A 51447-nucleotide genomic window follows, 5' to 3' on the forward strand; every position below is an offset into this window, starting at 1 on the left:
CCCAGCCGGCCGGAGGCCGGCGCTACGAGGCACGCGCATATGACCGCAGACAAACGCGACGATGCTCGCAAGAGCAAGCGTAGCGCCGGCGTCCCGCCGGCGGTGCCCGGAGCGTCCCGCTCCGGGGCCGTACGCCGTTGCGGGGGGGACGTTTGCCGTTGCGGGGGGGACGTATGCCCTTTTCCGGTAGATCGAGGGACCGCAAACGTCGCGCAGGCAGGGCGTGCGCGGCTGATTGGGCTCTGGATCATCCGCCCCAAACGGCGAACGTAATCAGGGGCGGAGCAGGTTGTCGTCGTGGTTGACATCTGTGGTAGCTTCAATGGGTCACGGGAGAGGTTTCGCCGATGAGGGCGGGGAATGCCGAGTTGTACGTCGGACCGGCCGGATGGTCCTACAAGGACTGGGAGGGGATCGTCTACCCGCAGCCGAAGCCGCGCGGGTTCCGGCCGCCGCAGTATCTCAGCCGGTGGTTCAACACCATCGAGCTGAACAACACGTTCTACCGGCCGCCGAGCGCCGCCCACTGCGCCCGCTGGGTGGGGGACGTCGACGGGCGGCCGGGCTTCCTCTACACCGCCAAGCTCTGGCAGCGCTTCACCCACGAGCGCGACGGCGCATGGACCGACGACGAGGTGCGCGCGTTCCACGACGGCATCGAGCCGCTGCGGGAGGCCGGACGCCTCGGGGCGCTGCTGATGCAGTTCCCGTGGTCGTTCCGCTACGGCGCGCGCAGCGAGGAGCACCTGAAACGGCTCGTGGGCGAGTTCGGCGACCTGCCGCTCGTGCTCGAGGTGCGCCACCGGGGCTGGCTGCAGGACCAGGCCCTGCGCGCCGTCGAGTCGCTGGGCGTCGGGTTCTGCAACATCGACCAGCCGGCGTTCCCGAGCAACCTACCGCTGACGTCCATCGCCTTCGGCCCGGTCGGCTACCTGAGGCTGCACGGCCGCAACGTCGAGACGTGGTTCGCCGAAGGCGCGGGCCGCGACCAGCGCTACGACTACCTCTACAAGCCCGCCGAGCTGGACCAGGTCGAGGCGGCGCTCCGGGAGCTTGCCGACCGCGTCGAACGGCTGTTCGTCATCGCCAACAACCATTACCGCGGCCAGGCCGTCGCGGCGGGGCTCCAGGTGCTCCAGCGGTTCGGCCACGAGACGGACCCGCCGCCCGGCCGGGTCGGCGAACTCTACGGCATCCCGTGACCGCCGCTGTCGGCGGGGGATGGGAGAGGGATCAGAAGTGCCGGATGCGTCGAATCAGTATTGACATGCCACCCGCCCCGTGGTAGCCTCCCGGTGGTGTTCCCCACGGCATTCCCCCGGGGGGGGCCATGGGCACGCCGGCCGTTCCGTTCAGACCCGCAGAGAGGTGTGGGGACGTGCGGGCTGGTCGGCGGAGGGTGGCTGAGTCAGCTTCATTTCAAGGAGGTGTGCGTCATGTCGGCGAAGCGTCTTCGCGGGCGAGGTGTGCTGCTTCTGGGAGTCCTTCTGGCCGCCGTCTGCTGCGCGGATGCGGCCCTGGCGGCCAAGGCTCCGCCGACCATCGACGAGATCGAGGGCGTCTACCAGGTGAAGGCCAAGGGGGCATGGTATGACTTCACCGATGGCTATGTGGAAAAGTACAAGGAGGACATCACCTGGCTGGTCGAGGCGGACGGCCCGAACGAGGTGTACGTCTACATTCCTGAGTGGGACTGGGAGTTCTACGGCTGGTACGAGAACGGCATCATGATCGAGGTGTTCGGCGATCCGTCCACCAGTCCGTCCACAGAGATGGACATCGGCTACGCCGTGTTCTCCGGCAAGCCGGGCAAGGTTAAGATGAAGGGGGAGTCCGGCTACAGCGGCCTGTGGGACGACTACTACGAATACGACTCGTTCTCCGGAAAGATGCTGCGTGGAGGCCCCGTTGTTGCCGTCCTGGCCGGCCCGGAGCCCGACCCCGAAGACGACGAGGGGGACGAGCCGGAGGGCGACCTGCTGCTGGGTGCCGACGCGCTCGCGCTGGCTGCCAAGGGCCCTCTCTCCATCGACGACATCCTCGGCACGTACTCCGGCAAGATGAACGCCACAATCTATGAACCGGGGTCCGGATGGAAGGGCAAGGCCAAGGAGAACGGGACCTGGGTGGTCACGAAGGTGAATCCCGGGACCGTGAACATTCACATCGTCGAGGAAGGTGTGAACCTCCGGGCCGCCTATGGCGCCGGCTTCCTGCTGGTTGCCGAGGTGGCCGATGATTCCGATATCGCCGCGGGCGGCTCCGTCGTGCTGGTGTCCGTCAGGGGCAAGCCCGGCAAGGTCAAGATGAAGGGCTCGGGCATCTCCGCCGACGACGTCGGCGATCCGGACGGCGAAGTGGAGGCCCTGAAGATGTCCGCCAAGCAGATCGGGCCGTAGCGGGCGCGGCCGTGGCCGATGTGAGCCCGACGGCGGGCCCCCCCCGGGGGCGCCGCCGTCGGGCGACGTACGCACAGGGGTGCGCGGCTTCCTCTCCTCCGATTGCCGGTGCCGGCCGGGCCGTCTATAATGGGTGCGTTCCCCCCAGACTCAGGAAGGCCTGCAGGCGCATGACCCCGGCGACGCCCGAGATTCCCGTGGACCTGTGCGGCATCCGTCTGCGCAATCCCGTCATCCTGGCCAGCGGCGTCCTGGGCGTGTCCCGCGACCTGATCGCCCGCGTGGCCGCGGCGGGGGCGGGGGCGGCCATCATCAAGTCGGTGAGCCTGGAGCCGCGCGAGGGGCACAGGAACCCGACCGTCATCGCCTACGAAGCCGGCATGCTGAACGCGGTGGGCTACGCCAACCAGGGCGTGGAGGACGCCGTGCGGGAGTTCGAAGGCGTGGGCGACCTGCCCATCCCCGTGTTCGCCAGCGCCGTCGGGCAGGACGCCGACGAGTTCGCGCGCGTGGCCGAGCGGCTGATGGGCTGTGGGTTCGCGGGGCTGGAGGTTCCGCTCTCGTGCCCGCACACGCCGGGATACGGCACGCTGGCCGGCCACGGCACGCCCGAGGCGACCGAACGGATCGCCCGCGCCGTGCGCAACACGACCGACCGGCCGGTCTTCGTCAAGCTCTCGCCGAACGTGCCGGCCATCGGCGACCTGGCCGTGGCCGCGCTGGAGGGCGGGGCGGACGGCATCTCGGCGGTCAACACGCTCGGGCCGGGCATGGTCATCAACGTCGAGGCGCGGCGGCCCGTGCTGGGCTTCGGCGTCGGCGGCGTCTCGGGCCCGGCGCTCAGGCCCGTCGCCGTCCGTTGCGTCTTCGACGTGGCCGTCGCCTTGCGCGAGGTCGACCTGGAGGTGCCCATCATCGGCGTGGGCGGCGTGGCCGCCGGGCGCGATGCGCTGGAGATGATCATGGCGGGCGCCTCGGCCGTGGCGGTCGGCACGGCCGTCTACCAGCGGGGCCTCGGCGTGTTCGGCACGATCGCCCGCGAACTGGCGGACCTGTGCGCGCGCCTGGGGATCGGCTCGACGGCCGAGGTCTGCGGCGCCGCCCTGCGCCATCACAAGGAGCCCGTGTGACCATGCCCGACGAACGTCCCCCCGCCGGCGTGCGCCCGGCGCTGCCCGTCATGCTCCGCGTCGTCGAGGTGTGCCGCGAGAACGACGAGATGGTGACGGTGTACCTGGCCCGGGCCGACGAGGCCGAGGCGGCGGCGATGGGCCTGGAGCTGGCGGCGTTCGTGCCGGGCCGGTTCTTCATGGTCTGGCTGCCGGGCCTGGACGAGAAGCCCTACGCCGTGAGCAGCCTGGACGCCGAACGAGTCGGCCTGACCGTGCAGCAGCGGGGCCCGTTCTCGACGGCGATGGGCGCCCTGCGCCCGGGCGAACGGGTGGGGCTGCGCGGGCCGTTCGGCCGGGGGTTCTGGGGCCTGCAGGACCATGGGGACGGCGGGCGCGTCGCCCTGATCGGCGGCGGCTGCGGCACGGGCGTGGTGGCGCCGATGCGGGAACTCCTGCCGCAGGCGGCCGTCGTCCAAGGCTCCCGCACCGCCGGCGTCGTGCTGCGCCTGCCGGCGCTCGACGGGCAGGTCGTTTTCACGGACGACGGGACGGAGGGCTGCCGGGGCTTCCCCACCGAATGGCTGGCCGCGCAGTTGCGCGCCGGTGCGCTGGACGCCGTCTACACGTGCGGGCCGGAGGCGATGATGGTCGGCGTGGCGACGCTCTGCCGCGAGGCGGGCGTGCCGTGCCAGGTCTGCATGGAGCGCTACATGAAGTGCGGCATCGGCGTCTGCGGGCAGTGCGAGTGCGACGGGCGGCGCGTCTGCGTCGAAGGCCCCGTCTTCACCACCGAGGAACTGGCCGAGATGCCGTCCTTCGGGCGCCGGCGGCGCGACAAGGCAGGCCGCATCATCGTTCTGGACAGTTGCCCGTCCGGGTCGCAGGCGGCGCCCTCGTAGCGGGGGCCGGTCAGAGCGGGGCGTCCGTCCCCAGCACGCGCCAGGCGGCCGCCGTCTCCTCGAACATCGCCCGGCGCAGCGCCGTGCAGAACGCGTGCCGGTCCGGGTAGTCGGCCACGTGCAGCGCCGGCCCGAAGCGGACGATGATGCGCGTGAACGGCTTCGGAATCACGAAGGCGTCCCAACTGCGCGCCGTCCACGCCTCCCGCACGGCCACTCCGACCGGGTAGACGGGCATGCCCGTGCGCCGCGCCAGCATCCAGATGCCCGGCTGGACGGAGAACCGCGGCCCGCGCGGGCCGTCCGGCGTCAGCACCGGGCTGTAGCCCTGCTCGACCATCGCCATCATGTCGCGCAGCAGCCGGGCCCCGCCGCGGGAGGACGAGCCGCGCACCGTGGCGATGCCGTAGTGCCGCATGACTTGGGCCACGTACTCGCCGTCGCGATGCTCGCTGACCGGCACACAGACGCGGCTGTTGCGGAAGTGCCCCAGCATGCCGGGGATCTGCCGGTGCCAGAAGGCGGCGATGGCCAGGCGGGAGCCCGAACGGAACGCCTGCTCCACCCCCGGCGGGCCGGTGGATTCCGTGCGCCACGTGGCGTCGAACGTGCGCACCGCCAGGCTGCCGAGACGGCCGACCAGACGGAACCCGACGTTCTGTTGCAGGATGGGCATGGGGTTCAGGCGGCATCCTCGCCGCCGGGGCCGGTGTCGCCGCTCTGGGCGGGAACGTTGATCGCCGGCACGTCGGGCGGGGCGGCGTTCCGCATCTCGCGCCAGCCGCCCAGGCTGAGCCGGACGCCCACAACGACCATCAGGAGGCCGAAGATGACCTTCAGTTGGGTGTTGGAGATATGCGACTTGGTCACCGTGCCCAGTTGCGCGCCGATGATGCCGGCCGGCAGCGCCATCAGCACGAGGATCCACCGGATGTCCTCACCGCGCCGCCACTGGAGCAGGGTGCCGGTCAGGGCCACGGGTACGATATAGGCCAGGGACGTCGACGCCGCCGCCTTGGCCGGCAGATGGAACAGCAGGAGCAGCATCGGCACCATGACGATGCCGCCGCCGATTCCCAGAAGGGCGCTTGCGAAACCCGTCGTCAGGCCGACCACACAGTACGCCACGTAAGTCCACATCGGGGACGTCTCCCGGAGAGAAGTGACCGCCGCATGCGGGCGGCGCAACCCCGTCCAAGATAGGGCACCCCGGGCGGTGTGTCAATCCGAACGGCCGGGCGGTGGAGTACACACGGACACACGGACGAACACAGACGGACACGGACGGACACAGACACAAGGGCTTGTCTGGACGGGGCACTGCGGCCGCCCGAGCTTGACTGAGCGGCCCACAGCCCCGAGAATGGTGGGGCATGGCGCCTGTGCGCCTCCTTCCGACCCGGAGATGCCGAATGACCGAGCCGCACGCAGATGCGCCGTTGAACACCGCCGCCGGTGCCGCGCCGGCCCCCCTGCCGGCGCCGCAGAGGCGCCGCCGCAGCTTTGGCACGGGGTGCCTTGTGATCGCCGTGGCGGGCGCCTGCATGGGCGTCCTGTGCCTCGTGGCCTTTGTGCTGCTGCTGGCGGTGGCGCTGGTGGGGGCCGGCGCTCAGGGCGTGTCCGGCGGCCTGCGGATCGAGGAGGTGCCCCTGTCCGGCCGGGCGGGTGCGCGGAAGGTGGTCATCGTGCCCGTGCACGGCGTGCTCATGCGCGGGGCCGGCTCGATGGCGCTCCGGGACCCCGTCGAGACGCTGAAGACGATGCTGGAGTCCGCCGAGGCCGATCCGAAGGTCGCCGCCGTGCTGCTGGAAGTGGACAGTCCGGGCGGGGCGATCACGGCCTGCGACGTGATGTACAAGCAGATCCGCGACTACCGGGGCCGCACGGGCGTTCCGGTCGTGGCCTGCATGCACGACGTGGCGGCCTCGGGCGGCTACTACATCAGTTGCGCGGCGGACCGCATCCTGGCGCACCGCACGACGCTCACGGGCAGCATCGGGGTCGTCATGCCCATGGTCAACGCCTCCGGCCTGCTGGAAACGGTCGGCGTCTCCGACCGTACGATCAAGAGCGGCCGGTTCAAGGACATGGGCTCGGTTCTGGCCGCGAAGACCGAAGAGGAGTGGCAGGAGGAGGCCCGCATCTTCCAGTCGGTCGTGCAGGACATGTATGAGCGGTTCGTGGAGGTCGTCGCCACCGGCCGCGGGATGACGCCGGAGCGGGTGCGCGAACTGGCCGACGGGCGCATCTACACCAGCAGCCAGGCGTTCATGCACGGCCTGATCGACGGGCTCGGCTACGAGGACGATGCGATTCGCGCCGCGGCCGAACTGGCCAACGTCGACGACTACGAGGTGGTGCGCTACGTGCGCATGCGCTCCCTGGTGGAGACGCTGCTGGCGGGCGCCGAGAGCCAGCCGGTCGGGCTGAGCGCGCTGCCGGGCGTCCTGGCCGCTCCCCGGCCGATGTACCTGTGGTGTCCGCAGGCGACGTTCGGGTCGCCGTAGGCCCCCGGACGGCCGCGCGCGCCGTCAGATTCCGGAGACACAGCATGCTGAAGGTCTACAACAGCCTGGGCCGTGAACTCCAGGAGTTCAAGCCGCTGCACGAGGGGTTCGTGGGCGTCTACGTCTGCGGGCCCACCGTGTACGGCCACAGCCACCTCGGTCACGCGAAGAGCTACATCAGCTTCGACGTGGTCGTGCGCTACCTGCGCCACCGCTTCCCCGACTGCCGTGTGCGCTACGTGCAGAACATCACGGATGTCGGCCACCTGCTGGAGGACGTAGGCGAGGACCGCGTGCTCAAGAAGGCGCGGGAGACCGGCCTCCAGCCGATGGAGGTCGTGGAGGAGTTCACGCGCAGCTACTTCGAGGACATGGACGCGCTGAACGTCCAGCGCCCGGACATCAGCCCGCGCGCCAGCGGCCACGTGCCGGAGCAGATCAAGCTCGTCCGGACTCTCCTGGACCGGGGGCACGCCTACGAGGTGGACGGCAGCGTCTACTTCGACGTGTCCAGCTTCCCCGAGTACGGCAGGCTGAGCGGACGCAGCGCGCAGGACGTCACCGAAGCCGTGCGCGTCGAGGAGCGGGAGGAGAAGCGCCGCCCGGCCGACTTCGCGATCTGGAAGCGCGCCGAGCCCGCCCACATCATGCGCTGGTCCAGCCCCTGGGGCGAGGGCTTCCCCGGCTGGCACGCGGAATGCTCCGCCATGTCCATGAAGTACCTCGGCGAGACGGTGGACATCCACGGCGGCGGGCTCGACAACATCTTCCCGCACCACGAGGATGAAGTCGCGCAGTCCGAGGCCGCCACCGGCCGGCCGTTCGCGCGCTACTGGCTGCACAACGGCATGGTCACCGTGAACGGCCAGAAGATGAGCAAGAGCCTCGGCAACTACATCACGATCAAGGACGCGTTCTCCGGCGACTCGCCGCTCGGCAAGCCGGTCCGGCCGATGGTGCTGCGCTACTTCATCCTCACCAGCCATTACCGGAGCCCGATGGACATCTCCGTCGAGGCGCTCGACGCAGCCGAGAAGGGCCTGGAACGGATCGAGACCACGGTGGCGCGCGTGCGCCGCATGACGGGCGGAGCCGGCCAGGGCGACGTGCCCGACGAGGTCGCCGCGCTCGTCGAGGACACGAGGACGAAGTTCCTCGCCGAGATGGACAACGACTTCAACACCGCCGGCGCGCTCGGCGTGCTGAGCACGTTCACGCGCGAGGCGAACCGGCTCCTGGACGAGCAGCCCGACATGCCGCAGGCCGCCCTGCAGGCGATGGACGCGCTCTACGACGAACTCGGCGGGCAGGTGCTCGGGATCGTCACCGCCGAGACGGCGCAGGGCGCCAGCGCCGGCATCGAGGCGGGGCTGATCGAGGCGATGCTCGACGTGCGCGAGGAACTCCGCAAGGCAAAGCAGTTCGAGCTGGCCGACCGGATCCGCGACCGGCTCGGCGAACTGGGCGTCGAGGTGAAGGACGGGCCCGACGGGGCCGCGTGGCAGTGGAAATAGACAACCGAGCAGGAGCCGCCGATGGACGCCGACGAGACGCGCCGCCGTACGGATCGTGTGGACGCGGACCGCATCCGCCATGACGTCTTCTACCTGGCGAAGGACCCGCTGCCGTTCCGGAAGCTGAACTACACGGTGCCCGGGCACGAGAAGTGCACGCTCTACGAGGCCGACGACTTCCTCCGGCGCGAGCTGGAGGCGGCCGGTTGGAGCGTGGACGCCGAGGGCGTGCAGGTGCAGGCGTTCCGCTGCGACGCCTCCAAGCCGAAGGCACAGCAGTACTCGCCGCCCGCGCCGGACGACCCGTGGTACACGGCCTACAACCTGTGGGCGCGCAGGCAGGGGCGGCGGCACCCGGACGAGATCATCCAGCTCTGCGCGCACAAGGACTCGCAGAGCTGGGTCGACTCGCCCGGCGCGCACGACAACGCCGGCGGCACCGCCGGGCTGCTGGAGCTGGCGCGGGTGCTCGCCGACTACGAGCCGGAGCGCTCCCTCCGGCTGCTGTTCTGCAACGAGGAGCACACGCCGTGGACGAGCGTCGCCGCCGCCCGGGGGTGCCGGGCGCGCGGCGACGACCTGATCGCGGTGCTCAACTGCGACGGGTTCGGCGCGCGGTCCGAGGCGCAGGCGCAGGCCGACGAGAAGTCGAACGGCATCCGCTACACGTGCGACGAAAGCCGGTGGCTGGCCGACCTCATCGTGGAGATGAACGAGCGCTACGGCATCGGCCTGACGCAGTACGTGGCCAGGCGCGACCGGCCGGGCGACGACGACGGCTCGTTCGTCAACGCCGGCTATGCCTCCGCCGTCTTCCACGGGGGAAACGGGGCGGGCGTCTATCCGTACTACCATCGCGAGGACGACGTGCCCGAGCACGTGGACGTGGACAGCGTGCGGCGGCTGGTCCAGGTGACGGCGGCGACGGTCCTGCACCTGGACCGCCGGGGCGCGCCGCGCGTGTGAGCGGGCCCCGCGGGGCGCGCGGCCGACGCAGCGAATTCCGTACCACACTTGCACAATGCCCCGTCACGGGTTAGAATGAGGCGAATGTGTGCTTGAACATGTGATCCGGACGATTCCGTGCGTCCCCAAGCGACCGATGGAGGGGGGGTGAACTCGCTCGATATGGCTAAGATACTGGTGCAGCCGCGGGAGTCCGTGAAGGACGCTCTGCGGCGTTTCAAGAAGTTGTGCGATCGCGAAGGCATCGTGAACCGAAGCAAGCGCGTGGCACGATTCGAGAAGCCGTCCGTTCAGCGTCGTCGGGAGAAGAACGAACGGCTCAAGAACATCCGCAAGGCCCAGCGTGCGGCGCGTTGACGCGAGCAGATGCAGCGAGCGGCCTGCCGTGTGCGATTGACGGCGGGCCGCTCGTCTTGTGTACGGCCGGGCGCGGCCGTCAGTACCCGCCCGGGCGGGAGGTCAGGAGCCGGCCGAGCACGGCGGCGGGGGGCTGGTCGGAGTCGGCCGGCACGTAGTCGACGCCCTCCTGCAGGCACCTCGCCTCCACCGACTGCCGGAACCGCCGGAACGAGTCGAGGTAGGCCGCCCGGACCTGCCGCGCCTCGGCCGGGATGCCGCCGGAGCCCTCCATGTCCTCGAAGCGCACGGGGCCGTCGAACGGGAAGTCCCGCTCCGCCGGATCGACCACGTGCACGACCACCACCGAGTGCCCGTCGTAGCGCAGACGGCGCAGGGCCGAGACCACGTCGGGCAGGGGCGCCAGCAGGTCGCTGACGAGCACCACGAGGCCCCGCCGGGCCAGCCGGTCCGCCGCGGCGTGCGCCACGTCGGCCAGTTGCGTGGGGCGGCCGGGCGCGGTCTCTTCCAGCAGCCGGCAGAACACGGACAGCGCCGCCGGGTTGGCCGACGGCGGCATCTGCGCGCGCATCTCCGTGTCGAACAGCGCCAGCCCCACGGCGTCCTGCTGCATCAGCAGCAGGCAGGCCAGCGACGAGGCGAGTACGGCCCCGCAGGCGTACTTGGTGCAGTCCCCGGACGCGTAGCCCATCGACGCGCTGGCGTCCACAAGGAAGTGGGCGCGGACGTTCGTCTCCTCTTCGTAGAGCTTGACGTAGAAGCGGTCCGTGCGTGCCCACAGCCGCCAGTCCACGTGGCGCAGCTCGTGGCCGGGCGTGTAGGGGCGGTGCTCGGCGAACTCGACGCTGCGTCCGTGCAGAGGGCTCCGGTGCAGGCCGGTCAGGTAGCCCTCCACGATGTGCCGCGCCCGAACCTTCAGGCCGGACAGGCTACCGAGCGTCGCGGGGTCGAAGTACCTGCTGTACCTGCTCATCGTGCGAGAGATCCCCGTCGTGGGCCGGCGTGTGCTCGATCAGCCGGGCGACGACGTCGTCCGGCGTGACCCCTTCGCTGGCGGCCGTGAACGTGGTTACGAGCCGATGGCGCATGATCGGCGCCGCCACCGCGTCGATATCCTCCGCGCCGGCATACGGCCGGCCGCGCAGCAGCGCGCGCGCACGCGCCGCCTGGATCATCTGCTGGCAGGCGCGCGGCCCGACGCCCCAGCGCACCCATTCGGCGATGAACGCCGGCGTCTCGTCGTGGCCGACCCGCGTGGCGCGCGCCAGGCGCATGGCGTAGTGGACCACGTAGTCGGCGACCGGCACGCGCGCGACCAGATCCTGCAGCTCCAGTATCTCGCGGGCGTCGAGCACCGGTTCCGGCCGGGGCGCCCGCGCGCCCGTCCCGCGCATCACGGCGAACTCCTCGTCCCAGGACGGGTAGGGCACCAGGATCTTGAACATGAACCGGTCCTGCTGGGCCTCCGGCAGCGGGTACGTGCCCTCCTGCTCGATGGGGTTCTGCGTGGCCAGCACGACGAACGGCGCGGGCAGCTCGAAGCGGCGACCGCCCGCCGTGACCTGCCGCTCCTGCATCGCTTCCAGCAGCGCGGCCTGCGTCTTCGGAGGCGTCCGGTTGATCTCGTCGGCCAGCACGACGTTGGCGAAGATCGGCCCCTGCAGGAAGCGCGTCTCGCGGCCGCCGGTCGATCGGTTCTCCTCGATGACCTCCGTGCCCGTGATGTCGCCCGGCATCAGGTCCGGAGTGAACTGGATGCGGCGGAAGCTCAGCGACAGGCAGTCGGCCAGCGTGCGGACCATCAGCGTCTTGGCCAGCCCCGGCACGCCCTCCAGGATGGCATGGCCGGAGGCCAGGACGCACGTGACCATCTGCTCGATCACGTCGTCCTGTCCGACAACGACGCCGGAGACGGCCGCGCGGATCCTCTCGTAGGCCGTCTGCAGCTTCCGGACGGAGTCGTGGTCATCGCCGCAGAGCGGGGCGTGCGCCGCTTGAGGCATCGTCGGGTCTCCCTTCTGGTTGCGGGAAGGCGGTCTCACCTCTGGAGAACGGGCAGGTGGTTGTAGGGGAGTTGCAGTATGAGCAGGGCCGCGGCCGTGCCGTAGGCCCGCCCGATGTACTCGCCCTGCCAGCTGCCGTCGGCGGCCTGTGCGCCGACCAGCCACGTGCGGATGCCCGCGAAGTAGTCGCGCCACTGCGGGCCGCCGCGAAAGTACATCACCTGCGACAGGTACATGTGGGAGTAGAAGAAGTGCGTGCCGCCGGCCGGCGTGCGCCCCGCCGACGGCACGTTGCGGCGGGCATACGCGAGCGCGCCGTCGATCAGAGGGTCCTCGTAGAGGCCGCCGGCGAGCAGCACCGCCAGGGCCGCGCACGTCACGCCCGCCCGGCTGTCCTCGCTCTCGTGCGCCCGGTACGCGATGCCGCCGTCCGGGCGCGCCGAGAGCCGGATGTAGCCGAGCGCCCGCGCGACCGTCTCCGCCGGCACCGGCAGGCCCGCGTTCGCACAGGCGCGGAGCCCCTGCATCTGCGTGACGGTCACCGCCCCCTCGTCCAGCGTGGAGTCCGGTGTGTAGTACCACCCTCCGACCGCGCTCTGGCTGCGTGCCGTCAGCGCGATCGCGCCGGTAAGCGTGTCGCGCACGCGCCGCTCCAGCGCCCCCTGGCCCGTCGACCCGTACACCTCGGCCAGGAAGAGCATGGCGAACCCGTGCCCGAACATCGGCCGCCCGGGGTCCTGCTCGCCGATCAGGCCCGTCTCCGCGTCGCTGTTCCTGAGCACGTATTCGACGGCCGCGCGCACGGCCGCCGCGTGCGGCCCGCCCGCGCAGGTGCTTCCGTTCGACAGCAGGGCGAGCCCGCACAACGACGTGATGGCCACCGGGTAGCGGCCCGATGCTCCGTCGCTCAGCCAGCTCCCGTCGGCCGCCTGCGTGCCGATCAGGAAGCCCACCCCCGCCCGGATGGCCCGCTCGGCATCCGGCGGCAGGTCGCGCGGGCCCGACGGGCCCGCCGCCCACGCGATCCCGGCCGCGCACAGGGCCGCCAGGACCGCACAGATCGAGCCTCCGCGTTGCACTCGCCGCTCCCGGTTCGAGTCTCCTGCGCGTATTGTAGCATGTGCGCACGCCGCACGCCGCAAACCGCTACGGGCCCGTCGCAAGGGCCTCGCCGGGCTCCAGCGCCGTCACACGGTCGCCCAGGCCCACGACGACCCTCCCGGCCTCGACCACGAACGGCAAGGCTCGCACACCCGCGCCGCCGGCCAGCTCGACGTCAAACACCACCGCTCCCGACGCCGCCTCCACCCCCAGAACGCGTGCACGCTCGGCCTCGGATGCCGTCAGCAGCCACAGCCGGCCGCATCGGAGCGGCTCCGAGACCATGGCGGGGCCCGTCACGTGCAGGTCCGTGTCCCAGACGGCCCGGCCGTCCGCCAGGTGCCGTGCGTGCAGCGAGAAGCCGGACCCGTGCACGTGCCGGCCGGGGCCATGGTACTGCACGCCGCTGTCCTGCGCGGCCCGGAGCAGGCAGACGCGGTCGCCCCGGCGGTCCGCCCAGAGGGCGCCGTCCGCCAGGTCCACCGCCGGGCCGCCCGGCAGCGGCACCGCACGCGCGGCGCCCGTCAGCGTGCGCACCACCAGCCACTCGTCGTCCGCGTGCAGAACGCGGTCGATGCCGTCCGGCACCCGCAGGCGCCGGACCACGCGCAGCGCGCCGGGGTCGAACAGGTGGGCCGCCGCCGCCTCGGCAACCACCAGTCGGCCGGACGGCGTGACCAGAACGGACGACGGGTTCGGAGTCGCCGGCAGCTCCCGGCGCGCCAGCAGCCGTCCCGAACGGGCCTCCCGGACCGTCAGAATGGGCGGCGGCTCCGTCAGGATGCACAGGCGGTCGCCGCTGACGGCCATCAGCGAGCCCGTCGCGGCCGGCAGCGCCTCGGCTCCCGGGAGTTCAAACAGGACCTGGCCGTCGGCGGCGTCGATCCCGAGCAGCCGCCGGCCCCCGGCGGCGCGGCAGACCACGCCCGAGCCCCAGGCCCCGGGCGGCTGGAGAACGGGTTCGCCCGCCGGGCGCGGCGGCCGCAGCGGCAGGCCCCGCGTCGCCCACCGGATCATCTGCAGCCGCGTCGGCTCCCGGAACGATCCGCCCGCCTGCAGGGAGTGCTCGCGGCGCCACGTCACCTGCCCGTCGTCCATACGGACGCCCAGCGTGACGGCGTCGAGCGTGACGGTGACGCCGTCCGGCGCCGCCAGGCAGGCCGGGTATCCCCATCCGTGCCGGTCGGGGTGTGCGCTCGGGACGCGCGTGCTCCAGAGAACCCGTCCCGTGGCGGCATCGAGGCACGAGAGGCCGTCCCCCTGCCGCACGAGCACCCGGCCGGACAGGCCCGGCCCGGCCGTCCGGTCCGGCAGCACGGGCATGCCCGGCGCCTCCCAGGCCGGCCGCGGCGTCGGCGCGTGCGTCAACTCCTCCTCGGGCGCCGGGCCGCCCGGCGCGTGCACGTCTGCCCGGGGTTCCTGAGCCGGTGTCCGGGCCGGGCGGACGGCCGGATCCACCCGGGAGGACCCCAGCAGGGCGATGCGCTCCGGCGTGCAGAGCGCCAGACCGCCGTCCGTCACCGTCAGGTTGCCCCGGCCGTCGAGCCCCGCGGGCCACGGCAGGGGATCCAGCGCCCGGCCGGAGTCCAGCTCGACACGCCGCAGGGCGTCGCGCTGCGGCAGGCAGGCGACGTGCGCGCCCAGCGCGCCCAGCCCCGTCGTCGGCGCCTCGAAGGGCGTGCGCCAGAGCGAGGCCCCCGTGGACGCGTCCAGGCAACTGAGGCCCTCATGCTGCACGTACAGGCGTCCGTCGCGGACCCCGAGCAGTGCCACGCCGTCGTGGAACTCGGCGCTCCAGACCGGCGCGCCCGTGCGGCGCGAGAGCGCCAGCACGCGGCGGCTGTCGCAGGGGGCCACGATGCACAGGTCGCCGGCGAACAGCGGCGCGCCCGGCCTCCACGGGCCGTTCGGCACGCTGAGCTGCAGGCCCAGGCGGTTCACGCTCACGTCCGCGCGCGGGTAGGCGGCGATCCACAGCAGGCGGCCGTCCAGCGCGTCCAGTGCGGCCACCAGCCCGCGCCCGGTGGGGTAGACGGCCAGCCCGCCCTCCACGGCCGGGGGGCCGCAGTCCTCCACGAACAGCTCCGCCGCCGAGCGCTGCCCCTCCTGTCGGCCCAGCACCGCCCCGATCGGCGTGTCCCAGAGCAGCCGGCCGGTCGCCGCGTCCAGGCAGACCGCCCGCACCTGGCCCCGCTCCAGGCTCAGGGCGTGCGCGCGTCCGCCGGCAACGGCCGGCGCCGACACGAACCACCGATCCCGCAGGGCGGCGTCCGGGCCGTGCGCCGTCGACCACAGAGGGGAGCCGTCGGCGGCGTCGAAGCAGCGCAACTCGTTCGCCAGACGGAAGTCGTCCTGGGTCGCCGTCCAGGGTTCGTCCGGGAACTCCTGCGCGAGGGGGTCCGTCTGCACCGCGTACAGGCGTCCGTCCGCACAGCTCAGCGTGGCGAGCCCGTGGTTGTCGAACGTGCGGAAGTGGGCCAGGTTCTCCACGGGCAGGTAGGAGGGCAGCACGTACTCGCCAGGCGGTCGGCGGGTGGCGATGGCCAGTGCGATCTCGCGCGGTCCGTCCAGCGGAGGAACCCCCCAGCGCAGCCGCGCCGTCTGCGTGTCGACGCACAGGATCGCGTCGTCCCGCTGGACGAACAACGAGCCGTTGCGGCACACCGGCCGGAGCGCCGGCACCGACGGCCAGTCGGGAGCCACCCGCCCCGGCCAGGCCAGGTCGATGACGGTTGCGGCGAGGGCCGGGCCCGTCAGGTCCGCTCCGCGCGGCGCCGGGTTGTCGTCGTCGGCCGTCGCCGACTGTGCCGCCGCCAGGTCGGCGAGCGAGAGGCGCGCCCCAGCGATCTCCACGCTGTCCAGGCCGGCCTCGTGCAGCCGCGCGGCCGCACGTTCGGCCTCGTTGCGCCGGCCGAGTCGGGCTAGGCAGAGCAGCGTGCGCACGGCGGCGGCCCGTCCCGGCTCGGACCGGACATCGACCTCGCCGGCGGCCTGCAGCGTCCGCAGAGCGGCGCCGAACTCGCCGGCATCCATCCGCAGGGCCGCCAGGGCGCCGACGGCGCGCAGCCCGTATTCGGTGTTCGGGTAACGGCCGGCCGCCTCGCGCAGGATCTCCGCCGAGCGTGCCGCCAGGCCGTCCTCGAACAGGCGGCGCGCCGCCGCCCTGTAGAGCACCTGGTAGGCCGCGCGTGCCTCAGGGGGCAGCGCGGCGATCCGGCGCGCCGCGAACTCGCGCACGGGCACGTAGACCTGCCCGTCCCACACGAGCCCGTCGTCCGCGTCGGCCATGGCCTGCAGCAGGGGGAGGGCGCGGGGCCAGTCGGCCGAGGCGATCAGGCGTTCGGCCGTCTCCAGGCGGCTCTCGGCATCCGGCGCGATCGGCGGCTCGATGCGGCCGGCCCGCCACAGCCGGCCGGCGCCTGCTGCGGACGGGGCGGCCGAGGCCGCCGTCAGCAGCGCCAGGAGGGCCAGCACGGCCCGGCAGAGGTGGCTTGCCATCGCAGTCCGTCGAAGGAGTTCTCTTGTGTGGCACAGGCGCCCCGCCCCGTCGGGCGGTCCTCGCCTGTGCGTTCCGGCCCACGAGCGGGCCGTTCCGCACTTCTGCCAATGGGCTGCCGGGGTGCTAACTGTCCAGCATGAGCATGCGGCCGCAGCTGTGGCAGTAGACGATCTCGTGGCCGCGCATCAGCAGGTTCTCCGTCTGCTTGGTGATGCGCGTGTGGCAGCCCTGGCAGACGCGGTTGTGGACGGCGGCCAGCGGCTGCGACCGCGCGTGGCCGCGCAGGCGGTCGTAGGCGGCCAGGGGGCCCGGGGGGATCTCCTTGCGCAGCTCGGCCACCTCCGCCTCCAGTTGCTCGATCTGCCGCACCAGCTCGCGTTCGTCCTCGGCGACGCGCAGCCGGACCTGTTCGAGTTCCGTCTGTGCGGCCTCGACTTCCTGCTCCATGCGCGTGCAGTCCTGGTGCAGGTCGTCGGCGGCCTGCAGGGCGGTCAGCCCTTCGTCTTCCCACTTCTTGATGTCTGCGCGATGGCTCAGGACGGTGTGCTGGAGCGCGTCGTACTCCTTCTGGGTGCGCATGGAGTTGAGCTGGACGTTCAGGCGGGCGATCTCCGATTCGGCCTGCTGGATGTCCAGTTGGGTGCGGTCCGCGCGCTTGGCGGCCTCGACCTGCTGACGGCGGGCCTGCTCGGCTCGGCGCTGTTTCTCGTCGCAGACGCGCTGCTGGTTGCGTACGTCGATGGCCAGCGCGTCGCGGTCGCGCCGGAGCTGCTCCAGGCGCTGGTTGAGTTCCTGCAACTGCATGATCTGTTCAAGGGTCCGCTTCATGGGCGTGTGTGTCCGGGGAAGGGTCGCTGTGGCCCGGGGGCCAAAAGAAAAAGGCCCGAACTCCGTGGAGTTCGGGCCGTGCAGTCCGGCACGGGGCACGCGCCGCGCGTGCGTGCGGCGCCGTGTAGGCAGATTCCGCAGGTGGTGTGGGCCTCCGTCATGGTTCGCCGGGCGGCTCCGCTGGTGTTCCCGAAAGCTCGTAGTCTATGAGTTGTCGGGCAGGCTGTCAATGAAACCCTCCAACTTGCGGCTGCGGACGGGGTGCTGGAGCTTTCGGACGGCCTTGGCTTCGATCTGGCGCACCCGTTCGCGGGTGACGTCGAAGATGCGTCCCACCTCTTCCAGCGTGTAGGTGTAGCCGTCGCCGAGGCCGTAGCGCAGCTTGATGATCTCCCGCTCGCGGTAGGTCAGGGTGTTGAGCACGGAGTCGATCTTGTCCTTGAGCATCTCCTGGGTGGCCAGGCTGATGGGGCTGGCCGTCGTCTGGTCCTCGATGAAGTCGCCGAAGAAGCTGTCGTCGCTGTCGTTGATGGGGCGGTCCAGGCTGATGGGCCGCTTGGAGATCTTCAGGACGCGGCGCGTCTCGCTGATGCTCAGGTTGGCGGCCTTGGCGATCTCCTCGAGCGTGGGTTCGCGGCCCTTCTCCTGCACGAGTCGCTTGACGATGTTGCGGATGTGGCTCATCGTCTCGATCATGTGCACGGGGATGCGGATGGTGCGGGCCTGGTCGGCGATGGCGCGGGTGATCGCCTGGCGGATCCACCAGGTGGCGTAGGTTGAGAACTTGTAGCCGCGGCGGTACTCGTACTTGTCCACCGCCCGCATCAGGCCGGTGTTGCCCTCCTGGATCAGGTCCAGGAAGCTCAGGCCGCGGTTGCGGTACTTCTTGGCGATGCTGACGACCAGCCGCAGGTTGCCGCCGGAGAGTTCCTGCTTGGCCTGCTCGTACTGGTCGTGGACCAGCCGCGTGGCCTTCACGCGGCTTTCGAGCAGGGCAAACGGCGCGCAGATCCTGTCTTCGAGGTGCTCGAGTTCGCCCTCCAGGCCGCGACGCTTCACCTTGTTGAGGTTGCCGGCGCTGAGTTCCTGTATCTCGTCATGGATGCGCTTCATGCGCTCGTAGAGCTGGTTGACGAGGTCGATCAACGGCTGAACGCGCTTGATGCGCAGGCAGAGTTCCTCCAGGAGGATCATGCACTTGCGGGACCGGCCGGCGATGGCACGGAGGCCGGCGAGCCTGCGCCGGGCGCTGGCGTTGCGGCGACGGTACTGCCGCCATTCGGCGTGGTTGGCCTCGAGCAGCTTCTGGATGGTGCTCACGTTCTCGGGCACGCGGTCGACCATGGCCGTCTTCTGGACGTCCGGCAGGGCGCTCACGTTCAGGGTCCGGTCGAAGGGCAGGGCGCCCGAGTGCACGTCCTGGAGGATCTCGACGCACGCCTCGATGCACTGGGTGAACTGCAGTATCTTGGCGCGGAAGCGCTTCCGGGAGATCTCGATGCGCTTGGCCAGGGCGATCTCCTCGTCGCGGTTCAGCAGGGGGATCTGGCCCATCTGCGTGAGGTAGATGCGGACGGGGTCGTCGATGCTCTCGGTGCTGGCCACGGAGGCCTCTTCCTCTTCCTCGGCGGCCTCCTCTTCCTCCTCGACGGGCTCCTCCTCGTCCTTGAGGATGACGTCCGCGTCCTCGTCGGCCAGGTCGCGTTCGTCGACCAGCTCGACGCCCTTCTCGTCCAGCGTCAGCAGGACCTCGTCGATGTACTCCGGGCTCACGATGTCGTTGGGCAGGAATTCGTTGAGTTCCTCGTAGGTGAGGAACCCCTTCTGTCTGCCCTGCTCGATGAGCTTGTCCAGATCCTCGGCGACGGCGGTTCGTCCGCCCGTCTTCTTCTCGGCCATGACCATCGGACTCCTGACCCTATCGGGGCTGTGCCGATCTTCTGTCGTCTTCCTTGAGGCGGCGCACATACTCGCGCAGTTCCTCGTCCGTCTGCAGCGGGCGGCGCCCGGTTGCGCCTCGCTGCCGGGACCGCGCGTAGCCGAGGTAGCCGTCCAGCCGCGCCTCGGCCGTGGTCTCTGCAATGCGTTCCAGCCGCGCCTGTTCCTCGGCCAGGGCGGCCGAGGCCGTCCCGGCCAGGTCCGCGTCGCTCAGGCCGCCGAGGAACCGCTCGAGGTCCGGCGCGCGGCCGTTGCCGGCCTGCTCCAGCAGGGCGGTCAGCAGGCGCGCTTCCGGGCCGTCTCCCAGCGTCGTCCTGTCCATGCCGGCGGCCCGCGGCGCCAGTTCCGGGTGCGCCAGCAGCAGCCCGAGCAGTTCACGGACGAACGTCTCCCGTGCCGTGGGCGGCCTGCGGGGGGCGTCGGGCCGGGCCTCCCCGCTCCGGTGCGGCCGCCGGCGGCGGTGGCGGTCCAGCCATGCCCAGGCGTTGCCCTCGCGCACGCCCAGTTCATGTGCCAGGCGGCGCACGATCAGGTCGCGCCGGGCCGGGTCGTTCACCTGCAGCGCCAGTTCGGCCACCTCGCCGAAGACGCGCATCCGGGCCTCCGGCGAGTCGTCCGCCTCCCGGGCGCGCGCGTGCGCCAGCCGGTACTCGAAGAAGCCGCGGCTCTCGTCCAGGCGCCTGCGGAACGCCTCGGCGCCTTCGGCGCGGACGAAGTCGCACGGGTCCTGTCCCGCCGGCAGGTCGGCGACTCGGACCTCGAGTTCCTCGTTCAGCAGCGTCTCGATGCTGCGCGCGGCGGACTTCTGGCCGGCCTCGTCGGCGTCGAAGACCAGAACCACCTGCGCGCACAGCCGCCGCAGCGTCCGCGCATGGTCCTGCGTCAGGGCTGTGCCGAGCACGGCGAGCGTGTGCGTCACGCCGGCCTGGTGAGCCATCAGGACGTCGGTGTAGCCCTCCAGGATGACCGCCGTGTCGGCCGAGCGCATGGCGTCGCGCGCCCGGGCCAGGCCGAAGAAGTTCCGGCCCTTGTGGAACAGGGGCGTCTCCGGGGTGTTCAGGTACTTCGGTTCGTCCTCGGGCTGCAGGGCGCGGGCGCCGAAGGCGATGACGCGTTCGGCCCCGTCGGCAATCGGGAAGATCAGGCGGTTGCGGAACCGATCGTAGTGGCCCGGTGCGCCCTGACGGGGCACGGCCAGGCCGGCCTCCTGGACCTCCTCGGGGGAGAAGCCGCGCGCGGTCGCGCACTTGAGGAAGTTCTCCCACCCGTCCGGGGCGTACCCGAGCCGCCAGCGCTCGATGGTCTCGTCCGTGAATCCGCGTTCTTTCAAATAGCGCCGGGCGAGGTCCGCGCCCCGGGCCTTCTCCAGGCACTTCTCGTAGTAGCCGGCGGCCAGCTCGTTGACCCGGCGCAGCCGGGCGGCCTGCCCGGGCGGCTCGGCCGGGCCGCTGCGGTAGGGGCCCAGGTCCACCCCGACCTCACGCGCCAGCCTCTCCAGGGCCTCGGCGAACCCCAGGCCTTCCAGCTTCTCCAGCAGCGTGAAGACGTTGCCGCCCTCCTTGCAGCCGAAGCAGTAGTAGAGCCCGTTGTCCGGGTCGACGGAGAACGACGGGGTCTTCTCCTGGTGGAACGGGCAGAGGCCCCAATATTTCTTGCCCTTCCGAGTCAGTTCGCAGTGCCGCTCCACGAGGCGGACGATGTCCACGCCGGCCACGATCTGCTGGATGACGTGCTCGGGAACTCGACCGGCCACCCGATTCCTCGGAGGTCAGAAGAACCTGCTAACGGAGGGTGCGCCCTGCCCGAGCCGGCGAAAGGTACAATACCACCATTCTCCCGCTCGTACAAAATCAAGTATACAACACGTCGAGCGATCTGGCAAATCCGGAGTTCACGAATTGGCCTCCAGGTAGGCGCCGGCCGTGGTGAAGGCGACGCCGGGCAGGGCCACGAGGCGGTCCAGGAACTCGTGCAGCCGGCGCACCGGTGCGTCGCCCGTCGCGACGCCCTCGGCGGAGACCGTCAGGTGCCAGGGGTGCAGCGCGATCTGCAGCAGGCCGCCGGGGCACCGGGCGCGGGCCGTCCGGACCAGGGCCAGGTAGTCGTCCGGCGGCCGGCGCCCCTCGAGCATCTGCCACAGGTAGGCGGAGATGGGGCGGCCTCGGGCGTCGAGCGAGCGGCAGAGGCTCAGCTCACGCAGCCGCGGCTCGCCGGGCACCGCATACGGCCGCAGGTCGCAGCCGGCATCGAGCGACCGCGTGAGGCTGGCGTCGTAGTGCCAGCCGGCATCGGCCAGGGCGTGCGCCAGGCCGGGGGTGAGGCGGCAATAGGGGGCGCGGAAGCCCCGGGGCTGCACCCCGAGGACGTCCCGCACGGCCTCGGCCGTGCGCCGGACGGCCTCGGCGGTCTCGGCGGCATCCGGGGGGCGTCCGCCGGCGACGCCGGCGAAGTCCTCGTGGAGGTAGCCGTGGCCGCCGTGTTCCAGTGTGATCGCGGCCGGCAGGGCGGGCAGGCCGCCGGGCCCGTCGCTCAGTTCGCGGAGGGTGCGTCCCTCCCAGAACAGCGTGGCCGGGAGCCCGCGTGCCTCCAGGGCGTCCAGGAGGACGGCCAGGCCGGTGCGGCAGGCGGCGAAGGCGGCGCGGCCCTCCGCGCCCGGGCTGACGGCGCCGAGGCGGCCGGGCGCGGCCCGGTTGGAGTCCGGGTCCACGTCGACCGTGACGGCGACGAACAGGCTGTCCCGCGCCTCCGGCGTCATGGCGGACCCCAGTCTACGGGCGGGCGGGCGGCCCGTCAATCCGCCTGGGGCGCCGGGCGCGTCAGGGCGATGCACTCGCTGACGGGCACGCGCATGTCCATCTCGGTGCCGAAATCCTGGTGGTCGAGGAACTCGGCGGCGCCGCCGGCCGCCCGTCCGAGTGCGAAGACGAGGAACGCCAGGTCGCAGGCGCGGCGCACGGTCATGCGCCGGTCGCGCAGGGCCGGCCAGCAGATGGCCAGCACCACGCAGGCGATGGCGCCGTCCAGGTTCAGCGCCCAGACGTTGCGCGAGATGCCGGCCTGCTTGACCAGCGCGGGGAGGCGGCCGTAGAAGTCCAGGAAGAAGTTGTAGAGCCCGTGCGCCTCCAGGTATTCGGCGATCACGCGTTCGCGGGGGTCGTAGTTCACGGGTTTGTCGCGGAAGATCGGATGGCCGAGGCAGGGGATGCGTTCGTATTCGACGCCGGCCTCCTTGGCGGCGGCGCGCACGCGGGCGAACCGTGCCACCTCGTCGTCGGCCAGCTTCTGCAGGTCGATGCCGTGGTGCGGATCGTAGGGGTCCTCCAGTTGCGTGTCGGCCAGCACGCGCAGGAGGTATTCGACCCCGCGCCGGCCGTTGCCGCCATGGACCTGCCCGATGCAGGCCAGCGTGGCGATCATGGCCGTGTTGGGCGTGTTGCCGGCCGAGGTGGACAGCTTGGCGCCCTGTGCGGAGATCGTGCCGGGGCCGTTGGTCACCGAGGCGATCAGGCATCGCTCCAGCAGTTCCACCTCGAAGTCGTGCTCCGGCTGCTGGCCGGTCCATGCGAGCAGCAGTGTTCGGGCCAGGGAGCCGCGGCGCATCTCCTCCTCCACCGTGCGGTCGTAGATGCGCGTCACGGCTGCGTCGCTGGCGGAGGCATGGCTGGTGTTGCGCATCGAGCGGCGTGTCGGCTGGCCGCCCAGCGACGTTGCCCCGGCCCGGGCGACCTGGGCGGCGTAGGGTTCGGGGATGGTGCCCGGGTGCCGCAGGAGTCCGGCCGGCAGCATGCGTGCGAGGGGCTTCAGGTTGACGAACCAGGGGTTGAGGCGCAGCGGGCGGCCGGGACGGAAGTCGCGCGGGATGCCCAGGCGGGTCAGGATCGTGTCGGCGGCCGCCGGCAGGTGGTGCAGTGCCTGGATGCGTATGCCGCGCGCGAGGGCGGCCGCGAGTTCGGGGGCGTTCCGGTCGGTGCGGTCGGGGTGGAAGGGCTCGATGCCGAAGTAGTCGTCGAAGAGCTTCATCTTCGCGGCGGCCGTCGTGCCGCCGCCCTCGACGACGGCGCCCGCGTGGCCCAGGCTGAGCTGCCGGGTGCCGAGCACGTCGCCGGTCACGTAGGCGACGATGGGCTTGGGGTAATCGCCGGCACGGAGCATCTCGACGGCCTCCTGCTCGTAGAGCCCTCCGGGCTCGACGTAGAGGACGATGATGCGGGTGCGTTCGTCGTCGCGGGCCAGTTCGAGCAGGGCGCGCAGCGGCGTCAGGATGAGCACGTCCTTGCCCGTGGAGATGCCGTAGGAGGTGCCGATGCCGGCGCTCTGCAGGTAGGAGGCCATCGTGTTGACCATGTTGCCGCTGTTGGACATGATGGTGGCCGAGCCCGGGCGGAAGCTCTCGGCCGGCATGTCGCCGCCGACGGCGCCGATCCGGACGGCGTCGTGTGCGTTGATCATGCCCAGGGTGTTGCATCCGACGACGTCGATGCCGGCGTCGGCGCAGAGGCGGGCGATCTTCGCGGTCACCTCCACCGAGACGTGCTCGGTGATGATGAAGATCGTCTCGATGCGTCCGGCGCCGAACTGCACCACCTCCTTGACCTCGCCGTAGACGGCGGGGGGAGGGGAGTAGGCGATGACCTTGTTGGGCAGCTTCTCGGCCGGCAGGCCGGCCATCAGTTCCTCGACGGTGCCGAAGACGGGGATCGGCTCTCCCCCGGGCACCTCGATCGCCTGGCCGTCCTTGCCCAGGGCCCAGCCGCCGACGATGTTGCCGCAGTAGCGCTGGGAGGCGACGGTGACGGCGCCGGCCTCGCGCCCGGTGATGTTCGAGACGGCCACGCGGTCGCCGGCCTTCAGCAGGCCGCTCAGTGTCCTGGCTCTCACGAGATTCCTCCGTTGTCCGCACTCACGTGCACGTCCTCAGCTTCCCGGATCTGCACGCAGGCCCGGGCGAGCCGGGCGGCGTATTCGGCGACCAGCGTCACCGGCGTGTCGGGTCCGAACATGACGTAGGGAAGGCCCAGCGACTCCAGGGCGTCCCGGAGCGTCAGGAGCCCCTGCACGAGCCGCGGGCCGCCCCGCCCGATGACGAACGGGGTCGAGACGGGGCCGTGTTCGTCCACATAGGCCTGCAGGGCGTCGCCGACGGCCCGGAAGGTCACGTCGATCAGGGTGTTGTTCGCCTTGCCGCCGAGCAGCAGGACGAGCCCGGCGCGGGCCAGGTTATGGGCGAAGCAGATGCGGGCCGTGCCGAACATGCGCTCATAGGGCGGGTTGCCGCCGAAGTCCGAGAGGAACATCGGGTCCCCGCCGTTCCGGATGAGCGTCTCGATGATGATGGTCGAGGCGCCGCCGCCGAACAGGATGGGCAGGATCAGCCGTCCGCCCAGGTCGGCGACGTGGGCCTGGCCCTGGTGGCTGGCGGCGTTCCACTCGGCCATCTCCTCCTCGAACGGCGTGGTGTTGGCCGGGTAGTCGGGCAGGTCGAAGCCGAGTTGGCGGAACTTGAAGTTCGCCTCATCGAAGACCGCCTTCATGTCGCATGCGTAGGGTTCCCCCTGCGAGGTGATCCGCCAGGGGTTGACCTCGCACATGCGCATGCCCGTGGTCGCGAACATGTCCCAGTAGTTGACGAGGACCTGCGAGAGCCGGCTGACCATCGCCTTCGGGCATCCGAGCCGGCCGAGCATCTGGCCGGCGCGGTAGGCGTCCAGGCCGCGGAAGACGTCCACCGGCATGGTGATCTTGTCGTCGTCGGACACCTCTTCGATGTCCACGCCGCCGCGCAGGGACAGCGTGATCGAGGGGCCGAGGGTCAGGGAGTTGTAGGTGATGGCGCTGTACATCTCGAGTTCGGCGGGGACGTAGCGCACCATGTAGGCGGTGCGCGGCAGGCGGCCGTCCACCTCGACGGCCTGCACGCGCTTGAGTTCCCGCTGGGCCTGCACGTAGTCGGAGACCTCGCGCACGACGCCGGCCTTGCCGCGGCGGCCGGTCAGCACGTCCGGCTTGACCACCGCGCGGCCGCCCCACTGCTGCAGGGCGTCGCGGATCCGGTGGCCGGAGGCGTCGGCCGTCAGGTACTCGGGGACCGGGATGGCGAAGCGCCCGGCGAGGTGTTCAAGGAACGTCAGTTCCGTGATCTGTGGAGACATGTCTCTCCTCGCTCCCCTGGCGCCGCTTCAGGTCGACCAGGGCGATGCGGATGTGGTTGACCGACGTGCTGTCGGGTGCGAACAGGAACTCGACCAGCGGCTTGCCGTCGGCAAGGGCCTCGACGGACCGGCGCCGCGACGGCGAGACCACCAGCGCGTCGACGCCGGCGATGAACTCCGAGAGCAGCGGGCCGTCCGGGGCCACCGACTCGGCCAGGCGGCGCGGATCGACGTCCATCTGGCGGAGCGTCTTGTGCATCTCCGCCAGGAAGCGGCGGGAGGCGGCCACCAGCCCGATGCGCGCGTGCGGCGGAATGCGGGCGATGCTCACGATGGTGGGCATCTCCGGCTGCAGGTTCACGCTGACCAGCGGCTTGTCCGAATCGGCCAGCGTGCGGCGCAGCTCGTCGGTGTGGTAGAAGGAGGTGACCACGACGTCGGCGCTGCGCAGGGCGGAGAGGGCGCTCTCGCGGCGGCCGCGCAGGTCGTCCAGCAGCACGGGCACGGTCAGCACGCCGGGCTCCAGGCGCAGGTGCTGCGTGTAGTAGGTGAGCTGCTCCTGGTTGCACTCGACGAAGACCAGGCAGATGTGGTCGAGCATCCGCCGCTTCTCCTTCAGGTAGGCGGCGGTCGCCTCCGCATACTGGTCCAGGTTGAAGCCAAGCGTCAGGGCCTCTTCGGCGGCGTGCTCGATCACCCGGGCCAGGGCCTCGTCGCGGCTGCGGCTCTCGGCCTTGCGGGCAGGGTCGACCACCAGCGTGCCGCGCCCGGCCTCGGCCACGACCAGCCCCTCCCGCTCCAGCTCCGCATAGGCCATGCTCACGGTGTTGCGGCTGACCCTCAGCCTCTGGGCCAGGTCCCGCTGGGGCGGAAGCGCGAGTTCCCGCTCGCCGGTGGAGTTCAAGATGGCCTCGCGCAGGGCCTCCTTGATCTGGACGTAGAGGGCGACGCCGCTCTTGCGTTCGAGCGAGACATGGATCGTCTCGGCTTCCACGGCTCCTCCGGGAAAGGACTAAAGGACCAAGCCTTTACACATCATATCGGCCACCCCGCCCGCCGTCAAGCCTCCCGGGAAAGGCCATCATGCCGGTTGACAAGCGGCGTCTCCGGGACCTACAATCCGACCCTTGCGGTACTGTCCGCCTTTCCTTCAGGGGCATTGCATGGCGAAGAAAGTCGTCATCGTCGAATCGGGTGCCAAGGCCAAGACCATCGCGAAGTACCTGGGCGGCGCCTTCGTGGTGAAGGCGTGCCGCGGGCACGTGCGCGACCTGCCGCGCGGCACGTTCGGCGTGGAGGTCGAGAACGGCTTCGAGCCGACCTACACCACGCTGCCGGAGAGCCGCAGCATCGTGGGGCAGTTGAAGAAGGCCGCCGCCTCCGCGCCCGAGGTCTACCTGGCCCCCGACCCCGACCGCGAAGGCGAGGCCATCGCCTGGCACCTGAGGCACGTGCTGGAGCTGCCCGCCGAGAAGGTGCGGCGCGTCACGTTCAACGAGATCACGCGCAGCGCCGTGCGCAACGCCTTCGAGCGGCCGCGCGAGATCGACATGAACCTGGTCGACGCGCAGCAGGCGCGGCGGATACTGGACCGCATCGTCGGCTACGAGCTGAGCCCGCTGGTCAGCCGGCGGATCGTGCGCGGCCTCAGCGCCGGACGCGTCCAGAGCGTCGCCCTGCGGATTGTCGTCGAGCGCGAGCGCGAGCGGCTGGCCTTCGTGCCGGAGGAGTACTGGGAGCTGACGGCCCTCCTGACGGCCGAGGACGGGGGACCGCGCTTCGAGGCCATGCTCAAGGAACTGAACGGCCAGGACGTGCGCGTCGGCAACGGGGACGAGGCCCGCGCGCTGGTCGAGCGGCTGAGCGAGGAGGCCTTCGGCGTGGCGGACGTCGAGACGCGCACGACGCGTTCGAGCGCCCCGCCGCCGTTCATCACCAGCACGCTCCAGCAGGCGGCCTACAGCCGGCTGCGGTTCTCGACCGCCCAGACGATGCGCCTGGCCCAGCAGTTGTACGAGGGCATCGAGGTCGGCGGCGAGACGGCCGGCCTGATCACCTACATGCGAACCGACAGCACCCGCGTGGCCGACGCCGCCCTGGGCGCCTGCCGCAGCTTCATCGGCGAGACGCACGGGGACGCCTACCTGCCGGCGAAGCCGAACACCTTCCGCAGCCCGCGCGGCGCCCAGGCGGCCCACGAGGCCATCCGGCCCACCGAGGTGTTCCGGCGCCCCGAGGACGTCAAGCCGTTCCTGTCCGACCGCCAGTACAGGCTCTACGACCTGATCTGGCGGCGCTTCGTGGCCAGCCAGATGACGCCGGCGCAGTACGAGGTGACCACCGCCCGCATCCAGGCCGGGCCGGCCGTGTTCGTGGCCCGCGGGCGGCGCATGGTCTTTGACGGCCACACGCGCGTCGGCGGTGCCGACAAGCGCGAGGACCAGGAGCTTCCCGCACTGTCCCGGGGCGACGGCCTCACGCTGGTCGAGCTGACGCCGTCGCAGCACTTCACCCAGCCGCCCGCCCGCTACACGGAGGCCTCGCTCGTGCGCGAGCTGGAGAAGCAGGGCATCGGCCGCCCCAGCACCTACGCGCCCACCATCTCGACGCTGCTGAAGCGCAACTACGTGCGGCGCAGCCAGCGGGCGCTCGAGCCGACCGACCTGGGCATGGCCGTGACCGACCTGCTGGTGGCCAGCTTCCCCCGCGAGATGGACGTCGGGTTCACCAGCCGGATGGAGCAGGAACTCGACGAGGTCGAGGAGGGTAAGCGCGACTGGCGGGCCACCCTGCAGGAGTTCTACGAGCAGTTCCGCAAGGACCTGGAGAAGGCCAAGGCAGGCCCGGCGGCGCACGTCGCCGGCGATTCGCCGGCACCGCCCGCGTGCCCCGAGTGCGGCGAGACGATGGGCGTGAAGTTCAGCCGCAAGGGCGACCGGTTCTACGGATGTCCGCGCTTCCCCGAGTGCAAGGGCACGGCGAGCATCCCGCGCGAGGGCGAGCCCGAGCCGGACCTGACCGAACACGCCTGCGACAAGTGCGGCGCGCCGATGATCCGGCGCGTGGGCCGGCGCGGGCGGGAGTACCTGGCCTGCTCCGCCTATCCGCAGTGCCGCAACATCATGGGACTGGACCGCGAGGGCAATCCCGTCAAGCTGCCGCCCCGGGTGCAGACGACGTTCGCCTGCCCCAAGTGCGGCGCGGAGATGCACCTGCCGGGCGAGGGCGATGCCTCCGAGCTGACCTGCTCGCGCTGCAAGAACACGGCCCCGCTCCTGAGCATCGCCGAAGCCCTGGAGAAGACCGAGATCCCGGACGGGGAGTCGCTGGGAAGCTGCCCGGAGTGCGACGGCCCGATGGACCTGAAGAAGAGCCGCAAGGGCATGTTCCTGGGCTGCCGCCGCTACCCCGAGTGCAAGGGGACGTCGCCGCTGGCCAAGGACACCCTGCCGGCGCCCCAGCCGACCCACGAGCGCTGCGACAAGTGCGGCCGGCCCCTGCTGATGCGCTGGGGGCAGTACGGGCGGTTCCTGGCGTGCAGCGGCTTCCCGCGCTGCCGCAACCTCTGGAAGGTGCCGGCCCGCGGGCGCAAGTGCCCGCGCGAGGGGTGCGACGGCCGGCTGATCCCGAAGGTCGACTCGGACGGGCACGCCTACCTGGGCTGCACCCGCTACCCGGAGTGCGCGCACACCGAACCGGCCCCCGAGCCGGCCCCGAAGAAGGGCAAGTGAGGCGGGGCGCCGCGCGCTCAGTAGTCGACGCGGAAGTCCGAGAACTCGCCGGTCGGCTCGCCCCAGTGCAGGTCCACGCGCGTGACGTGCGCCAGGGGCGGGCCCTGATGGCACCAGACGACCATCTGCTGGACGCGGGAGCGGTCGCCTTCGAACACAGCCTCGACGGTGCCGTCCGGGCGGTTGCGCACCCAGCCGGTCAAGCTCTGCCGCAGGGCCTCGTTGCGCGTCCTGCCCCGGAACCACACCCCCTGCACGCGCCCGTGCACGACCACGTGCGCCCTGACCGGCTTGTCGCTCTCGGCCATGGTCCCGTCTCCGTCGCAGTCGGCCGGTGCCCTTTACTTCGCGCGAGCGGCGGCCTATCATCGCGGGCACCAGTGTAGCGGCCCGGCCGGGCGCCTGCAACGGGCCCTGGCCGGCGGGAGGGCGTGCGTGGAACGGACGCCGCAGCAACCGGTCGTGAATGACTTCGGCGCGATCGCCGACGTCTACGACCACCTTGTGGACTGGGCGCCGTATGGACTTTGGATCGCCGACCTGGAGCCCCGGCTGCGGCGGGCGGGGCTGTCGCGCGGGGGCCGGTTGCTCGACGCCGCCTGCGGCACCGGGCTGTCCACGCTGCCGTGGCTCGAACGCGGCTACCGGGTGGTGGGCGCGGACGTCTCGGAAGGCATGCTGGCGCGCTGCCGCCGGCGCGTCGAGGCGGCCGGGCATCGGGCCGAATTGCTGCGCCGCGACCTGCTGCACCTGGACCCGGGACGGACCTTCGATGCCGTCGTCTGCATCCACAGCGGCCTGGACTACATCCTCGATGACGGCGACCTGGCCGCGGCGTTTCGGTCCATGCGCGGCTGTCTTGAACCGGGTGGCCTGCTTGCGTTCGACAAGTGCCTGGACGAGCCGGAGTTCTACCGCCGGGACTACGGCGAGCGGCGGAACCTCCCCGGCGGCCACGTGGAGTTCCGCTACCACTGGGACCGTGCCGCGCGGCTGATGGAACAGCGCCTGACGCTCGTGCGCGCCACCGAGGGGCGGCCCGCCCGGACGGAGGTGCTCTTCCGGCTGCGCAGCACCCCGCCGAACCTGCTGGTGGCGATGGTGGAGGCGGCGGGGTTCGAGATGGTGGAGCCGCTGAAGCCGTTCACGCCGTCGGACCCCGGCATCGGCATCTTCCGCGCCGTGTGAGGGGCTGAAACGACCGCCAAGCCCCTGCCGGTGCTCTTGAAGAGCTACGGGCCTAACCGACTGCCGGACGCGGCCGGAGCAGTCCCGACTCGACCAGTGCGCTGACCATCTGAATGAGGAGCCCGAGCACGGTGAAGTAGAGGCCCAGCGTGAGGAAGTAGCCGTGCATCCAGATCGTAACGATCATCGACACAGTGAACGCCAGACCCAGGGCGCTCAGCAGAAGGCGGATCATTCCCTGCCGGAGGTGCCGATCCAGAGCGGTGATGCAGGCCAGAAGGGCCGGCAACAGCCCCAGGCACAGTATCAGCCAGCCCAGGAAGCCGACGTTGTAGCCCATCTGATAGGCGCTGACGGAGGCTGCCATCGGGCCTTTGACTTCTATGGAGACATGATTCCATGGAAGCATGAAGCCGACCACGATCAGCAGCGCTCCGACAACCGAGGCCAGCGTGCCAGACCGTATGGGCAGGCGATCGCCGGGCGGCTCGTGTCCCCCCAACGCTTCCAGGAGTTGCGCCGCCTCCTGAGTGGACACCTTGCCCTCAGCGACCATGGCCAGCACCAGCTGTCGGTCGGCCTCGGCTTCTTCCGTGCGAGTGGCCGGTTGATCGAGGTGCTTGCCTGCCCGTCGCAGAGCGGCGTTGCCTGCCCGTCGCAGAGCGGCGACAAGCAACCTCATGCCGGCCGCGATCAGCAGAAGGAACAACGCAGTCACTACAGAGGCGGGCATCAGGTACAACACCCAATACCCATGCACCATGGTCATGGGACGGCCGAACAGGCTCAGGAACGGGAAAACGATCCTCAGGAACGGGAAGACGATCCTCAGGAACGGGAAAACGATCAGAGAGTCTGCTATGCCCGCGATGGCGGCCACTGCGGGACCGTACCCCATCCGCTTCCACCGGAAAAGCGCATAGCCGACCATCCCCGCTGCAGATACCTCAAGGAAGAGGACAACCGACCATATCGGGTCTTCGTTACCCCACCCGCATGCGTACAGCGCACAGGCCAGCAAGAGCGCGCCTGCGAATATCGCGTAAGGCGCCCTGTCCCGTCGAAAGGCAATGCAGACCAACATGATGACGATGATGGCGATGGAGCCCATGGTCCACTCAAGCCACCAGGCAATTTCAGTGTTCGGCATCTCATCTCTCCCCATTAGATTGTCTCTGCAGCAGGTCGACGGCTTCCGCCACGGTCAGGTCGCCCGCCTCGAGCTGGCGGAGGATGCGTGACCGGGCCTCGTTTTCGCTTCCCATTGCAGCCAGGAGCAGGTTTACGGCGTCCAGTTTCTTTGAGACGGTGGGGTAGCTGATGCCCAGCCGTCGCTCGACCTCCTTGATGTTGCCCCGGCAGCTCAAGAACACCTCGACCACGTCCTGAAGTTCGCGCGGGAGCCTGGCCAGGCGGGGGAGGGAGAAGCTGCCGCGGAGTTCAGTCCCGCACGCGTCGCACCGCATTCCAGTGACGCGCATGCTCTCCGAACAGATCGGGCAGGTCGTCACAAACTCTCGGGGCGATCCCATGTCCTCAACCTCAATAAACGTTTGAGAGAAATAATAAACAATCATCTTAACGTTGTCAATATGAATTTCTGAGGGAGTATCATTCATTGATGGGCAGGCCCAGCAGGGGAAGATCGGCGGCCGGGTTCGGCGGAACTATGGGCCGGCGGCCTCACAGAGCTGACCGACGGCGCCGGCCCCGCCGGGCGGCCCCATGCGACGGCGCATTGCGGATGGTCTTCGGCTGTGTTAGCCTCAGAGGATCGTTCCTCTCCAAGGTGATCCCGCCGTGGCCCGCAGGTCCTTCCGGAACGCGCCATTGCCCCCAGCGGGCCGGACCCGCGTGGTCTTCCCGTGGGAACTGCCCACCATCATGCGCAAGCACATCGTCACGGGGGCGATGGGCACGGTCTACGTCTTCCTGCTGGCGGGCATGTACCTGGTTGCGTTCGGCAACCACATCGGCATGGATTACTGGCGGTGGGGGGTGCTCTCCGGCGTCACGTCCTTCACGCTGGTGCTGCAGCTTGTCTCGGCCCTGCTGGTGCGGCGGCTGGCCAACCGCAAGCCGCTCTGGTTCGCCGCGGCGATGGCGGCGCGCCTGCTGCGCGGGGCCGCCATCGTGGCCGCATTCCTGTTGGTGGACGTCTCGACATCGGCCTCCAGCGGGGCGTTCATCCTCCTGCTGATCCTCTCAAGCTGCTTCGACGCCATCGCCGCCCCCCCGTGGCTTTCCTGGCTGGCCGCCCTGATCCCGAGGGACCAGCACGGGGCCTTCATGGGGCGGCGCAGCGCCTGGATCGCCGTGGCGAACGCCTCGGTCCTCGTCCCGATCGGCTGGGCGGTGGACCGATTCGGACAGCACGGGGCGGCCGTGGCACCGCTGCTGGCCGTCTTCGCCTTCGGCCTTGTCGTCGGCGTCCTGGACCTGGTCATCCACCGGACGATCCCCGAGCCGCCGATGGTGCCGACGCAGCCGCGCCCGTTCCGTGAGGCGCTGATGACGGCTCTGAAGGACGCGGAGTTCCGTCCGTGGCTCCAGTTCAACGGGATCTGGACGTTCGGGATGAACTTCGGCGGGGCGCTGGCGACCATCTACTTCGTGGAGGACCTGGGCATCCGGCACAACTTCCTGGGCGGCGCGCTGGTGCTGATCCTGGTGCCTGTGGCGGCCACGGCCCTGTCGGCGCGTCGGCTGGGACGGGCGGTGGACCGGTACGGGGTGCGTCGGATGCTCCTGTACGGGCACTGGCTCTGGGCCGTGCTGCCGCTCTTCTGGGTGTTCGCCACGCCGGCCAACGCGTTATGGATGCTGGCGTTGGGCGCGTTCGTCGGCGGGGTGGGCAGCGAGGGGGCGCTGCTGGCGGCCAACAAGCTGATCCTGCGCCTGCGCCCGGCCGAGGACGTGCCGATGTACGCCGCCGTCTCGACCTGCATCGGGAGCCTGGCCGGGGGGCTCGGGAGCCTGACCGGGGGCCTGGTCCTTCATGCTCTGAGGGACGCGACGTGGAGCGTGGCGGGCCTGACGGTCGGGGGGTTCCACGTCCTGTTCCTGGCGTCGTTTGTGCTCCGGAGCACCTCCATCGTGCTGATCCGGCGCATACCGGAGGTGGCGGACTGAGCCGCGCGGCGCCTCAGCGCGACGCGCGGCCGCCGGTCTGTCGCGCGGGGCGGCCCCGCAGCCGGATCAGGTGGCGCGCCCACTGCACCGCGAAGCAGAGCCGGAGCGCCCAGGCGATGGCGCGCTCATGGACGCGCAGGCGCATCCGCCATGCCCGGAAGGGCGACGTCGCCGCCAGCGCCAGGGGGCCGGCCATGCCCATCCGGCGCCACTCGCTTCGGCTCCACTGCCTCTGGGCGTACGCCGTTCCGATGGCGTGTCGCTCCTGTCGCCGTACCGACCGCAGGAAGGTGGCCGGATACTGCGTCGTCACCACGACGTGCTCCAGGTTGACCACGGGGATCTCCCGGGCGATCAGCTCCGTGGAGAGCTGGAAGTCCTCGGTCGTGTTGAGGGGGTCGTCGTCGACGAGGCGCAGGAGTTCGCTCGGCGCCGCCATGTTGGAGACCGTGGGGTAACGGCGGGAGCCGCCGGGCAGCGCGGCGGAGTTGCGGAGGCGGTCGATCTCCTGTTGCACGCGCACATAGGCGTTCCTCGGGCCGTCGTCCGACTCCACGTGGCCGCTGACCACCCGGTGACCGGCGGCGGCCGCCGCCATCGTCGCGACCCAGTCGACGGGTACCCGGCAGTCGGCATCGGTCAGCAGGATGAGGTCGGCCCGGGCCGTGCGGATGCCCAGGCAGCGCGCCGGGGCCGAGCCGAGCCGCTCGGGGTGTTCCAGCAGCCGCACGGCCGGATGCGCGACGACGGCGTCGAGCCCCCGGCGCTGGTCCGTGCTCAGCCCGTTGAACACCAGGACGGCCTCCGCTTCGCCTTCGAAGGCGTCGATCGAGCGAAGGAGGGCGCTCAGGCACTCGTGCGTGAAGGCGCCTCCCGTGCCCACGGGGACCACGATCGAGACGGTGGGGCCGCGTCCCTCCGTCGGCGGCTCTGGTGCGAGGGACACCGCCTCGTGGTCTGCGGCCGGCGTCCGCATGGCTACCGGCCTCCGGCGGCGAACCGCGCGAGGCGTTCCAGGCCCCGGCGGATCGTCTGTTCGGACGTGGCGTAGGAGAACCGGACGTAGCCGTCCACGCCGAAGGCGATGCCCGGCACGGCGGCCACGTGGACCTGGTCGAGCAACGCCTCGCAGAGTTCGACGCTGTTGTCGACGGGGTGGTCGCCGTAGGTCTTCCCCAGCAGGGCGCGGCAGTCGGCGAAGGCGTAGAAGGCGCCCTGCGGCATGGCGCAGCGGACGCCGGGGATGGCGTTGAGCCCGTCGACGATGAGGCGGCGCCGGCGGTCGAATGCCTCCCGCATCCGGTCCACGGACGCCTGGGGGCCCGTGAGGGCCTCCAGGGCGGCCTTCTGGGCCATGCTGTTGGGCCCGCTCGACAGGTTGCTCTGGAGCTTGACGGCGGCGGCGATGACGTCCCGGGGGCCGGCCGCATAGCCGATGCGCCAGCCGGTCATGGCGTAGGTCTTCGAGACGCCGTTGACGGTGACGACCTTCTCCATGGCCCGCCGGCCGAAGGAAGCCGGGCTGACGTGCTGCAGGCCGTCGTAGATGAGCTTCTCGTAGATCTCGTCGGAGAGGATCCAGAGGTCGTGCGCCAGGGCGATCTCGACCAGGGGACGCAGTTCGTCCTCCGTGAGCACCGCGCCGGTGGGGTTGCACGGGGAGTTCAGGACGAGCAGCCGGGCGCGGTCGGTGCAGGCGGCCTCGAGCCGGTCCGGCGTCAGCTTCATGTCCGGATCGGTGCTGCAGTCGATGGCGACGGGTTCGGCGCCGCACATGCGCGCCTGGTCGGCGTAGCTGACCCAATAGGGGGCGGGCAGGAGCACCTGGTCGCCGGGCTGTACGAGGGCCAGGAGGATCATGTAGATCGTCTGCTTGCCGCCGTTGGAGACGAGGACCTGCTCGGGGGTGCAGTCGAGGGCGTTGTCGGTTCTGAACTTCCGGGCGACGGCGGCGCGCAGTTCGGGCATGCCGGCGGGGGCGGTGTACTTCGTGAAGCCGTCGCGGATGGCGCGGCAGCCGGCCTCCTTGATGTGGTCGGGCGTGTCGAAGTCCGGCTCGCCGACGGTGAAGGCGACGACGTCGACGCCGTCGCGGACCAGTTGCCTGGCCCGGGCGTCGACCGCCATGGTGGCCGATGGTTGGACGTGCTGCGCGATTCTGGACAAGGCCATGTGGCAGTCAGCCTGCGAACGTCCTGTGGGGGTCTCCGGACGCCGTCCGGCCGGGAGCGATCATATTAGCGGAGCAGAGGGCCGTCTGCAACGCGCGGGGCGCGGGTTGAAGCGGGGGTGCTCTCCGGCTACCATGGTGGGTCAGTCAATGCCCCGGGACTTCCTCGCGGAGGCGACATGGCCAAGGGCGGTCAGGTGCAGATTGCCGAGCTGCTGCGCGACTACTGGGTCGGCGATCTGCTGGGGACCGGCGCGCGCAGTCAGATCTACGCCGTCAAGCGCAGGAGCGACGGCTACGACTTCGCCGTCAAGTTCGTCCAGGTGCGCACGGCCCAGGACCGGCGCATCGTCGACCATCTCGAGAACGAATTCCAGGTGCTCCAGGCCGTGCACAACCCCAAGCGGCAGCCCTCGGAGTTCATCATCTTCCCGGTCGAGTTCCGCAAGGTCAAGTCGATGCTCAAGCTCCAGGCCGCCTACCTGGTCATGGAGCGCGCCGGCGGCCGCTCGCTGTTCGACCGGCGCGACTACCCCCTGGAGGACGTGCTGACCATCTTCCGCCAGGCGTGCCACGCCCTGCAGCACATCCACAGCGTGGGCTACGTCCACGCGGACCTGAAGCCGCAGCAGATACTGGTCGACGATCTGAAGATGATCAAGATGATCGACTTCGGCTTCGCCGCGCCGATCGGCTCGAAGCTGGACACGTCCAAGGGCACCTTCGGCTACCTTGCGCCCGAACAGGCCGGCGGCCGGCTGACGGCCAAGACGGACGTGTTCAACCTGGGCGCGGCCCTCTACTGGGTCCTGACCGGCCGGAACCTGCCCTCGATCATGCCCGGACGGCACGACCGCAGCGGGTTCGTGCCCGGCGAGGCGGTCAGCATCCCGCCGCCGTCGGTCCTGAACCCCACGGTGCCCGAGGAGCTGTCCGAGATGGTGCTGCGCTGCTGCCATCCGGACGGGCATGCGCGCCCGACGGCCCAGGAGCTGAAGCGCTACCTCTACGGTCTGGCGCTGCGCCTGGACTACGGAGCGGTCGCCTGACATCACTGAAGTGCTTTGCCGGAAACCACTTGGGACGGGTGTTGACGGGTCGCTGCCGTGTTGTTACACTTAGTGGGCCTGCCGGACGCCGCAGGTGACGTCCGCACGCGTCCGCCCGACGCGCGTCGACCGGCCGCGACGGGCGCACGTCTCCTTCCACTGCCGGGAGGAGGTACATGGGAACCGGCCGCCAGAGTGTCGTCGTTCGACGGCTGCTGCTTGTCGAGAACGAGCGGCACCGGATCGACGAACTGCGCGATGCCTTCGCCGACGACGGCTACGAGTGCGAGGTCGCCCTGGACTTCGCAACGGCGCGCTACATCGTCGGCGAACGGCTGATGGACCTGGCCGTCGTCAACTCCACCCTCGTCGAGATGCCCGACGAGCGGCTCGTCGGCGAGCTGAAGGCGGCCAACCCCGAGATGGCCCTGGTGATCTACCACGGGAAGGCGACCAAGGCGCGGCAGCGGAAGTTGCGCCGTCTGGGGGCGGACAGCTACCTGAGCAAGGCGAGCGACACGATCTCGATCATCCGGGCCGTCCGTTCCCTGGGCGAGCGCCGGGGGACGCGTCCGTCGCCCCCGGCGGCCCCTGCAGATCGATGAAGGCCACCTCGGCCGGGCAGTGCCACCGCACCGGCAGCGTGCGGGCCGTGCCGAACCCCCGGTTGACGTACAGGTGCCCCCACGGCATGGCGTAGAGCCCGCCGGCGAATCCCGCGCTGAAGGGCGGCAGGGCCGCGCGCCAGAGCAGCGGGACGCGTATCTGCCCGCCGTGCGTGTGGCCGCTCAGGATCACGTCCGGCGGGCGCCCCGCCGGCGTCCTGTGCGCGCCCGCCACAAGGTGCGCGGCCGCCGCAAGGTGCGCGGCCAGCGGTGCGTGGGCCAGCAGCAGGGCGCAGTCGGCCGGCTCCGTGGCCGAAAGGGCCGCCGCCGAGTCCGGCCAGCCCAGCGACACGTCGTCGAGGCCGCCGACCAGGACGGTGCCGGACTCCGCGCGGACCATGCGCGACTCGTTCACGAGGAGTTCCACGCCCCAGTCGGCCATCATCGCGCGGAGGGCCGACAGACGCTCGCTGCGCCGCATCTCGCCGTTGCCCCGGCAGGCGAAGGTGCCGAGCCGCCCCCGCAGGCGGGGCAGGAGGGCGGCCGCCACGCGCGCCGACGACGCCTCACGCACCAGCACGTCGCCGGTGAGCGCCACCAGGTCCGGCGCCCGCTCGGTCACCAGGTCGGCCAGCCCGTCCTGGCGCGTGCTGCGGCGGCGCAGGTGAAGGTCGCTCAGGTGGCAGATGCGCAGGGGAGGGCGGCCGGGCGGCAGCGAAGGCACGGTCAGCCGGACGTGTTCCACCCTGGTGCCGTGCGGACGCTGACCGTTTCTCATCGTCGGGCTGCCGATTATAGCGATCCCCTGGCCGGCCCACAACGGCCGTCGGCCTCCGAGGTTTGAGTTCCGGTCCGGCAGCGTCTATAATCCCCCCGTGGCAGTCCGCCCGTGGTTCCGGAGGCGTCGATGGCTCCCCCGATCGTGGCCAGCGTCGATCTGAACGCAATCATGCACAATGCGCGGATGGTCCGCGCACTGGTCCGTCCGGCAGGGCTCTGTGCGGTGGTCAAGGCGAACGCCTACGGACACGGCGCTGCGGCGGCGGCGCACGTGCTGGCGGCGGCCGGCACCGACATGTTCGCCGTGGCGGCCATCGAGGAGGCCGTGGACCTGCGCGAGGCGGGCATCCGCGCGCCGATCCTCCTGTTCGGCGCCCTGGCTTCGAGCGACGTGGCCGAGGTGCTGCAGCATGACGTGACCGCCTGCGTGACCGACGAGCCCTCTGCGCGCGAACTGGCCGGCCGGGCCCGCGCCCGGCACGCGCAGGCGTGCGTGCACGTGAAGGTGGACACGGGCATGCATCGCCTGGGCTTCGATTGGGAGACGGCGGCCGAGGCCGTGCTGCGGCTGGCCGGGCTGGAGGGGCTGCGCGTCACCGGCATCTTTACGCACTACGCGTGTGCCGACGCGGCCGACCCGGCCGTCACCGAGGGCCAGACGCGGCGCTTCCGCTCGGTGCTCAGCCGGCTCGAGCAGGCGGGGATGGCGCTCCCGCTCGCGCACGCGGCCAACAGCGCGACCGTGCTGCGCATGCCGGACGCCCGCTTCGACGCCGTGCGCCCCGGGCTGATCCTGTACGGGATGCGGCCGGCCGCCGGGATGGCCCCGGAGGTGGACCTGCACCCCGCCCTGTGCCTGCGGACGTCGGTGGGCTACTGCCGGCGCGTGAAGCGCGGCGAGGCGCTCGGCTACGGGCACACCTTCACCGCCTGGCGCGATTCGCTCATCGGCGTGCTGCCCGCGGGCTACGCGGACGGCTACGGGCGCTGGTTCTCGAACCTCGGCGAGGTGCTCGTGCGCGGCACGCGCGTGCCGGTCGTCGGCCGCGTCTGCATGGACCAGACGCTCGTGGACCTGACCGACCTCCCCGGTGTGCAGCCGGGGGAGGAGGCCGTGCTCTACGGCCGGCAGGGCGATGCGTGCATTCGCGTGGAGGACATGGCCGCGCGCGTCGGCACCATCCCCTACGAGCTGACCTGCGCCGTGGGGCGCCGCGTGCGCCGGGAGTACGTCCTTAACGGAATGGTCGTGGCGGACGCGGGCCGTGCGGCGTCCATCTCGGCGGACGCGCTCGAACGGCTGGCCACCCTTGCCGCCGGCACAGTCCATGAACACCTTCCTGAAACGCCTGCTTGAGGCCGAACGCGTCGACCTGGCCGGCGCCCTGGCCGGCGCCGGGCCCGACGTGCCGGCCGCCCTGCTCCTGCTTGCGGGCCTGACGCCCGAGAAGTGCCCCCTGACAGAGCACGTTCAGGCGGCCATGGACGCCCTGCTGGCGGACGCGCCGCCCGAGGCCGCCCCGCCCGAGGCGGACGCCGAGTCCGCCCTGAGTCCCTGGTGGACGGCCATGCCGGCGGCCTACGTGGCCGCCGCCTTCCGGCACGTCGGCCTGGCTGAGGTGTGCACGCCCGGGGCGCCGTCCGCGCGGCTGTCGCGGCCGCACGCGCGCGAGAGCGTGCGCGCCATGCGGGAGGTGCTGCGCGGGGGCGGCGTGCCGTTCACCGTGCGCGAGCATGCGGCGTCGCTCATCCTGGGGGCCGGTCGCATCGCCCGGCCGGGCGCCCGTGCGGATGAGACGTGCCGGAAGCTGTCGTGCCGGGCGGACCTGCGGGCGCTCTACCACCTGGAGCGTGCGGAGCTGTGCGCGCTCGGCCGCGGGCCGCACGAGGCGCCCATGCAGCGCCTCGAGGCCTTCCGCGAGCGGGCGGAGCGGTGCGGCGTCTTCGGCGAGCCCTGCGCTCCGCCGCTCTCGGCTGCGGAGGTCCGTGCGGCGGGCTTTGAGGACCCGGTGCAGCGCCACCGGGTGCTCAACGCCCTGCGCTACTTCGGGCTGGTCGCCCGCGTGGACGAGCACGACTGGTTCGTCGAGCGGCTGCAGGAGGAGCCCGTCGTGCCCGGTGGCCGCCTGCACCTTCTGATCGGGCCGGCCGGCTGCGGCAAGTCCACGTGGGCGCGGCTGCACCGGCCCGAGGTCGAGGTGGTCTCGACCGACCGGATGCGCGAGGTGCTGACGGGCGATCCGTCCGACCAGAGCCAGAACTACCTGGTTTTTCAGCGGTGCATGGACCGCCTGCGTGCCCTGCTCGGCGAGGGACGCGACGTGGTGTTCGACGCCACGAACTACTGCGAGGCCGTCCGGGCGCTGCCCGTGCAGGCGGGGCGCTGGTCGGGGGCGGAGATCAGCAGTCACCTCTTCGACGTCGGCCTGGCCGAGTCGCTCCGGCGCAACCTGCTGCGCCCGCGCACCGTCCCGGAGGACGTGATCCGCAAGCAGTACCGCCTCCTGCAGGCGCCGGCCCTCTATGAGGCCGACCGCCAGTACATCGTCGACCCCGACGGGCGCCTCGCCCAGTACTGGCCGTTGCCGGAGGACGGGCAGTGACCGAGTTCATCGGAGAGGAGGTCGAGGTGACCCGGCAGGGCCCTGCCGGGCCGCCCGCGTCGTTCGTCTGGCGCGATCGGCCGTACCGGGTCGCCCGCGTCCGGCGGCGCTGGCGGCATCTGGACCTGCGCCGGCAGTGGTGGCAGCGTCGCCACCGGGATCACTTCGTGGTCGAGGCCGAGTCGGGAGAGCTGTTCGAACTCTACTTCCACCGCGGCTACGGCCGCCGCTACTGGGTGCTCTCGCGGCGCCTTGACACCTGAGGGCGCCGTTGCAGGACGGCGTCCGCTCGAGGCGCACAAGGGGGCTGCTTCAGCGGCCCGCCATGCCTCCCCGGGCGGCGCGTTCGTAGAACTCGCGCTGCATCTCGGGGGTGGCGGCATCGGCCTTGACGGCCCGGATGGCCTGAACGAGCCGTCGGACCTGGGCTTCGATGGCGAAGGCGCCCTTCTCGGCGTTGGCGGCGCGGCCGTCGCCGGCGTAGTGGTTCGGGTAGTTGGCGTACCAGCCAAACGGGCTGCCGAGCCCCTCCAGGGCGTCCTGGCGGCCCAGGCGCCGGCCGGCGTCGGGGTCCTTGATGTCCTCCAGGTGGACCAGTTCCGGGCGCAGGTAGCAGATGCAGCTGCTCTCGGTCTCGCCGCCGTGGCCGCCCTGGGTTTCGAGCATGGCGGCGAGTCGCTCCCGGTCCTCCGGGCCGATCTGGTAGGGGGAGACGGTGTAGGTGAGGTAGTCGCGGGGCTCCTGGAGGAGGGACATGGTCAAGTAGCCGAGCAGGCCGCTGTTGCCGCCGTGGCCGTTGGCGATGATGATCTTGCGGAAGCCGTTGCGGCCGATCTCGTCGAGGACGGCCCGCAGCATCTGCAGGAGCAGGTCATGCGGAAGGGAGATGGTGCCGGGCTGGTGGCGGGCCTCGGCGATCTGGCCGAAGTAGTAGGAGGGGAACACGACGGCCGGTTCCTCTTCGGCGGCGCGCCTGGCGACGGCGTCGATGACGAACTGGTCGGTGCCGAGCGGCAGGTGCGGCCCGTGCCGTTCGATGCAGCCGATGGGCAGGACGCAGACGCAGTCGGCCTGCCGGATGGCCTCCGGCATCCGCTCCGAGCTGATTTCGATCCACTGCATGGTCCTACTCCCTGCGTGCTGGTGTGGCGCAACGACGGGCCCGGCGGCTGCGTCGTGCGGCCGGCGACTCACGTCTCCAGGTACTGCATGATGAACTCCACGACGTCGCCGACCGTCTGCACCTGCAGGGCGGCGTCCTCGTCCATCTCGACGTCGAACTCGACCTCGTAGGCGGCCACCAGCTCGATGCTCTGGATCGACTCGGCGCCCAGGTCGCCCACGAATTCGCTCTCTTCCCGGATGTCGCCCAGGGGGCAGCCGAGCACGTCGGCGGTCACCTCGATGACTCTGTTCAAGACCTCTTCTCTTTCCATTGTGGTCCCTTCGCGCTGGAGTCGCGTGGCCGCGGGCCTCTCCGTCCTGGACGCACGCTGTGATCGCGTTCGATCTTCCCCCTTCGGTCCGTGCGCGTCAAGTTCCCGGCGTGCGCGGACCGGGCCGCCGTCCGGGGCGGTCTACGGCTTCATCGAGTCGAGCACGGCGCGGAGCATGGTGTTGGCCAGCCTGGGGTCCGCCTTTCCGCCGGTCAGGCGCATCACCTGGCCGACCAGCGGCCCGACGGCCTGCTTGCGGCCGGCGTGGTAGTCGCGGACGACGTCCGGGTTCTCGGCGACCACCTGGCGGACGACGGGCTCCAGTGCCGACTCGTCGTTGACCTGCTCCAGGCCGTCCTCGGCGACCAGGGCGGCGGCGTCGCGCCCGGTCTCGATCATGCGGGCCATGAGGTCGCGGGCGACGGCGGCGTTGATCGTGCCGGCGTCGAGGAGGCGGACGAGGCCGGCCAGGCGTTCGGGGCCGAGTTCGAACTCCTCGATGCCGATGCGGCGCTCGTTCAACTGTGCGAGCACGAGGTTCATGATCCAGTTGGCCAGGCTCTTGGGCGCGTTGTGCGTCTCCAGGCACTGCTCGAAGTAGTCGGCGACCTCGCGCAGGTCGGTCAGGACGTCGGCGTCGTATGCGCTCAGCCCGTGGTCGCGCTGGAAACGCTCGCGGCGTTCGACGGGGGCCTCGGCCAGGCGCGTGCGCACGCGTTCGAGCATCTCGTCGGTGATCTGGACCGGCAGCAGGTCGGGGTCAGGGAAGTAGCGGTAGTCGTGCGCCTCTTCCTTGGTGCGCATGCGGGCGGTGCGGCCGGCGGTCTCGTCCCACAGGCGCGTCTCCTGGGCGACGGGCTCCCCGGCGGCGAGGCGGCGGGACTGGCGGGCGATCTCGTATTCGAGGGCGCTGCGGACGGCCTTCATCGAGTTGAGGTTCTTGATCTCCACGCGGGCGCCGAGGGTCTGCGCGCCGGCCGGGCGCATGCTGATGCTGGCCTCGAACCGCAGGGAGCCTTCCTGCATCTTGCAGTCGGAGACGCGGTTGTGGAGCAGCGTTCGGCGCAGGGCCTGCATGTAGGCGTCGGCCTGCTGGACGGTGCGCATGTCGGGGGCGCTGACGACCTCGAGCAGCGGCATGCAGGCGCGGTTCAGGTCCACGAGGCTGTAATCGGCGCCGGGCACGCCGGCGTGCAGGTTCTTGCCGGCGTCTTCTTCCAGGTGCACGTTCGTGATGCCCACGCGGAGGGGCTGGCCGTCAACGCGGATCGTCAGGGCGCCGTCGATGCCGAGATTGCAGGTGTTCTGGGAGATCTGGTAGTTCTTCGGCAGGTCGGGGTAGTAGTAGTTCTTGCGGTCGAAGAACGTGGTGCGGTTGACCGTGCAGCCCAGGGCGAGCGCGGCCTGCAGGGCCAGCTCGAAGGCGCGCACGTTGAGCACCGGCAGCGCGCCGGGCAGCCCCAGGCAGACGGGGCAGGTCTGCGAATTGGGGGGTTGGCCGAACCGGGTGCTGCACGGGCACCAGAGTTTGCTCTCGGTGAGCAGCTCGCAATGCGTCTCCAGGCCTATGACGGATTCGTAGTCCATCGGTCCTCCGGGCAATGGGCACACGGGGGTTTCAATGGTATACCGGCCGGCGAGGCCGGTCAACGGACTTCGTGCCGCCGGGCGTCGGCGCAGACGCCGCAGCCGGAGCAGGGCCCGGTGAGGCAGTCGGGGGTGACCAGGGCGCGGTGGGCGCGTTCGCGTTCCTGGAGCAGGAACTCGGGGCGCAGGCCGAAGTCCAGATGCTGCCACGGCAGGACCTCGTCGGTCGGGCGTTCGCGCAGGGCGTAGAAGGCCATCGAGAGCCCCTCGGTGTCGAAGGCGTCTTGCCAGCGCTGGAAGGAGAAGTGCTCCATCCAGGCGTCGAACTGCCCGCCCGCCTCGTGGACGCGCCGGAGCACGCGGCCCAGGCGCCGGTCGCCCCGGGCCAGCGCGGCCTCCACCAGGCTGGTCTCGACGTCGTGGAATCTGTGCCGGATCGCCTTGTGCCGGGTGGCCTTGCGGATCAGGTCGCGCGCGCGCAGCAGGTAGTCGGGCGGGGCCATCGCCTCCCACTGGAAGGGGGTGTGGGGTTTGGGGACGAACGAGGCGATGCTGACGTTGACGCCGGCGCGGGGCAGGCCGGCGTCGCGGCCGGCGGTGCTGACGGCCTCGCTCAGGTCGGCGATGGCGCGCAGGTCCTGGTCGGTCTCGGTGGGCAGGCCGATCATGAAGTAGAGCTTGATGTGCCGCCACCCCTCGCGGAAGGCCGCGCGGGCGCCTTCGAGCAGTTCTTCGTCGGTAACCGGTTTGTTGATGACCGCACGCAGCCGCTCGGTGGCCGCCTCGGGGGCGACGGTCAGCCCGCTCTTGCGCACCTGTCCGAGCAGGCCGGGCAGCAGGCGCAACTGGTCGCCGACCCGCAGGCTGGAGAGCGAGAGGGCCACGCCGTGCGGTGTGGTGAGTTCGCCCATGCGCTCCAGGAGGCGGTGGAACTCCGGGTAGTCGCTCGAGGAGAGGGAGGCCAGCGCGATCTCGTGGTGTCCGGTCTTCGCGTAGGCTTCGCGCGCCAGGGCCGTCAGTTGCCCGGGCGGGCGCGGGCGGAGCGGCCGGCGCAGCATGCCGGCCTGGCAGAATCGGCAGCCGCGCACGCAGCCGCGCATGATCTCCAGCGTGATACGGTCGTGGACCGTCTCGACGAAGGGCACGATCAGGTCGGTGGGGTAGTGGGCCTGGCCCAGGTCGGCCACCTTGGCCGCCCGGATGCGTGCGGGCACGCCGTCCCCGGCGGGCCGCACGGCCGAGACGGTGCCGTCGGCGTTGTAGCTCACGTCGTAGTGGCCGGGCGCGTAGACGCCGGTCACGCGGCGGGCGGCCTGGAGGACGATCTCTTCGCGCGGTCGCCCCTCCGCCTTCATCCGGCGCACAAGGCGGGCGAACTCCGCGATGCTCTCCTCGCCGTCACCGAGGAAGAACAGGTCGATGAAGTCCGCCATCGGCTCGGGAGACGCCGCGCCCGGGCCGCCGGCGATGACGATCGGGTCCTCCGGGCCGCGTTCGGTGCGCCCCAGGGGGATGCCGGCCAGCTCGAGCATGGCCAGGACGTTGGTGTAGAGCAGCTCGTACTGGAGGCTGAAGCCCACCACGTCGAACTCGCGCACGGGGCGGAAGCTCTCCAGGGCGTAGAGCGGCACGCCGTGCTCGCGCATCTTCGCCTGCATGTCGGGCCAGACGGCGTAGGCGCGTTCGGCGGCGGCCCAGTCCAGGCGGTTGACGACCGAATAGAGGATCTGGCCCCCGAGGTGGGACATGCCGATGCCGTAGAGGTCCGGGAAGAGCAGGGCGAAGGAGACGTCGACCCGGGCGGGGTCCTTGCGGATGGAGTTCTTCTCGCCGCCCAGGTACCGGGCCGGGGTCTCGACGTCGGCGAGGATCCGCTCATCCAGCAGGCGGCGGATGCGGTCCGGATCCGTCACGCGAGGCTCCATGGCAGGCTCCGTCGTGCAGGGTCGGGAAGGCGCCGTTCGGCCGGCGGGCGCGGCGCCGGAGCGGGCTGGGGATGCGCCGGGGGGCATCTGAGCCTGCGTCCAGTCTATCAGACGGGCGTCCTGGAATCCACCGACGGGGCGGGCCGTCGTCTCTTACCGGGGCGATTGTGGAGGATTACGGTCTTGCGCGGGTGCCGGGCGGGCTGTAGAATGGACCCCTGGGGACAGGAGACCATGGCACGTCAAACCGTCATTCGTGGAACGGTGAGTCTGCGTTGCGTGTGCGGCCGCACGGTGGAGTTCGAGCAGGGGCTGCTCGGGCGCGTCTTCCGCTGTCCGCACTGCGGGCGACTCCTGCGGCCGGCGCTGCAGTTCCTGCTGATCGACCGGCGTATGGCCCCCAATCTGACCGCCCAGTGCGCCTGCGGCCACTTCGTGGTGGAGGAACGCGGCCGCGTCGGGGCGCGCGTGCGGTGCACGGCCTGCGGGGCCCAACTGATCATGCCGCAGCCGACCGTCAGCTTCGGGGCCGCCCCGGTCGCGCGCGTGCCCCGCAAGGCGCTCCAGGAGCGCATGAAGCGCTCTGCGCGGCCGCACGAGCGCGTGCCGCCCAACGTCGAGCGGCTCACGGCGCCCGTGCCGCCGGTCGCCTCCACCCTGCGCCCGGGCGAGACCGTCTGCGTCAACCCCGAGTGCGGCGCGCTGCTGACGCCCCGCGCCATCGTCTGTTCCCGGTGCGGCACAAACCGCTTCACCGGCCAGCGCTACACCGGACCCGGGCCGGCGGGGGATCCGCGCGGCCGGTGGCTGCCCGTGTGACGCCGCTCACGGAATCGGCCCGGCGACGGGCCTCCCCGATAGGATCAGCGAGGACGGAGCCGTTGTCATGGGATCGCAGCCGGTGCTTGCGCTGCAGGAGTGGGAGCAGTTCGTGTTGCCGCACAGCCTGCGGCTGCTGGGCGAGTACCAGCACCTGATCGGCGCCGGGGCGGTCGTGGCCGCCACCAACCTTCGCCTTCGCGTGACTGCGGAGGCGACCGGCGGGCCGCCGGCCATCGAACTCGGGCGCTGGGCCGATACGGACACGGGCTGGTCGCCCTTCGAGGGCGATTCCATCGCCGCCCGGGTCGTTTGCTGGGAACGGGCCCTGCAGGTGGCCGTGGACGGGGAACCGGGCGCCCTGCACGGGCTGGCCGTGCGGCTGGACTTCGGCCCGCTCGCCGGCCTGGTGCCGGCCGACGTGCTGGCCGCCTCGCCGGCCGTGGCGCTTGCGCTGGCGGTGGCCGGCACGGGCTTCCGAGGCGAGGGCGACAGGGCCACGGCCGAGGACCTGGCCCGCCTGGCGTGCCGCATCAAGGCCCTGGCCGATCCGCCCGGCACCTCCCACGCCGATCGGTTCCATGCGGAGATGCTCCAGAGCATCCTGGGCGGCGTGGCGTTCGTGAGCTCCGAAGGCGACCGGCTCAACGTGCAGCCCCTGCTGCCGCCCGACTCTCTGCTGCTGGGCGTCGTGCCCGACCCGCAGGCGCCGCCGGTGGCTCCCGAACCGCTGGCCCGGGTGGCCGAGGCCCTCGCGCGGGTGCGGGGGCGCAACGGCCGCCTGGCCGGAGGCGATGAGGGGATGGCCGAGCTGTTCCGCATCGGCAGGGACGAGCTGACAGATGAACAGACCGGGCTGCTCTACGGGCTGATGCGCGTGCGGGAGATGGCCGACGGCTTCCTGGAGGGGCTCGGCGACGAGGTTGTGGACAACGACCGGCTGGCCGAGATCTGCGACGAGGAAAGCGCCATCCTGACCGACTACCTGGGGCTGGCCCCGGGGCCGTATGCGGCCGTGCGGGCGGCCGCTTCGGAGGCCGGCGCGCTGGGCCTGCGCCTGACCTGGGCCTTCGGCGGATGCCTGGCCGCCCTGATCATCGCGCCCGGCCGCAGGGAGCAGGTCGGCGAGGCGCTCGCGCGCCGATTCCCGCGCGCGAGCTTCCTGGTCATCAACGTCGAGCCGGAAGGCCTGCGCCCGGCCCCCGAGGAGGACGACTGGGATCCGGGTCCGTAGAGGCTTCAGTCGGCCGCGCCGGTCATGGCCGCCTCGGCCGGCGCCGGAAGTTCCGCCTCGCCGGGCCCCGTCGGGGGCATGCGGCTCGGGTAGACGAGGGCGATGGCCTGGATCGGCAGGCTCTGCACGAACGGCGCCTCCTGCTGGAAGTCCTCACGCAGCCGCGTGTGCAGCAGGTAGGCGGCCTCCGGCGGGCCCACCAGCAGGAGCAGGTCGTTGACTTCCTGCAGGACGCCTGTCTGCCCGGGCGGCACCCAGCCGCCCATAACGTCCGGAATCAGCGTGTAGCCGCCGGCCAGGCCGGCCAGTTCGGCCAGCAGCGCATCCCGCTGCGGCGCCGACGAGGTGCCGTCCGGCAGCAGTTGCGGGAGCGCTGCGATGTGCAGCATCCGCCCGCTGCCGAACTGGACGGTGATCTGGGGCTGGTTCGCCGAGTTGAGCAGACAACCCGGAGCGGCGACCAGCAGGGCGGCGACAGCGACCACCAGGACGATCCGATGCACCCGTGAACGACGCATGGACATCTCCTCCAGTGTGAGGGCCACCGACGCCCGGCCGGGCTCCCGGACCGTCGAGCGCCGTGCGCACGCGCACGCGGCGGCGTCTCCGGGGCTCTGCATCCGGGCGCCGTACATGCGATGGTGGGCGCAGCAGGACTCGAACCTGCGACTTCTACCGTGTGAAGGTAGCGCTCTCGCCACTGAGCTATGCGCCCACCGAACGCCCCTCAGTATAGCGGGGCCGCCCCCCGGCCGTCAACTGGCGCTTGCGCGTCCGGCGCTACGGCTCCGTGTGCCCGCCCTGCGCCCCGATGGCCACCGCTTCGGCCAGGGCGCTGAGCAGCAGCAGGGGCAGGATCACGGCGGCGTAGGCGGCGGCGCGCGCGCCCAGGGCGTGCGGGTAGGACGCGGCGCCGGACCGGACGGCATGCCCCATGCTCATGCCCATCGCCAGGGCGAGCCAGAAGCAGGGCAGTTCGAGCAGCAGCACGAGCAGGCCGCACGCGGCGGCCAGTCCGGGGGGCGGTCTCCATCGGTCGTCGGCGGGGCGCAGAGCGCCCAGGAGGTTCCCCCGGCCGGCGACGGCGCTGACGACGCAGACGTTGAAGCCCGTCCAGAGTGCGAAGAGCTTCGGCAGAACGGGGTGGATGCCGGAGGCCATGTACAGGAAGATCGCCAGGCCGTTGAACCCGAAGATGACGGCGGCCACGCGCAGGATGCCGGGCGCCGGCCCCATGAGGCGCACGAGGAACCGGAGCATCGCCAGGGGCAGGCGGGCCAGCGCCTGCCACCGGTAGCAGACCGCCGGGCCGGCCGCGAAGGCCCCGGCGGCGAACAGCAGCGCGGCGTGCACGGCCAGGCGCGCGTGATCGCGAAAGACGAAGCTCAGCATCGGCGTGCCCTCACGCCTGGCGGCGCGCGCACTCGACCGTGTGCTTCAGGAGCATCGCGGTCGTGACGAGGCCGACGCCGCCCGGCACGGGCGTGATCATCGAGGCGCGCTCGGCGGCCGCGTCGAACTCGACGTCGCCGACGATCTGCGTCTTCGTCTTGCCGTCGACCTTGACCCTGGCGCGGTTGATGCCGACGTCGATGACGACGGCGCCCTCGCGGACCATGTCGCCCGTGACCAGGCCCGCCTTGCCGGCGGCCACGATCAGGACCTCGGCCCGGCGCGTGTGCGCGGCCAGGTCGCGCGTGGCGATGTGGCAGCAGGTGACCGTCGGCGACTCCCGGATCGACTGCAGCAGCATGACCACCATGGGCTTCCCAACGATCTCGCTGTGGCTGACGACGACCGTTTCCTTGCCCTTCAGGTCGACCCCGGCGTGGCGGAGCAGGGCGACGACGGCGTGGGGCGTGCACGGGCCCAGCGAGAGGTCTCCATAGAAGAGCCGGCCGATGTTGGCGGGGTGGAGACCTTCGACGTCCTTGTCGGGGTGGATGGTCTGCTGGACGTGGCGCGAGTCGATGCCCTCGGGCAGCGGCATGAGCAGGATGACGCCGGTGGCCGCCGGGTCGGCGTTGAGGCCGGCGACGTGGGCCTCCAGGTCCTTCTGGCTCGAGTCGCGAGGCAGTTCGTGCAGTTCGTAGGCGATGCCCACCTCGCGGCAGGCCTTCTCCTGGTTGGCGGCGTAGTACTTGGCGCCGGCGTTGTCGCCGAGGACCACACCGACGAGTTTCGGCGTCCGGCCGAGCGTCCGGATGTCCGCCATCGCCTGGTCCTTGATGGCGTCGGCGATCGGCTTCCCCTTGATCAGCTTTGCGCGCATGGCGTGTTCTCCGGCCTCTGGCGGCGCACGGCGGGCCGTGTGCGGTCACCGGCCCGAACGCAGCAGCTTCTTGAGTTCCTCTTCGATCCAGTGTTCCGGCCTGGACAGGCAGAAGGCGCCGTGTCCGGGGTAGAGGACGTCCGGCGGGTCCTCCAGAAGTCGCTGCAGCGTGGCCAGGTACGCCTCGGCGTCGTAGTCGGGGCGATTGCGGAACTGCTCCATGGCGGGCGAGCGGACGGCGTCTCCGCAGAACAGCATGCGCCGGCCCTCGCACGTCACCTCGTAGCCGACCGAGTCGGCCGAGTGGCCCGGCAGGGCGAGGGCGCGTATCCGGCAGGTGCCGAGCGTCAGCGTCTCGCCGTCGGCCATCTTGGTGACGGCCCGCACGGGCCGGAAGCGGCGGTGATAGTGGTAGGCGACGGTGGCCAGGCCGCCGGTGCGGAGGGCCTCGGCCGCGGCCGGCCCGGCGAGGACCTCGACGCCGTTGCGCTGCAGGTCGTCGGCGGCGCCGGCGTGCGGCAGATGGGCATGGGTCAGCAACACGTGGGTGAGGTCGCGGGGGTCCATCTCCATCTCGCGGAGGTTCCCCAGGATGCCCGGCAGGCTGTCGCCGCAGCCGCAGTCGATCAGCACGAGGGGATCGCCCGTGTTCAGCAGGTAGGTGTTGCAGTCATTGGCGGGCCAGTCCAGGTACACCATGTTGTAGTCCTGGCCGCCGACGAGGTAGACGGGTCCGATCAGCCGCATCCCCATACCGGAATCTCATCACTGCCAGATGCCATGGAGGCCGCAATCCGAACGCTCGGGCGGCCATTTAAGGCGATGTTGCCGACGTTGTCAATGGCAGGGCACGGCGGTGCGCAGTGGGTGGCCGGTCAGGCGGGCAGCGTGAGCCGGTAGATGACGAACGCGAGGAGGCCGAGCCCGGACAGCATGCCGATGGCCACCAGCAGCCAGAGGGGGACGGGGAGCGCGTGCTTCCTGCGGTGTTCGATGTAGGCGCCGACGAGCCCGCGCGGCCCGACGTTGTCGAACAGATCCAGTGAGCCGTTCGGCGCCTCCGGCTCGGGGGCGGCGTCGGCGGCCGGGTCTTCGTCGGAGTCGACTGTGAAGGGGCCCTGGGGCAGGGGGACGGCGCGCGTGGGGTCGGAGTCGGGCGGGGCGTCCGCAGCCGCCGTCTCGGCCTGCGGATCACGGGGGAGAGGTGCCTCAGCCGGAGGGGCCTGGGTCCGCGGGGCAGGGCGGGGCCGAACGGGCTGCGGCGGGGGCGCCGGCGGCGAGGGGGCCTGGCGTGCGGACAGGACGGAGAACGTGGCGACCGAGACTTCCACATGGGTTCCGCATCGGCGGCAGGTTCCGGACGGCTTCCGTTCGTCTTCGTAGACGGACAGCGAACCGCCGCAGACGGGGCAGGTCAGTTCCACCTGTTCCATGGGACTCTCTCCGGAAGCCTTCACGCGTCTGCATGTGAGTATACCATCTGCGGCGGCTCTGAGTATGCGCTATGGGGGGGGCGGGCCTGTCATACGCGGATAGTAATGTCCGGTCTTCGGCGGATAGAAATGTCCGCTTTCCTTCGGGTGGAAGGAGAGCGGATGGAGGGAGACCGGATCGAGATGAGCCAGAAGGAGCGGGATCGGCTCA

46 protein-coding genes and 1 tRNA gene are annotated in these 51447 nt (G+C 71.1%); 18 read left to right on the forward strand and 29 right to left on the reverse strand.

What is annotated here, in order from left to right; all coding sequences use genetic code 11:
- Positions 1 to 347 precede the first annotated feature (347 nt).
- The 4 genes from GXY85_10715 (at position 348) to GXY85_10730 (ending at position 4410) form a co-directional block, all read left to right on the forward strand.
- Positions 348 to 1202, forward strand: coding sequence for a DUF72 domain-containing protein (locus GXY85_10715; GenBank protein ID NLW51291.1), 855 nt, complete (start codon positions 348 to 350; stop codon positions 1200 to 1202).
- Positions 1203 to 1436: 234 nt separating this feature from the next.
- A complete protein-coding gene (locus GXY85_10720) occupies positions 1437 to 2399 on the forward strand; it encodes a hypothetical protein (GenBank protein ID NLW51292.1) in 963 nt (320 codons plus the stop codon).
- A gap of 170 nt (positions 2400 to 2569) precedes the next feature.
- The gene (locus GXY85_10725) at positions 2570 to 3529 is read left to right on the forward strand and encodes a dihydroorotate dehydrogenase (protein ID NLW51293.1); all 960 of its coding nucleotides are present in this window, start codon (positions 2570 to 2572) and stop codon (positions 3527 to 3529) included.
- A gap of 2 nt (positions 3530 to 3531) precedes the next feature.
- Positions 3532 to 4410: a dihydroorotate dehydrogenase electron transfer subunit gene (locus tag GXY85_10730; protein ID NLW51294.1), complete on the forward strand. Its 879-nt coding sequence runs from the start codon at positions 3532 to 3534 to the stop codon at positions 4408 to 4410.
- 10 nt (positions 4411 to 4420) lie between these two features.
- Here GXY85_10730 and GXY85_10735 read toward each other — a convergent pair whose 3' ends face one another.
- Positions 4421 to 5086, reverse strand: a complete 666-nt coding sequence (locus tag GXY85_10735) for a lysophospholipid acyltransferase family protein (protein NLW51295.1) — start codon at positions 5084 to 5086, stop codon at positions 4421 to 4423.
- A gap of 5 nt (positions 5087 to 5091) precedes the next feature.
- Complete coding sequence (locus GXY85_10740) at positions 5092 to 5550, reverse strand: sulfite exporter TauE/SafE family protein (protein NLW51296.1); 459 nt, start codon at positions 5548 to 5550, stop codon at positions 5092 to 5094.
- A 272-nt stretch (positions 5551 to 5822) separates the two neighbouring features.
- Between GXY85_10740 and sppA the strand changes: the two genes are divergently transcribed.
- From sppA to rpsU, 4 genes are all read left to right on the forward strand, one after another.
- Positions 5823 to 6917: a signal peptide peptidase SppA gene (sppA, locus tag GXY85_10745; GenBank protein NLW51297.1), complete on the forward strand. Its 1095-nt coding sequence runs from the start codon at positions 5823 to 5825 to the stop codon at positions 6915 to 6917.
- A gap of 44 nt (positions 6918 to 6961) precedes the next feature.
- The gene (locus GXY85_10750; GenBank protein ID NLW51298.1) at positions 6962 to 8431 is read left to right on the forward strand and encodes a cysteine--tRNA ligase; all 1470 of its coding nucleotides are present in this window, start codon (positions 6962 to 6964) and stop codon (positions 8429 to 8431) included.
- 21 nt (positions 8432 to 8452) lie between these two features.
- A complete protein-coding gene (locus GXY85_10755; GenBank protein ID NLW51299.1) occupies positions 8453 to 9397 on the forward strand; it encodes a Zn-dependent exopeptidase M28 in 945 nt (314 codons plus the stop codon).
- Between the two features lie 162 nt (positions 9398 to 9559).
- Positions 9560 to 9754 (forward strand): 30S ribosomal protein S21, encoded by a 195-nt coding sequence (rpsU, locus tag GXY85_10760; GenBank protein NLW51300.1) that lies wholly within the window; start codon positions 9560 to 9562, stop codon positions 9752 to 9754.
- Between the two features lie 79 nt (positions 9755 to 9833).
- Here the strand turns inward: rpsU and GXY85_10765 are convergent, their stop codons facing one another.
- From GXY85_10765 to GXY85_10815, 11 genes are all read right to left on the reverse strand, one after another.
- Positions 9834 to 10727 (reverse strand): DUF58 domain-containing protein, encoded by an 894-nt coding sequence (locus tag GXY85_10765; protein ID NLW51301.1) that lies wholly within the window; start codon positions 10725 to 10727, stop codon positions 9834 to 9836.
- Positions 10684 to 11757, reverse strand: a complete 1074-nt coding sequence (locus GXY85_10770) for a MoxR family ATPase (protein NLW51302.1) — start codon at positions 11755 to 11757, stop codon at positions 10684 to 10686. The genes GXY85_10765 and GXY85_10770 overlap by 44 nt, the downstream gene beginning before the upstream one ends.
- A 35-nt stretch (positions 11758 to 11792) precedes the next feature.
- Positions 11793 to 12836, reverse strand: coding sequence for a hypothetical protein (locus GXY85_10775; protein NLW51303.1), 1044 nt, complete (start codon positions 12834 to 12836; stop codon positions 11793 to 11795).
- Positions 12837 to 12903: 67 nt separating this feature from the next.
- A complete protein-coding gene (locus tag GXY85_10780; protein NLW51304.1) occupies positions 12904 to 16356 on the reverse strand; it encodes a PQQ-binding-like beta-propeller repeat protein in 3453 nt (1150 codons plus the stop codon).
- 124 nt (positions 16357 to 16480) lie between these two features.
- Positions 16481 to 17185 carry a hypothetical protein gene (locus GXY85_10785; protein ID NLW51305.1) on the reverse strand — a complete coding sequence of 235 codons (705 nt, stop codon included), beginning with the start codon at positions 17183 to 17185 and terminating at the stop codon, positions 16481 to 16483.
- A 204-nt stretch (positions 17186 to 17389) separates the two neighbouring features.
- Positions 17390 to 19084, reverse strand: coding sequence for an RNA polymerase sigma factor RpoD (gene rpoD, locus GXY85_10790; GenBank protein ID NLW51306.1), 1695 nt, complete (start codon positions 19082 to 19084; stop codon positions 17390 to 17392).
- 19 nt (positions 19085 to 19103) lie between these two features.
- Positions 19104 to 20876, reverse strand: a complete 1773-nt coding sequence (dnaG, locus tag GXY85_10795; protein NLW51307.1) for a DNA primase — start codon at positions 20874 to 20876, stop codon at positions 19104 to 19106.
- A gap of 138 nt (positions 20877 to 21014) precedes the next feature.
- Positions 21015 to 21878 (reverse strand): polysaccharide deacetylase family protein, encoded by an 864-nt coding sequence (locus tag GXY85_10800; GenBank protein ID NLW51308.1) that lies wholly within the window; start codon positions 21876 to 21878, stop codon positions 21015 to 21017.
- A 35-nt stretch (positions 21879 to 21913) separates the two neighbouring features.
- Positions 21914 to 24001 carry a hypothetical protein gene (locus GXY85_10805; GenBank protein ID NLW51309.1) on the reverse strand — a complete coding sequence of 696 codons (2088 nt, stop codon included), beginning with the start codon at positions 23999 to 24001 and terminating at the stop codon, positions 21914 to 21916.
- A complete protein-coding gene (locus GXY85_10810) occupies positions 23998 to 25272 on the reverse strand; it encodes a hypothetical protein (protein NLW51310.1) in 1275 nt (424 codons plus the stop codon). The genes GXY85_10805 and GXY85_10810 overlap by 4 nt, the downstream gene beginning before the upstream one ends.
- A complete protein-coding gene (locus GXY85_10815) occupies positions 25238 to 26266 on the reverse strand; it encodes a GntR family transcriptional regulator (GenBank protein ID NLW51311.1) in 1029 nt (342 codons plus the stop codon). Before GXY85_10815 ends, GXY85_10810 begins: the two co-directional genes overlap by 35 nt.
- A gap of 169 nt (positions 26267 to 26435) precedes the next feature.
- Between GXY85_10815 and topA the strand changes: the two genes are divergently transcribed.
- Positions 26436 to 29003, forward strand: coding sequence for a type I DNA topoisomerase (topA, locus tag GXY85_10820; GenBank protein ID NLW51312.1), 2568 nt, complete (start codon positions 26436 to 26438; stop codon positions 29001 to 29003).
- Positions 29004 to 29020: 17 nt separating this feature from the next.
- On the opposite strand, the gene GXY85_10825 is transcribed toward topA, so the two are convergent.
- A complete protein-coding gene (locus tag GXY85_10825; GenBank protein NLW51313.1) occupies positions 29021 to 29311 on the reverse strand; it encodes an acylphosphatase in 291 nt (96 codons plus the stop codon).
- Between the two features lie 127 nt (positions 29312 to 29438).
- Here GXY85_10825 and GXY85_10830 point away from each other — a divergent pair, with 127 nt between their 5' ends.
- Positions 29439 to 30191, forward strand: coding sequence for a class I SAM-dependent methyltransferase (locus GXY85_10830; protein NLW51314.1), 753 nt, complete (start codon positions 29439 to 29441; stop codon positions 30189 to 30191).
- A 52-nt stretch (positions 30192 to 30243) separates the two neighbouring features.
- On the opposite strand, the gene GXY85_10835 is transcribed toward GXY85_10830, so the two are convergent.
- Together GXY85_10835 and GXY85_10840 are read right to left on the reverse strand one after the other, a co-directional pair.
- Positions 30244 to 31341, reverse strand: coding sequence for a hypothetical protein (locus GXY85_10835; GenBank protein NLW51315.1), 1098 nt, complete (start codon positions 31339 to 31341; stop codon positions 30244 to 30246).
- A gap of 1 nt (position 31342) precedes the next feature.
- Positions 31343 to 31672 carry a DUF2089 domain-containing protein gene (locus GXY85_10840; GenBank protein NLW51316.1) on the reverse strand — a complete coding sequence of 110 codons (330 nt, stop codon included), beginning with the start codon at positions 31670 to 31672 and terminating at the stop codon, positions 31343 to 31345.
- Between the two features lie 349 nt (positions 31673 to 32021).
- Here GXY85_10840 and GXY85_10845 point away from each other — a divergent pair, with 349 nt between their 5' ends.
- Positions 32022 to 33323: an MFS transporter gene (locus tag GXY85_10845; protein ID NLW51317.1), complete on the forward strand. Its 1302-nt coding sequence runs from the start codon at positions 32022 to 32024 to the stop codon at positions 33321 to 33323.
- A 13-nt stretch (positions 33324 to 33336) separates the two neighbouring features.
- Here the strand turns inward: GXY85_10845 and GXY85_10850 are convergent, their stop codons facing one another.
- Positions 33337 to 34299: a glycosyltransferase family 2 protein gene (locus GXY85_10850; protein NLW51318.1), complete on the reverse strand. Its 963-nt coding sequence runs from the start codon at positions 34297 to 34299 to the stop codon at positions 33337 to 33339.
- 2 nt (positions 34300 to 34301) lie between these two features.
- Entirely contained in the window at positions 34302 to 35495 is a 1194-nt protein-coding gene (locus GXY85_10855) for a pyridoxal phosphate-dependent aminotransferase (protein ID NLW51319.1), read from the reverse strand.
- 177 nt (positions 35496 to 35672) lie between these two features.
- Here GXY85_10855 and GXY85_10860 point away from each other — a divergent pair, with 177 nt between their 5' ends.
- Both GXY85_10860 and GXY85_10865 read left to right on the forward strand, forming a co-directional pair.
- On the forward strand, positions 35673 to 36542 hold the full coding sequence (locus GXY85_10860; GenBank protein NLW51320.1) for a serine/threonine protein kinase: 870 nt from the start codon (positions 35673 to 35675) through the stop codon (positions 36540 to 36542).
- 176 nt (positions 36543 to 36718) lie between these two features.
- Positions 36719 to 37147 (forward strand): response regulator, encoded by a 429-nt coding sequence (locus tag GXY85_10865; GenBank protein NLW51321.1) that lies wholly within the window; start codon positions 36719 to 36721, stop codon positions 37145 to 37147.
- On the opposite strand, the gene GXY85_10870 is transcribed toward GXY85_10865, so the two are convergent.
- The gene (locus tag GXY85_10870; GenBank protein NLW51322.1) at positions 37071 to 37925 is read right to left on the reverse strand and encodes a hypothetical protein; all 855 of its coding nucleotides are present in this window, start codon (positions 37923 to 37925) and stop codon (positions 37071 to 37073) included. The two genes, GXY85_10865 and GXY85_10870, sit on opposite strands and share 77 nt — an antisense overlap.
- Positions 37926 to 38054: 129 nt before the next feature.
- On the opposite strand from GXY85_10870, the gene alr reads away from it, so the two are divergent.
- From alr to GXY85_10885, 3 genes are read left to right on the forward strand one after another with little or no spacing between them, the layout of a single operon-like run.
- Positions 38055 to 39284 (forward strand): alanine racemase, encoded by a 1230-nt coding sequence (gene alr, locus GXY85_10875; protein ID NLW51323.1) that lies wholly within the window; start codon positions 38055 to 38057, stop codon positions 39282 to 39284.
- Positions 39256 to 40530 (forward strand): AAA family ATPase, encoded by a 1275-nt coding sequence (locus GXY85_10880; GenBank protein ID NLW51324.1) that lies wholly within the window; start codon positions 39256 to 39258, stop codon positions 40528 to 40530. The genes alr and GXY85_10880 overlap by 29 nt, the downstream gene beginning before the upstream one ends.
- Positions 40527 to 40793 (forward strand): hypothetical protein, encoded by a 267-nt coding sequence (locus GXY85_10885; protein ID NLW51325.1) that lies wholly within the window; start codon positions 40527 to 40529, stop codon positions 40791 to 40793. The genes GXY85_10880 and GXY85_10885 overlap by 4 nt, the downstream gene beginning before the upstream one ends.
- A gap of 49 nt (positions 40794 to 40842) precedes the next feature.
- Here GXY85_10885 and GXY85_10890 read toward each other — a convergent pair whose 3' ends face one another.
- From GXY85_10890 to GXY85_10905, 4 genes are all read right to left on the reverse strand, one after another.
- Positions 40843 to 41652 carry a creatininase family protein gene (locus tag GXY85_10890; protein NLW51326.1) on the reverse strand — a complete coding sequence of 270 codons (810 nt, stop codon included), beginning with the start codon at positions 41650 to 41652 and terminating at the stop codon, positions 40843 to 40845.
- Between the two features lie 68 nt (positions 41653 to 41720).
- Positions 41721 to 41966, reverse strand: a complete 246-nt coding sequence (locus GXY85_10895; protein NLW51327.1) for an acyl carrier protein — start codon at positions 41964 to 41966, stop codon at positions 41721 to 41723.
- Between the two features lie 141 nt (positions 41967 to 42107).
- Positions 42108 to 43553, reverse strand: coding sequence for an Asp-tRNA(Asn)/Glu-tRNA(Gln) amidotransferase subunit GatB (gene gatB, locus GXY85_10900; protein ID NLW51328.1), 1446 nt, complete (start codon positions 43551 to 43553; stop codon positions 42108 to 42110).
- A gap of 59 nt (positions 43554 to 43612) precedes the next feature.
- Positions 43613 to 45448, reverse strand: a complete 1836-nt coding sequence (locus GXY85_10905; GenBank protein ID NLW51329.1) for a TIGR03960 family B12-binding radical SAM protein — start codon at positions 45446 to 45448, stop codon at positions 43613 to 43615.
- Between the two features lie 264 nt (positions 45449 to 45712).
- On the opposite strand from GXY85_10905, the gene GXY85_10910 reads away from it, so the two are divergent.
- Both GXY85_10910 and GXY85_10915 read left to right on the forward strand, forming a co-directional pair.
- Positions 45713 to 46297 carry a hypothetical protein gene (locus tag GXY85_10910; GenBank protein ID NLW51330.1) on the forward strand — a complete coding sequence of 195 codons (585 nt, stop codon included), beginning with the start codon at positions 45713 to 45715 and terminating at the stop codon, positions 46295 to 46297.
- 67 nt (positions 46298 to 46364) lie between these two features.
- A complete protein-coding gene (locus tag GXY85_10915; protein NLW51331.1) occupies positions 46365 to 47531 on the forward strand; it encodes a hypothetical protein in 1167 nt (388 codons plus the stop codon).
- A 5-nt stretch (positions 47532 to 47536) separates the two neighbouring features.
- Here GXY85_10915 and GXY85_10920 read toward each other — a convergent pair whose 3' ends face one another.
- The 6 genes from GXY85_10920 to GXY85_10945 all read right to left on the reverse strand — a co-directional run bounded on the left by GXY85_10920 (position 47537) and on the right by GXY85_10945 (position 51236).
- Positions 47537 to 48049 (reverse strand): hypothetical protein, encoded by a 513-nt coding sequence (locus GXY85_10920; protein ID NLW51332.1) that lies wholly within the window; start codon positions 48047 to 48049, stop codon positions 47537 to 47539.
- A 121-nt stretch (positions 48050 to 48170) separates the two neighbouring features.
- Positions 48171 to 48246 (reverse strand) — tRNA-Val (locus GXY85_10925).
- Between the two features lie 65 nt (positions 48247 to 48311).
- Positions 48312 to 48923 carry a hypothetical protein gene (locus tag GXY85_10930; GenBank protein ID NLW51333.1) on the reverse strand — a complete coding sequence of 204 codons (612 nt, stop codon included), beginning with the start codon at positions 48921 to 48923 and terminating at the stop codon, positions 48312 to 48314.
- 10 nt (positions 48924 to 48933) lie between these two features.
- Positions 48934 to 49803, reverse strand: a complete 870-nt coding sequence (locus tag GXY85_10935; GenBank protein NLW51334.1) for a bifunctional 5,10-methylenetetrahydrofolate dehydrogenase/5,10-methenyltetrahydrofolate cyclohydrolase — start codon at positions 49801 to 49803, stop codon at positions 48934 to 48936.
- Positions 49804 to 49848: 45 nt separating this feature from the next.
- Positions 49849 to 50556 carry an MBL fold metallo-hydrolase gene (locus GXY85_10940; GenBank protein NLW51335.1) on the reverse strand — a complete coding sequence of 236 codons (708 nt, stop codon included), beginning with the start codon at positions 50554 to 50556 and terminating at the stop codon, positions 49849 to 49851.
- A 122-nt stretch (positions 50557 to 50678) separates the two neighbouring features.
- Positions 50679 to 51236, reverse strand: coding sequence for a hypothetical protein (locus GXY85_10945; protein ID NLW51336.1), 558 nt, complete (start codon positions 51234 to 51236; stop codon positions 50679 to 50681).
- Positions 51237 to 51447: the final 211 nt, after the last annotated feature.

The sequence above is a fragment of the Candidatus Brocadiaceae bacterium genome (genome assembly GCA_012728835.1).
Taxonomy (GTDB): Bacteria; Planctomycetota; Brocadiia; order SM23-32; family SM23-32; genus JAAYEJ01.

Excerpts from the sequence above, each read along its gene's own strand:
- GXY85_10715 (NLW51291.1), top strand. The coding sequence starts at position 348 with ATGAGGGCGGGGAATGCCGAGTTGTACGTCGGACCGGCCGGATGGTCC.
- GXY85_10720 (NLW51292.1), top strand. The coding sequence starts at position 1,437 with ATGTCGGCGAAGCGTCTTCGCGGGCGAGGTGTGCTGCTTCTGGGAGTC.
- GXY85_10725 (NLW51293.1), top strand. The coding sequence starts at position 2,570 with ATGACCCCGGCGACGCCCGAGATTCCCGTGGACCTGTGCGGCATCCGT.
- GXY85_10730 (NLW51294.1), top strand. The coding sequence starts at position 3,532 with ATGCCCGACGAACGTCCCCCCGCCGGCGTGCGCCCGGCGCTGCCCGTC.
- GXY85_10735 (NLW51295.1), bottom strand. The coding sequence starts at position 5,086 with ATGCCCATCCTGCAACAGAACGTCGGGTTCCGTCTGGTCGGCCGTCTC.
- GXY85_10740 (NLW51296.1), bottom strand. The coding sequence starts at position 5,550 with ATGTGGACTTACGTGGCGTACTGTGTGGTCGGCCTGACGACGGGTTTC.
- sppA (NLW51297.1), top strand. The coding sequence starts at position 5,823 with ATGACCGAGCCGCACGCAGATGCGCCGTTGAACACCGCCGCCGGTGCC.
- GXY85_10750 (NLW51298.1), top strand. The coding sequence starts at position 6,962 with ATGCTGAAGGTCTACAACAGCCTGGGCCGTGAACTCCAGGAGTTCAAG.
- GXY85_10755 (NLW51299.1), top strand. The coding sequence starts at position 8,453 with ATGGACGCCGACGAGACGCGCCGCCGTACGGATCGTGTGGACGCGGAC.
- rpsU (NLW51300.1), top strand. The coding sequence starts at position 9,560 with ATGGCTAAGATACTGGTGCAGCCGCGGGAGTCCGTGAAGGACGCTCTG.
- GXY85_10765 (NLW51301.1), bottom strand. The coding sequence starts at position 10,727 with ATGAGCAGGTACAGCAGGTACTTCGACCCCGCGACGCTCGGTAGCCTG.
- GXY85_10770 (NLW51302.1), bottom strand. The coding sequence starts at position 11,757 with ATGCCTCAAGCGGCGCACGCCCCGCTCTGCGGCGATGACCACGACTCC.
- GXY85_10780 (NLW51304.1), bottom strand. The coding sequence starts at position 16,356 with ATGGCAAGCCACCTCTGCCGGGCCGTGCTGGCCCTCCTGGCGCTGCTG.
- GXY85_10785 (NLW51305.1), bottom strand. The coding sequence starts at position 17,185 with ATGAAGCGGACCCTTGAACAGATCATGCAGTTGCAGGAACTCAACCAG.
- rpoD (NLW51306.1), bottom strand. The coding sequence starts at position 19,084 with ATGGCCGAGAAGAAGACGGGCGGACGAACCGCCGTCGCCGAGGATCTG.
- GXY85_10800 (NLW51308.1), bottom strand. The coding sequence starts at position 21,878 with ATGACGCCGGAGGCGCGGGACAGCCTGTTCGTCGCCGTCACGGTCGAC.
- GXY85_10810 (NLW51310.1), bottom strand. The coding sequence starts at position 25,272 with ATGTCTCCACAGATCACGGAACTGACGTTCCTTGAACACCTCGCCGGG.
- topA (NLW51312.1), top strand. The coding sequence starts at position 26,436 with ATGGCGAAGAAAGTCGTCATCGTCGAATCGGGTGCCAAGGCCAAGACC.
- GXY85_10825 (NLW51313.1), bottom strand. The coding sequence starts at position 29,311 with ATGGCCGAGAGCGACAAGCCGGTCAGGGCGCACGTGGTCGTGCACGGG.
- GXY85_10835 (NLW51315.1), bottom strand. The coding sequence starts at position 31,341 with ATGCCGAACACTGAAATTGCCTGGTGGCTTGAGTGGACCATGGGCTCC.
- GXY85_10840 (NLW51316.1), bottom strand. The coding sequence starts at position 31,672 with ATGCGCGTCACTGGAATGCGGTGCGACGCGTGCGGGACTGAACTCCGC.
- GXY85_10850 (NLW51318.1), bottom strand. The coding sequence starts at position 34,299 with ATGCGGACGCCGGCCGCAGACCACGAGGCGGTGTCCCTCGCACCAGAG.
- GXY85_10855 (NLW51319.1), bottom strand. The coding sequence starts at position 35,495 with ATGGCCTTGTCCAGAATCGCGCAGCACGTCCAACCATCGGCCACCATG.
- GXY85_10860 (NLW51320.1), top strand. The coding sequence starts at position 35,673 with ATGGCCAAGGGCGGTCAGGTGCAGATTGCCGAGCTGCTGCGCGACTAC.
- GXY85_10865 (NLW51321.1), top strand. The coding sequence starts at position 36,719 with ATGGGAACCGGCCGCCAGAGTGTCGTCGTTCGACGGCTGCTGCTTGTC.
- GXY85_10870 (NLW51322.1), bottom strand. The coding sequence starts at position 37,925 with ATGAGAAACGGTCAGCGTCCGCACGGCACCAGGGTGGAACACGTCCGG.
- alr (NLW51323.1), top strand. The coding sequence starts at position 38,055 with ATGGCTCCCCCGATCGTGGCCAGCGTCGATCTGAACGCAATCATGCAC.
- GXY85_10880 (NLW51324.1), top strand. The coding sequence starts at position 39,256 with ATGAACACCTTCCTGAAACGCCTGCTTGAGGCCGAACGCGTCGACCTG.
- GXY85_10890 (NLW51326.1), bottom strand. The coding sequence starts at position 41,652 with ATGCAGTGGATCGAAATCAGCTCGGAGCGGATGCCGGAGGCCATCCGG.
- GXY85_10895 (NLW51327.1), bottom strand. The coding sequence starts at position 41,966 with ATGGAAAGAGAAGAGGTCTTGAACAGAGTCATCGAGGTGACCGCCGAC.
- gatB (NLW51328.1), bottom strand. The coding sequence starts at position 43,553 with ATGGACTACGAATCCGTCATAGGCCTGGAGACGCATTGCGAGCTGCTC.
- GXY85_10910 (NLW51330.1), top strand. The coding sequence starts at position 45,713 with ATGGCACGTCAAACCGTCATTCGTGGAACGGTGAGTCTGCGTTGCGTG.
- GXY85_10915 (NLW51331.1), top strand. The coding sequence starts at position 46,365 with ATGGGATCGCAGCCGGTGCTTGCGCTGCAGGAGTGGGAGCAGTTCGTG.
- GXY85_10920 (NLW51332.1), bottom strand. The coding sequence starts at position 48,049 with ATGCGTCGTTCACGGGTGCATCGGATCGTCCTGGTGGTCGCTGTCGCC.
- GXY85_10930 (NLW51333.1), bottom strand. The coding sequence starts at position 48,923 with ATGCTGAGCTTCGTCTTTCGCGATCACGCGCGCCTGGCCGTGCACGCC.
- GXY85_10935 (NLW51334.1), bottom strand. The coding sequence starts at position 49,803 with ATGCGCGCAAAGCTGATCAAGGGGAAGCCGATCGCCGACGCCATCAAG.
- GXY85_10940 (NLW51335.1), bottom strand. The coding sequence starts at position 50,556 with ATGGGGATGCGGCTGATCGGACCCGTCTACCTCGTCGGCGGCCAGGAC.
- GXY85_10945 (NLW51336.1), bottom strand. The coding sequence starts at position 51,236 with ATGGAACAGGTGGAACTGACCTGCCCCGTCTGCGGCGGTTCGCTGTCC.